The organism is Candidatus Zixiibacteriota bacterium (genome assembly GCA_040752595.1).
GTDB lineage: Bacteria > Zixibacteria > MSB-5A5 > WJJR01 > WJJR01 > JACQFV01.
Genome location: JBFMGX010000020.1, coordinates 16,146 through 73,816, shown reverse-complemented (window position 1 = coordinate 73,816; position 57,671 = coordinate 16,146). Strand labels below are relative to the sequence as shown.

Annotated in this window: 46 protein-coding genes, 1 tRNA gene, 1 other RNA gene and 1 pseudogene (1 of these 49 only partly in view); 23 read left to right on the top strand and 26 right to left on the bottom strand. The window is 62.7% G+C overall.

Annotated features, from left to right (window positions below):
• A protein-coding gene (locus AB1792_06795) for a hypothetical protein (GenBank protein MEW5701918.1) crosses the window boundary here: on the bottom strand, window positions 1-2,925 show its 5' portion. Its footprint begins 408 nt before the window's first position; 2,925 of the gene's 3,333 nt are visible here — the first part of the coding sequence; its start codon is at window positions 2,923-2,925; its stop codon lies off the left edge, out of view.
• Window positions 2,926-3,586: 661 nt separating this feature from the next.
• Here AB1792_06795 and ssrA point away from each other — a divergent pair.
• The 13 genes from ssrA to AB1792_06730 all read left to right on the top strand — a co-directional run bounded on the left by ssrA (window position 3,587) and on the right by AB1792_06730 (window position 16,994).
• Window positions 3,587-3,944, top strand: a transfer-messenger RNA (tmRNA) gene (gene ssrA, locus AB1792_06790).
• Between the two features lie 110 nt (window positions 3,945-4,054).
• A complete protein-coding gene (locus AB1792_06785) occupies window positions 4,055-4,300 on the top strand; it encodes a GIY-YIG nuclease family protein (GenBank protein ID MEW5701917.1) in 246 nt (81 codons plus the stop codon).
• A gap of 18 nt (window positions 4,301-4,318) precedes the next feature.
• Window positions 4,319-4,993: a GIY-YIG nuclease family protein gene (locus AB1792_06780; protein MEW5701916.1), complete on the top strand. Its 675-nt coding sequence runs from the start codon at window positions 4,319-4,321 to the stop codon at window positions 4,991-4,993.
• 379 nt (window positions 4,994-5,372) lie between these two features.
• On the top strand, window positions 5,373-5,996 hold the full coding sequence (locus tag AB1792_06775; protein ID MEW5701915.1) for a nucleotidyltransferase domain-containing protein: 624 nt from the start codon (window positions 5,373-5,375) through the stop codon (window positions 5,994-5,996).
• Window positions 5,971-6,411, top strand: coding sequence for a hypothetical protein (locus AB1792_06770; GenBank protein ID MEW5701914.1), 441 nt, complete (start codon window positions 5,971-5,973; stop codon window positions 6,409-6,411). Before AB1792_06775 ends, AB1792_06770 begins: the two co-directional genes overlap by 26 nt.
• A gap of 507 nt (window positions 6,412-6,918) precedes the next feature.
• A complete protein-coding gene (locus tag AB1792_06765) occupies window positions 6,919-8,226 on the top strand; it encodes a hypothetical protein (protein MEW5701913.1) in 1,308 nt (435 codons plus the stop codon).
• Window positions 8,199-8,759 (top strand): RNA polymerase sigma factor, encoded by a 561-nt coding sequence (locus AB1792_06760; GenBank protein ID MEW5701912.1) that lies wholly within the window; start codon window positions 8,199-8,201, stop codon window positions 8,757-8,759. Before AB1792_06765 ends, AB1792_06760 begins: the two co-directional genes overlap by 28 nt.
• A 596-nt stretch (window positions 8,760-9,355) precedes the next feature.
• Complete coding sequence (locus AB1792_06755; GenBank protein ID MEW5701911.1) at window positions 9,356-10,327, top strand: polyprenyl synthetase family protein; 972 nt, start codon at window positions 9,356-9,358, stop codon at window positions 10,325-10,327.
• A 157-nt stretch (window positions 10,328-10,484) separates the two neighbouring features.
• Entirely contained in the window at window positions 10,485-12,671 is a 2,187-nt protein-coding gene (locus AB1792_06750; protein MEW5701910.1) for a hypothetical protein, read from the top strand.
• A gap of 284 nt (window positions 12,672-12,955) precedes the next feature.
• The gene (eno, locus tag AB1792_06745; GenBank protein MEW5701909.1) at window positions 12,956-14,248 is read left to right on the top strand and encodes a phosphopyruvate hydratase; all 1,293 of its coding nucleotides are present in this window, start codon (window positions 12,956-12,958) and stop codon (window positions 14,246-14,248) included.
• A gap of 21 nt (window positions 14,249-14,269) precedes the next feature.
• Window positions 14,270-14,680: a septum formation initiator family protein gene (locus tag AB1792_06740; GenBank protein MEW5701908.1), complete on the top strand. Its 411-nt coding sequence runs from the start codon at window positions 14,270-14,272 to the stop codon at window positions 14,678-14,680.
• Window positions 14,667-15,443, top strand: coding sequence for a DNA repair protein RecO (recO, locus tag AB1792_06735; protein MEW5701907.1), 777 nt, complete (start codon window positions 14,667-14,669; stop codon window positions 15,441-15,443). Before AB1792_06740 ends, recO begins: the two co-directional genes overlap by 14 nt.
• A gap of 234 nt (window positions 15,444-15,677) precedes the next feature.
• Window positions 15,678-16,994, top strand: a complete 1,317-nt coding sequence (locus AB1792_06730) for a glycine--tRNA ligase (protein ID MEW5701906.1) — start codon at window positions 15,678-15,680, stop codon at window positions 16,992-16,994.
• A 39-nt stretch (window positions 16,995-17,033) separates the two neighbouring features.
• Here AB1792_06730 and AB1792_06725 read toward each other — a convergent pair whose 3' ends face one another.
• Window positions 17,034-17,897, bottom strand: a complete 864-nt coding sequence (locus AB1792_06725; GenBank protein ID MEW5701905.1) for a serine protease — start codon at window positions 17,895-17,897, stop codon at window positions 17,034-17,036.
• 242 nt (window positions 17,898-18,139) lie between these two features.
• Between AB1792_06725 and AB1792_06720 the strand changes: the two genes are divergently transcribed.
• Window positions 18,140-18,904: a phage Gp37/Gp68 family protein gene (locus AB1792_06720; protein ID MEW5701904.1), complete on the top strand. Its 765-nt coding sequence runs from the start codon at window positions 18,140-18,142 to the stop codon at window positions 18,902-18,904.
• A 100-nt stretch (window positions 18,905-19,004) separates the two neighbouring features.
• On the opposite strand, the gene AB1792_06715 is transcribed toward AB1792_06720, so the two are convergent.
• The 9 genes from AB1792_06715 to AB1792_06675 form a co-directional block, all read right to left on the bottom strand.
• Window positions 19,005-19,577, bottom strand: coding sequence for a DNA-3-methyladenine glycosylase I (locus tag AB1792_06715; GenBank protein MEW5701903.1), 573 nt, complete (start codon window positions 19,575-19,577; stop codon window positions 19,005-19,007).
• 208 nt (window positions 19,578-19,785) lie between these two features.
• Window positions 19,786-19,870: transfer RNA gene (locus tag AB1792_06710), tRNA-Leu, on the bottom strand.
• 89 nt (window positions 19,871-19,959) lie between these two features.
• Window positions 19,960-20,397, bottom strand: a complete 438-nt coding sequence (gene secG / locus AB1792_06705; GenBank protein ID MEW5701902.1) for a preprotein translocase subunit SecG — start codon at window positions 20,395-20,397, stop codon at window positions 19,960-19,962.
• Between the two features lie 106 nt (window positions 20,398-20,503).
• Window positions 20,504-21,277 carry a triose-phosphate isomerase gene (gene tpiA, locus AB1792_06700; protein MEW5701901.1) on the bottom strand — a complete coding sequence of 258 codons (774 nt, stop codon included), beginning with the start codon at window positions 21,275-21,277 and terminating at the stop codon, window positions 20,504-20,506.
• Window positions 21,278-21,380: 103 nt separating this feature from the next.
• The gene (locus AB1792_06695; protein ID MEW5701900.1) at window positions 21,381-22,574 is read right to left on the bottom strand and encodes a phosphoglycerate kinase; all 1,194 of its coding nucleotides are present in this window, start codon (window positions 22,572-22,574) and stop codon (window positions 21,381-21,383) included.
• A 49-nt stretch (window positions 22,575-22,623) separates the two neighbouring features.
• Complete coding sequence (gene gap / locus AB1792_06690) at window positions 22,624-23,619, bottom strand: type I glyceraldehyde-3-phosphate dehydrogenase (GenBank protein MEW5701899.1); 996 nt, start codon at window positions 23,617-23,619, stop codon at window positions 22,624-22,626.
• Between the two features lie 53 nt (window positions 23,620-23,672).
• Window positions 23,673-24,263, bottom strand: a complete 591-nt coding sequence (locus AB1792_06685; protein MEW5701898.1) for a hypothetical protein — start codon at window positions 24,261-24,263, stop codon at window positions 23,673-23,675.
• Between the two features lie 242 nt (window positions 24,264-24,505).
• Window positions 24,506-25,195 carry a hypothetical protein gene (locus AB1792_06680; protein MEW5701897.1) on the bottom strand — a complete coding sequence of 230 codons (690 nt, stop codon included), beginning with the start codon at window positions 25,193-25,195 and terminating at the stop codon, window positions 24,506-24,508.
• A 155-nt stretch (window positions 25,196-25,350) separates the two neighbouring features.
• A complete protein-coding gene (locus AB1792_06675) occupies window positions 25,351-26,403 on the bottom strand; it encodes an ATP-dependent 6-phosphofructokinase (GenBank protein ID MEW5701896.1) in 1,053 nt (350 codons plus the stop codon).
• 317 nt (window positions 26,404-26,720) lie between these two features.
• On the opposite strand from AB1792_06675, the gene AB1792_06670 reads away from it, so the two are divergent.
• The 4 genes from AB1792_06670 (at window position 26,721) to AB1792_06655 (ending at window position 31,237) form a co-directional block, all read left to right on the top strand.
• Window positions 26,721-27,704 carry a sugar phosphate nucleotidyltransferase gene (locus tag AB1792_06670; protein ID MEW5701895.1) on the top strand — a complete coding sequence of 328 codons (984 nt, stop codon included), beginning with the start codon at window positions 26,721-26,723 and terminating at the stop codon, window positions 27,702-27,704.
• Window positions 27,705-27,823: 119 nt separating this feature from the next.
• Window positions 27,824-28,978: a methionine adenosyltransferase gene (metK, locus tag AB1792_06665; protein MEW5701894.1), complete on the top strand. Its 1,155-nt coding sequence runs from the start codon at window positions 27,824-27,826 to the stop codon at window positions 28,976-28,978.
• 122 nt (window positions 28,979-29,100) lie between these two features.
• Entirely contained in the window at window positions 29,101-30,357 is a 1,257-nt protein-coding gene (gene ahcY, locus AB1792_06660; protein MEW5701893.1) for an adenosylhomocysteinase, read from the top strand.
• 136 nt (window positions 30,358-30,493) lie between these two features.
• Window positions 30,494-31,237 carry a haloacid dehalogenase type II gene (locus AB1792_06655; protein MEW5701892.1) on the top strand — a complete coding sequence of 248 codons (744 nt, stop codon included), beginning with the start codon at window positions 30,494-30,496 and terminating at the stop codon, window positions 31,235-31,237.
• 775 nt (window positions 31,238-32,012) lie between these two features.
• Here the strand turns inward: AB1792_06655 and AB1792_06650 are convergent.
• Window positions 32,013-33,098 (bottom strand): LptF/LptG family permease, encoded by a 1,086-nt coding sequence (locus tag AB1792_06650; GenBank protein MEW5701891.1) that lies wholly within the window; start codon window positions 33,096-33,098, stop codon window positions 32,013-32,015.
• Entirely contained in the window at window positions 33,095-34,618 is a 1,524-nt protein-coding gene (locus tag AB1792_06645; protein MEW5701890.1) for an LptF/LptG family permease, read from the bottom strand. The genes AB1792_06650 and AB1792_06645 overlap by 4 nt, the downstream gene beginning before the upstream one ends.
• A gap of 158 nt (window positions 34,619-34,776) precedes the next feature.
• On the opposite strand from AB1792_06645, the gene AB1792_06640 reads away from it, so the two are divergent.
• The 5 genes from AB1792_06640 (at window position 34,777) to AB1792_06620 (ending at window position 41,349) form a co-directional block, all read left to right on the top strand.
• Entirely contained in the window at window positions 34,777-35,733 is a 957-nt protein-coding gene (locus AB1792_06640) for an HD domain-containing protein (GenBank protein ID MEW5701889.1), read from the top strand.
• Between the two features lie 7 nt (window positions 35,734-35,740).
• Window positions 35,741-36,769: a rod shape-determining protein gene (locus tag AB1792_06635; protein ID MEW5701888.1), complete on the top strand. Its 1,029-nt coding sequence runs from the start codon at window positions 35,741-35,743 to the stop codon at window positions 36,767-36,769.
• 170 nt (window positions 36,770-36,939) lie between these two features.
• Window positions 36,940-39,126 (top strand): ribonuclease R, encoded by a 2,187-nt coding sequence (gene rnr, locus AB1792_06630; GenBank protein ID MEW5701887.1) that lies wholly within the window; start codon window positions 36,940-36,942, stop codon window positions 39,124-39,126.
• 246 nt (window positions 39,127-39,372) lie between these two features.
• A complete protein-coding gene (locus tag AB1792_06625; protein ID MEW5701886.1) occupies window positions 39,373-40,842 on the top strand; it encodes a sigma-54 dependent transcriptional regulator in 1,470 nt (489 codons plus the stop codon).
• A gap of 87 nt (window positions 40,843-40,929) precedes the next feature.
• Window positions 40,930-41,349, top strand: a complete 420-nt coding sequence (locus AB1792_06620) for a hypothetical protein (GenBank protein ID MEW5701885.1) — start codon at window positions 40,930-40,932, stop codon at window positions 41,347-41,349.
• A 558-nt stretch (window positions 41,350-41,907) separates the two neighbouring features.
• Here AB1792_06620 and AB1792_06615 read toward each other — a convergent pair.
• The 13 genes and pseudogenes from AB1792_06615 to murJ form a co-directional block, all read right to left on the bottom strand.
• Window positions 41,908-43,653 (bottom strand): ATP-binding protein, encoded by a 1,746-nt coding sequence (locus AB1792_06615; GenBank protein ID MEW5701884.1) that lies wholly within the window; start codon window positions 43,651-43,653, stop codon window positions 41,908-41,910.
• Window positions 43,654-43,733: 80 nt separating this feature from the next.
• The gene (locus AB1792_06610; GenBank protein ID MEW5701883.1) at window positions 43,734-44,933 is read right to left on the bottom strand and encodes a type II secretion system F family protein; all 1,200 of its coding nucleotides are present in this window, start codon (window positions 44,931-44,933) and stop codon (window positions 43,734-43,736) included.
• Window positions 44,920-46,032: a type IV pilus twitching motility protein PilT gene (locus tag AB1792_06605; protein MEW5701882.1), complete on the bottom strand. Its 1,113-nt coding sequence runs from the start codon at window positions 46,030-46,032 to the stop codon at window positions 44,920-44,922. The genes AB1792_06610 and AB1792_06605 overlap by 14 nt, the downstream gene beginning before the upstream one ends.
• 377 nt (window positions 46,033-46,409) lie before the next feature.
• On the bottom strand, window positions 46,410-48,098 hold the full coding sequence (gene pilB, locus AB1792_06600; GenBank protein MEW5701881.1) for a type IV-A pilus assembly ATPase PilB: 1,689 nt from the start codon (window positions 48,096-48,098) through the stop codon (window positions 46,410-46,412).
• A 73-nt stretch (window positions 48,099-48,171) separates the two neighbouring features.
• Complete coding sequence (locus tag AB1792_06595) at window positions 48,172-48,648, bottom strand: roadblock/LC7 domain-containing protein (GenBank protein ID MEW5701880.1); 477 nt, start codon at window positions 48,646-48,648, stop codon at window positions 48,172-48,174.
• 381 nt (window positions 48,649-49,029) lie between these two features.
• A pseudogene (locus AB1792_06590) lies at window positions 49,030-49,608 on the bottom strand (GTPase domain-containing protein).
• A gap of 49 nt (window positions 49,609-49,657) precedes the next feature.
• Window positions 49,658-49,996 carry a roadblock/LC7 domain-containing protein gene (locus AB1792_06585; GenBank protein MEW5701879.1) on the bottom strand — a complete coding sequence of 113 codons (339 nt, stop codon included), beginning with the start codon at window positions 49,994-49,996 and terminating at the stop codon, window positions 49,658-49,660.
• A complete protein-coding gene (locus AB1792_06580) occupies window positions 49,989-50,942 on the bottom strand; it encodes a hypothetical protein (GenBank protein ID MEW5701878.1) in 954 nt (317 codons plus the stop codon). Before AB1792_06580 ends, AB1792_06585 begins: the two co-directional genes overlap by 8 nt.
• Before the next feature lie 13 nt (window positions 50,943-50,955).
• Window positions 50,956-51,858 (bottom strand): tetratricopeptide repeat protein, encoded by a 903-nt coding sequence (locus AB1792_06575; GenBank protein MEW5701877.1) that lies wholly within the window; start codon window positions 51,856-51,858, stop codon window positions 50,956-50,958.
• A 227-nt stretch (window positions 51,859-52,085) separates the two neighbouring features.
• On the bottom strand, window positions 52,086-52,457 hold the full coding sequence (locus AB1792_06570; protein ID MEW5701876.1) for a hypothetical protein: 372 nt from the start codon (window positions 52,455-52,457) through the stop codon (window positions 52,086-52,088).
• A gap of 3 nt (window positions 52,458-52,460) precedes the next feature.
• Window positions 52,461-53,636 (bottom strand): DUF4388 domain-containing protein, encoded by a 1,176-nt coding sequence (locus AB1792_06565; protein ID MEW5701875.1) that lies wholly within the window; start codon window positions 53,634-53,636, stop codon window positions 52,461-52,463.
• 85 nt (window positions 53,637-53,721) lie between these two features.
• A complete protein-coding gene (locus tag AB1792_06560) occupies window positions 53,722-56,034 on the bottom strand; it encodes a ComEC/Rec2 family competence protein (protein ID MEW5701874.1) in 2,313 nt (770 codons plus the stop codon).
• 12 nt (window positions 56,035-56,046) lie between these two features.
• On the bottom strand, window positions 56,047-57,642 hold the full coding sequence (gene murJ, locus AB1792_06555) for a murein biosynthesis integral membrane protein MurJ (protein ID MEW5701873.1): 1,596 nt from the start codon (window positions 57,640-57,642) through the stop codon (window positions 56,047-56,049).
• Between the last annotated feature and the right edge of the window lie 29 nt (window positions 57,643-57,671).

The window sequence follows — 57,671 nt, the reverse complement described above, 5'->3', positions numbered from 1 at the left end:
CTTGGCAATCGTCATGATCGTGTACATGTCGGTATCCGGCAACGCCGGCGTGTTGATCCCCGACAGCGACACCAACGTCCGATAGAGCCATTCGCTCTTCGGACCGCCGCCCGGCTGGATGTCCTGCACGTTGTTGCCGACCTGGGCGCCGATCAGCGTTCCAGGCGCAATGAATTCGACACCGCCACGATACCGCTCCGCCGTGTACAGCGGGTTCGGCGGCACGTGACCGGCGGTATCCTGACCCTGCTGCCACACCAGACCCTTCAGCAGGTCGCCGCCGTTCTGGTTCTCGACGCCGCTCTGGACCGTGCCATAGCGGCTCGCCGGCACCACGTCGAGGTCACCCAGCAGACCAGCCACCACGTCGGGGAGTTGCGCGTGGGCACCGGAGGGCTCCACGGCGTAGCTGTAGAAGCTGTAGCGCGCCAGCACGAACTCGTCCGAATCGGCGTCCTGCGGGAAGTACCACTCCATCACGACGCCGACGAGCGAATCTGAGGTCGTCATCCGCCCGCACGCCATGGCGAAGCCGCCATCCGTCGTGTACTTCGCGGTGTCGATGAACAGATCACCCTGCGCGCGGTAGCCGAACTGGCCCGGATCGTTGCGGTCGAAGAAACGATGATAGACCACCGTGTCCCCGACCGGCTGCGGACCATGCGCCACCAGCAGCGACGCATCGAAGATGGTCGTGCTGGAGTCACCCCACCGCCACAGGCCGCCCTCGTCGTCCTGCGACCCAAACCGGGCGTTGGTGCGCACATCCAACTCCAATGAGCCGATGTGGTCCCCGGGGGCCTTCACCGCAGTGTACACGCCCGTCTTCAAGTTGTCGTCCTGCGGGCAGAAGAAGTCGTCGACCACAAAGAAGTCGATCGGATAGTTCTGCGGCGAGGCCACGTTCGGCGCATCGTGCGTGATCCGGATCGTGTCCTGATACAACCCCTGCGTCGTGATCCCCACCGCGCTCATCGTCACCGAAAAGATGATGTCCGGATCGCCGGCGTTGATCGTGTAGGGGCCGCTCGTCCCCAGAGTCAACCAGGACGCGCCCAGCACCTTGCTGATGTTCCCGGTCATCGTCGCGTTGCCCAGGTTGATCAGCGTGAACGTCTCGACGTTCGTCGCACCACGATCCGCATGGTACTCGCACTCCGGAATCGCCGTGATGAATCCGGCGTAGTTCGCCGCAATCACCGGACATACGTTGGGCGCATCCGTCGTGCCGCCCGGGAACCGCAGATACATGAACCGGTTGATCTGCCAGGTCCCCTCACCCTGCGGAATGCCGCCCGCGTCGTTGTCCTCGATGAAGGAAACGTCGATGTCGTGCACATACGGGCCAATCGTCGCCCAGTGCTCCGACCGGCAGACCTCATCCGGACGCGGCGGATTGGTCTGTCCCGCCGGGGTCGCGCCGGGGTTGCATCCCGGGGTCTTGGTGTTGGTGATATTCACCGGCGGCGCCCAGGTCCGGCCACCGGAGTTCGACACCGACAGGTACAACTCACCGTTGTAGTAGTCGGCCGCCGAGGCGTCCGCCTGCGAGGTCGGGTCCGAACCGCCCAACTGCGTGTACACGACATACACGTAGTTCTTGTTCGACCACGCACCGCCCTGGCAGAGCGTCCCGCCGTCGCCGATCCCCATCGTCACCTTCGCCAGGTGCAGATTGAAGGCGCCGGTCGAGTGCAGATTCTCCCAGTACCCCAGCGCCACCGGACGAATCTGGAACGCCGAGTCGGACCAGTGACGGATGGCAATGTCGTAGCTCTCGTTGGCCACGCGCTGCTCGTCCCACACGAAGTGCAGGTATCCCGACAGGTCATACCGGACCGAAGTGTGACCCCACGCCTGCGGACCGGTCGGGCTGTTGTAGTTCGTGATGATGTTCTTGTTCGCCGGGCCGAGTTCGGTCCCGGAAATCCAGCCGGCGCCCTCGGTCTGCGACTCGTAGTAGGCGATGTTCAGGTTCCCGCTGGAGAACTCCCGATCCGTGCACATCCCAATCGCCACCTTCTGGCTGTTGGGATCGGCCGCGACGACATAGGCCAACCGGCCGTTGGAGTCGATCGCCACCGGACCGATCCAGTTCGTGCCGTCGAACCGCCAGTACACGATGCGGTCCCGCGGGTCCTCGTTGGCGCCGTGCGATACCGAGTGGTAGATGTCCGTTCCCGCACCGTTCTCCTGGATGCCCACGACCGGCCACAGCACCTCGCCGAACACCGGCGTGCTGGTCAACTCGTCGTCGATGTGCAACGCCGAACCCGGTGTCGGGAAGTACAGGTGCCATGACGAGTACGGGCTGCCCGCTTCGGCCTTCTGGTGGAACGACGCATGCCAGGCGTTGTCACCGTCCGGCTCGCCGCCGCAGTAACCGCCACGGGCAAAGACGCCCAGAGAGATCGTCACGCCGTTGTACGGCTGGTTGAACCCGCCCCCAATCGTGTAGGAGCTGTAGCTCACAAAGCGGTCGGCGTCCTCGATGTCTGGAGGGACCTTGTCCCAGAACATCCAGGTGAAGTGAACGATGGTCCCAGTGGCCCACCGACCGACTTCGTGGTGCATCGTGCTGTTGTGCTGGTAGTCGTAGCTGGTGTTGCCCACTGCCAGCGATCCGACCGGATCGGGCGGTGGCACACCGGCTGCCTGGAACATCGGGTTGACGGCGTAGCCGTTGTCGTTTACGATCGACATGCCCGAGCCCGCGGCAAACGGGTTCGTGCCGCCATCGACCCGATAGCCCCAACGAACGTTGGGCGTCATGCGATAGCGCTCGGTGTTCATCAACTGCTTCATCCGGCGCTGTTTGATCATCTTCTCGACTGTTTGCGGAGAATCGGCTGCCCACGCGGCCACGCCACCGATGGCGGCGGCCAGTGCCAGCACAATCCCCGTCCTGATAATCTTCCCCGTCATGCGTCTCTCCTTGAACTCGAGGCCTCGTTCCCATCCCGCCCCGCGGCGGAATGTTGTTCACTTCTCCTGTTGTATCGGCCACCGATCGAAATCGGTGAACGACCACCAGGTCGAACTGACTTGCCGATCCAACCCAAGAGTCTGTTGTGCGCAACCACCTCCCTTGCCCCAAGCCGTGGGCTTGATGTTTGATCGTTAGCGAATGGTAGACGTTCTGCCAAATCTCTCAGAAAACGTACTCACCTGCACAATCCGGATATCGCGATTGACGATGCGCTATCGGGGCGACAGTCTTCCCCGTATGGTCCAATCAGTGCCTGCCGACACGCGGTCCGGGGAGAGGACCCGGACGAAGGGGCAAGTAAATGGGAGTAAGCTGGTTCCGAAAAAACGCGGTCTCGACCGAGGTCAACCCTGTTGTCTCAATGGTCCTTGGCGTCGTTCCGGGCCATCTAACCCGATTAATACAATAAGGCTAAGTTGCCCGTTGTCAAGCGGTATTTGCCGCCCGGAATCCAACAAACGTAAGGGTCAAGGGCCACCCGCGACGCGGCGGATTTCCGCCACGATTTCCGACGATTCCCGACGATTCCTGCACCCCCCTAAGGCAAACAGCACCCCCCTGTAACCCGTAGTCGGCATGGACGTATGTAAACGTCATGGGGGCGACTGGTTTCGACGGAGTCGCCGAAGGGAGGTTTGCCCGCCGAGGTCCCCAAGATCCTCGTTAAACCATTGGGACACAACGAAACGCAGACGACTATTCGTATGCGCTGGCTGCCTAATCTCAGGTAGCCCGACGGCTCAGGGGCCCGCCCTCGGCGCCTGACCGCTCGACGATAAGGAGGGATAGCTGGACGCCGCTCCCGGGAGCATCCGGCGAAGCTAAACCGGGATGGCTCTGCCGGGAGCCTGTCGCTCGGCGCCTGACGGGGCGAGATACAAACGACCGACTACGCGGGTAGACGGCCTCTTGTAGGCACTTTCGGACGGGGGTTCGATTCCCCCCGCCTCCATTCTGCGCCGCGAGGCGCCTCGCGCCTCGCTATGCAGAATGCCCTGCAAAGCAAACGGCGCCTGAGGCGATGCTTGCGAAGCAGGGCGGATACCATCCACTGGAGTCGCATCAGTGAAGTACGTCTATCTCCTCCGTAGTCTCTCCAACCCGACAGAGACCTGCATCGGTATTACCGACGACCTGAACCGCCGTCTGAACGAGCACAACACCGGCAAGTCCGTGCACACGTCCAAGAATGTGCCTTGGGAAGTCGAAGTCGCCATCCGGTTCAGGGCCGATTCGTGCGCGGTAGCATTCGAGCGATACTTGAAATCCGGCTCCGGCCACGCGTTCGCAAAACGACACTTCTGGTCCTGAGCCCTTGGCAATCCCGCAGTGGTTGAGGAAGACCACATAGACCAACCCCACACATTTTGCCCTGGTTGCGGCGCACGGCTGACGGCACGTTGTGAGCTGTGCCCGGCTTGCGGCCACAACGTACTTGATTGGTTCGACCGACTCTATCCCGTTGATGCGAAACACCCACCTGACTCCGGGACGGCAGGCTACATCTACGTGCTGAGAAACCCGCGTCATTCCCCGGACCTGTACAAGATAGGCAAGACCAGCCATCCTCCTGAGGAGCGGGCCAGTGAACTATCGGAGCCGACCGGCGTGCCCGGCCGCTTTGAGGTTGTCTACGAGGAATTGGTCAGCGATCACCATTCTGCGGAACGGAGGATCCACGAGGAACTGTCGGAGTACCGCGTTGAGAGGAGTGAGTTCTTTCAACTGCCGTTGAAGGACGCGTTGCGAGTGGTGGTCAGAATCTGTGGCTGCTATCCCATCGACCAGAACTCCGACTTGTCTCAGGACACTACGGATGGACGGATAGACGCGCGCCCAAGGGAGAACGAGCCATCTCCTCAACGAGGTCTTGAGTCTGTCTGCCAGTCATGTGGTGGGCGGTATGTTGTGGCGGGGAAGCGAGTGGATTCATGGACTCGTTGTCCCCATTGCGGACGGGTCCAAGGCGATGGGGCAGACGGCGGTGTGCGGTGGTTTCGGTAGGTTCGTGGCCGCTGACAAACAGCGCAGGAAGTGATCACGATTCGGGCGGAGTGCCCATTTGGCACCATGTCCTGTATTGCATCCGGTCGCGATTTGGCCACAGTACCACTTAACCCCATGTCCCGTATCGCAAAACGGGGGTCCGATTCCCCCCGCCTCCACCAGTTCACTTCGTTGCGCGTCAATATGTTACGAGACGGACGGGGGTCTTGTCCCCCCGGTCGCCCTGCTATATCGTTCAACCGCATCGGATAACGCGGAATAATCCTGGTCACAATCTGGCCACACTACATGGGCACGGGTAACCCGTGGCCTAGTCAATTCTCTTCCACGAATTGGCTTGACAGTCGTACTCAAATTGAGATCAATTGATCTCAAGATGAGATCAACGAGTCCATCGCAAAGACCGAAGCGAACGGCAGGTGAGATCCTCTTCTCCAAGATCCGCAGGCAACTGCTCACGACCTTTCTGTCCACCCCTGACCGCCGCCTGTATTTTCGCGAAATCGCCCGGCTTGTCCGAGGATCGCCTGGCACCGTACAGCGCGAGCTGGCTGCGCTCACGCAGGCCGGGGTTCTCAAATCGGAACTCGTCGGCCGTCAACGCTATTACTCGGCCGAACGCGATTGCCCCATCTTCCCAGAGCTTCGTGCGATCGTTGTGAAGACCTTTGGCATCGCCGACACCCTCCGGGCCGCCTTACGTCCGCAATCGCGCAAGATCAAGATCGCGTTTGTCTACGGGTCGATCGCCTCAGAGACCCAGACAGGACGCAGCGATGTTGACGTTATGGTCATTGGCGGTGTGAAGCTGCGCGACCTGGCCTCTGCATTGGAGAAGACTGAGCAAGTGTTGGGCAGATCAGTCAATCCATCGGTGTTCTCGCAAAAGGAGTTTGTCGGGAAGATTCAACAGAAGAACCACTTCGTTCTCAGCGTGCTGGCTTCAGACAAGATCTTCCTCATCGGAGGTCCAGATGAGCTTGGCCGACTGGCTGAATAGCGGCTGGCTGAAAGCCCACACGACCAGCGCCGCCGAGGTGAAAGCGCTCCTGGAGAAAGTCGATCGCGACATTGCGGAAGCCGGGAAGTCCGAGATTTCCGCCGACTGGCGGCTGGCCATTGCATACAACGCCTGTCTCGGCTGTGCCACGGTCGCCCTGCGCGCCAGCGGATACCGCGCACCTGAAGGCGACGGCCATCACTACCGCACAATCGAGTCCTGGAGATTCACTATGAAGCCACCTGCCGGGTTGATCCCCACCCTCCACGCATTTCGGAAGAAGCGGAGCATCGTCAGCTATGATGCAGCCGGTACGGTTTCGGAGACCGAGGTCGCCGAGGTGCTGAGGCTCGCGCGTGAACTCGCGAAGTTGCTTAAGGACTGGCTGAAGACGCATCATCCTGAGCTGCTATAGACACACCCACAGCGTCGGCCAGACGGGTGCAGAATGTGGTCACGATTTGGCCACAGTACCACTTAACCCCATGTCCCGTATCGCAAAACGGGGTTCGATTCCCCCCGCCTCCACCAATCAAGTTCATCCTGATTGAGTCATTGTTCGTCAACCGTCAGTGTTCTGGCCGCTCTCTCGGACTGCTTGCACATCCGACGGGTGTCGAGTTGCCTGCGGCGTTCTTCCGAACCGCTGCAGGACGGAGTAAGACCGGCCTCACACAGATCTGGTGACAGGCAGCCCGGCTCGCCGAGGCAGGGCTCAGGCGATTCGTCCACCTCCCATTCACCGCTACACACTGCGCGAATCGCCTGTTGACCTCGCCAAACTCGCTCCCCCCACCGCGGCGCGCCACATGAGAACACTGCGCTTGAAATCCCCACGCTCCTTCTCGTAAGCCAGGGCTCCCTTTTTCGTTGAACTTCTCGCTCTGTCAGGGATTGTATGATTGGGAAAGGAGACAATCTCATGATGCGGAAGAATCTCGCGGCGGTGGGCACAGCGCTGGTGATGCTGCTCGGTGTCCTGGCGCCGAAGGACTCAGCGGCCAGAGAGATCGTGCGACCGGAGGAAATCAGAAGCAAGCGACAGGTCGTCTATGACGACGCCACGTACGCGAAGCTGGCAACGTTGTGGAAGGACTACTACGATGCCTTTCCCTCCGAATACGCCTACGCCAACTGGATGTATGCCGCGCGCTACGCAGGGGATGGAAATTACTCGCAGCTCCTGGCCGCGGGCCTGGAGAAATACCCTGCCAATCCCACTCTGCTCTACCTGAAGGCCTGTGAACGTCTTGGGGCGCATGATGACACGGCCGGTCGGGAGTATCTGGAACGCGCCGTCGCCATCGAGCCGGGTTTTGTTGACCCATGGTTTCCGCTGGTCACTCACTACATGGACTCCCGCGACGCGGAGCGTCTGGATTTGGCGCTACGTCGTCTGTTGGAGAGCGGGATCATCGCCGATGAGGTGATGGACTATAACTACAACCTACTGATCAGCTTGGAGGAAAACGCGATTCTCATCACCAACGGTGACAATGACACCTACCCCGGTTGGATTCTCACGCGCCTCCTGCACGTACGTCCGGATGTCAGCATTGTCAACCGCAGCCTGCTGAACACCTCGTGGTATCCGATGCGAATGATCGAACAGGGTTTGCCGCGGTTCATCGACGAGAAAGAGTTGGACAACCTGCGAAGCGCGATTCTCGAGAGAATGAAGAACAAGAAGATGCAGCCGTCGCCGGGAGGACCATTCGGCGATACGCTGATCCTCCGGATCATCGCCTCCGCGGAGCGTGCCGGACGCCCCGTCTTCGTGTCGAGAACTGTCCATGCCACCGACCGGCTGAAAGAGGTTGTCGCCAACGGAAGGGACCTGGGCCTGGCGACCCTTGTGACCGTACCCCGTATCCCCTACGGCGAACAACTCCAGACCGTATATGGCCGGTGGATCGGCGCCTTTCGAACCGGGGGACTGGACGGCTGGCGGCTGCGCCATGCACCCGAAACCGATGCCGGGCGAATGCTGGTCTCCAACTACGCGGGCGCCGCCGTGGCGAACTTGATGCCACTGAAAGAGCACGCGCCGAGCTTGCGCAGCGGGCTCTTCCACTGGTACGTGGAGCACGTGGAGAAGCTCCTGACTGATGAGCGTCGGGGCGAGACGGCGAGGGCATGGTGCGGCTCCTGCTGTTCTGAGATTGAGGAAGTCGAGGCATGGTGTAGGGAACAAGGCATATCGTGCCGGAATCCGAGCATTCATCGCTGACTCCAGGATGGGAGTACTTCCACCGGGCCCGTCGTGGAGACGATCGTGCATGGCGTGTTCTGATAAAAGAGCACCGGGCACGCCTCGGCGCGCTGGCGCTTCTCATCACCGGATCGGACGCGGCCGCAGACGACGTGGTGCAGGAGACATTCATCCGGGCATTGCGAGCTGATATCGGCCACCACCAGGGGACGGTGGGAGGGTACCTCGGCACCATCGCCTATCGGCTGGCGGTGAAGGAGACCGAGAGGTCGAGGCGAAACGTGAAGCTCGACGGGCAGGATCCACAGGACCATCGACAGAACGCGCTGGAGCGGATCCTGGCCGATGAACGTGATCGTCTCGTGGTCGAAGTGATTCGCGCGCTGAGTGCGGAACATCGCGATGTCTTGGTCCTGCGATTCTACGGGAGCCACAGCTATGAAGAGATCGCCGAACTCGTGCGGGCTCCGCTCGGAACGGTGAAGTCGCGGATCTTCTACGCTGTCAAGTCCTGCCGTCAAATGCTGAGACAGAAGGGGATTTTGGAATGAACCACGTTGATGAAGACGAGCTCTTGGCACACGCGTTGGAGGTCTTGCGCCCCGATGCGGCGAGTGTGATCGAAGCACACCTGGCAGCCTGCGCCGACTGTCGTGCGCGACTGGAGAGGATCAGGAGGGATCTGTGCACTATCGGGAGCGTCCGGCCCCAGTGGCAGGACGCGATGGCGTGGAGCCCGAGTCCAAGACGCCTGGCCCTGTATCCGCTTCTGCGGGCGGCAGCCCTCATTGTCTTCGGAATCGCCCTCGGAGTCGGCGGGTCCAAGTTGGTCGAGCGCGAGCCGGTGTGCGTGTCGCGCGCTTACCTCAATCCCTCCCCACCAGCCGATTCCATCTCAGGTTACGCCGCTTCTGATGCTACTCAAGCGGACCCGCGGCGATAAGCGCGTGCGGCGGTCGGTAACGGCCGGTCCGCCGTGGAGAGTGCTGAAGGAGTCTGTCCCCTGACTTTGCGTGTGCGCTTTTCGCTCACCGCCGGCGGCGGCAGCCTGTCGGGGTTTCAAACAACCCAGACTCTGGCCACCATCGGCTTTTTTGGTTGACTCCAATTGCACGGGCAAGTTAAATGCTGGTCTGGACTTGGAGCGATGGATCAGGGCCTGAAAGAGACGTTGTCACTGATCGCCGACGGACTGAATGAGTTCGAGGGGGCATTTGCGCGCGAGTTGGGCGCGCACGCCGGGATCATCGGGGCGATGTCGTCCCATGTCCTGGCCTCGCCCGGCAAACGCATCCGTCCGGCGATGTATCTCCTCTCCGCCTATGTCCATGGGGCCGATCATCCGGCCAGGGTGGACGGCGCGGTCGCCATCGAGTTGATTCACACGGCCACGCTGCTGCATGATGACGTCAACGACGGCGCCGACCAGCGCCGCGGCCGACCGGCGGCCAATCGGATCTGGGGCAACCTCGCCGCTGTCCTCATGGGCGATCATTTGTTCGCGCGGGCCTTTCGCGTGATGGTCGACTGCGGCGATCCGCGGGTTTTGCGGACGATTTCGGTCGCCTCCGAGCGCGTGGCCGTCGGGGAGCTTCTCCAATTGCAGGAGACCCACAATCTCGCCGTCACCGAACAGGAGTATATGCGCATCATCGGCGACAAGACGGCCTCGCTCTTTGCCGCCGCCTGCGAAGCCGGCGCCCTGGCACGAGGCAACGGCGCTTCGGGGGAACGGTTCCGGGCCTTCGGCGAGTTGGTCGGCTTGGGGTTTCAGATTGCCGACGATCTGCTGGATTTCGTGGGCGATCAGGCGCAAACGGGCAAGTTGCCGGGCAACGACCTCAAGGCGGGCAAGATCACACTACCTTTGATCTTCGCCCTGCGGCAGGCGGATGACAACGAGCGGCGCCGTCTCGCCCAGCTTCTGTCGACGGACAACGGGGCCAATCTCGGTGCCGTGTCCACGTTCGTCCGCGAACGGGGCGGCTTCGACTATGCGCAAAGGCGCGCCGACGACTTCCGCAGCCAGGCTTTGGCGCTGATCGGCGACATCCCGGACTCGCCGTACAAGCGGGCGCTCGAATCCCTGGTCAACCACTCCGTCAGCCGCCGGTCCTAAGGCTCTGTGTCGGCGTCCCGCGTGTGTCACTCCTTCTCCATCCCGGCAACGGGTTCCGTGACTGTCCGGCGATTTCCGACGAAGTTCCGCTCGCGATGCCGTTTCGAGTGTACAATCGACGCCGTGCCTGACCGTCTCAAAATCGGGCGGGACACGTATGCTGTTTGACATCGCCATGCTGCACCTGACGTCACCGCATTGGTTCGTCGCCGTCGCTGTCCTTGTGCTCGCGCTGGTCGCGATCTTCTTGTACTATCGCCGTACGATCCCGCCGCTGCGTTGGCCGATCCGGGGGCCGCTGGTCGCCCTGCGCGTGATCGCGGCGCTGGCGCTCTTTCTCGCCCTGGCCGAAGTTCTCTGGTCAGCGATTCGCAACGACACCCAGCCGGGACGATTGCTGGTCCTATGGGATCGTTCCGCCAGCATGCGCCAGACGGACGGCGGCGCGACATCTCGCTACGGCCGCGCGGCCGAATACATCCGGTCCGGAGTCGAGACGCAACTGGGTGATCGGGCAAGTGTCTCGATTTTGCCCTTCGATAGCCGCTTGTGGGAGCCAGAGGACAGGCTGCCGGACTCGTTGGGCACAGCGACCGCGATCGGCGATGTGCTGGCGGCCGTGCGGGACCGGACCAGTGGATCGGAATCGGCGCGGGCGGTGATGGTCTTGTCGGATGGGGCCAACAACCGCGGTATTGACCCGTCGCCTGCGGCGGCGGCACTGGGCGTCCCGGTGATCACGGTCGGGTTCGGCCGGCCCGGTGCCGGACAGGCCCGCATCGCCGAGTTGCAGGCCCCGGATCTCGTCTTCACCGGACGGCCCTTTGATGTCACCGTGCAGATTCAAGATGGCTCAGGCGGTGCTGGCGGCACAGCCACCATTCGTCTGACTTCAGCCGGAGTCACGCTGGCGCAGCAGATAGTCGCGCTGCCGGGTACCGGACAGCGGATTCCGATTGCGCTCAAGGGACAATTCGAAGCGCCGGGACTGCATGATGTGCACGCCGACGTCATTGGCGCCGATGGGCAGGCCGTGCCGGCCGCGGGACGCACCATCCTGGTGCGGGCGATGAAGGGGCGTCTCAAAGTACTCCTCGTCGCTTTTGAGTTGGATTGGGAATACGCGACGCTGCGCCGCTGGCTCGCCAAGCAGGCACGGGTCGAGCTGGTGGAGCACACGGTCGGGCGACCCGTGACCGGACAGCCCTTCCCTCCTTCTGCCGACTGGGCGGGGATCGATGTGGCGATCTTCCTGCACCCCAGTCGGGATGAACTGCAGTCGTACTGGGCACCGCAAATTCCCGCCATGTCCCAATCGGGAAAGGGTATCGTCTTCTTCCTCAATGACCACTTCGTCGATCCGGCCGCGTCACCCCCACCGCACCCGTTCGAATTCTGCCGCGTCCCGCTGGGAAAGGCGCATGGTGAGTTCCTCTCCGAGCCGGTCGCAACCCGGCAGAGCCACCCGCTGGTTCGTCTCGACCCCGCACTCGATTGGGAAGGGACACGCCAATTGTGGACCCAAAGACCCCCGTGGACCGGTTTGCTGGTCTTTGACACGCTCCCGCGGGACTGCGATGTGCTGGTTCGCACGGTCGTGAGTCCGGCCAGTGGACGCGATGTACCGGTCCTTTGGACACGTCCCATTCGGCGCGCGCGCAGTCTGACGCTGGCCGGCTCCCCGATGTGGCGCTGGGTTCCGCAGCGGGCGGCCGAAGGGCTGGCACCCCAGGAGTATGATGCCTTCTGGAGCAGCGCCCTCCGCTGGCTGACGCTGGCCGATGATGCCGACCGTCTGGCGGTGCGCACCGACCTGCCGGTCTATCATGCCGGCGAACCGATCGAACTGGAGGGATTGGTCTTCGACGAAGCGTACCGCTTTCTCGATCGTGCCGAAGTCACCGCGCGAGTCTGGCACGATACCGCAGGCGGCACGCCGTTCGGTGATACGGTGAAGGTCTATCTCAATCCCGGCAGTGGCGATCGCTTTGTCGGTCGACTCTCAGCTCTGCCGCCGGGGAACTACCGCTTTGACGGCACCGCGCAGGTCGAGGGGACAAACCTTTCGCTGACCGGTGGAATGTTCCGGGTCGAGCCGTATGGCTTGGAGCAGGAGTTCTCGGCCCTCGATGAACGCCTTTTGCGGGCGATGGCGCGCGAGTCGGGCGGAAGATACTACTCCGAATCCGAAGCGCCCACCGTGCTCGATTCGCTCGATTGGACACCGATCGTCCAAGAGAGATCCTACGAGATTCCCCTGGGGAACCACTGGCTCGTGCTGTCGATCTTCATCGCCGCCCTTTCGATTGAGTGGTTCATCCGCCGCCGCCGACAACTCTTGTAGGGCGGGCTCTGCCCGCCATGAGGGGTACGATTCGGAGAAGGCGGGCGGAGCCCGCCCTACAACACCAGACTGCGCGGACAAGGGGCTTCAGCCCCTTGACGGTGGGTGCATGGCACCGACCCCGCCTCGCAGAGAGATTGTCCGCCCGACAGAGCGAATGTGGTTACATTGTATCTCCGCGTCCTGAAAAACCGTTGACGACCCAACGGGTCCGTCGCTTCTTGCCTGCCCCCGCGAGGTCCAAGCGCATCGCGGGGTCGCCTGCCAGATCTGAAGGGGGTGCCATGCCGGAAATCGACCTGTGTGTCGCGCGCGAGATCCTCGACAGCCGGGGCAATCCTACGGTCGAGGTGGAAGTCGGTCTCGAAGATGGGTCGCTCGGACGGGCCGCAGTACCCTCGGGCGCATCGACCGGTGCGCACGAGGCGCTCGAATTGCGTGATGGCGATCCCGAACGCTATGGCGGCAAGGGCGTGCTCAAGGCGGTGGCGGCGGTCAATGAGACGATCGCCCCCGAGTTGACCGAGACGGGGATGGAGGCGCTCGATCAGGCCGACGTCGATGCATTTCTGATCGAACTCGACGGCACCAAGGACAAATCCAAGCTCGGCGCCAATGCGATTCTCGGCGTGTCGTTGGCGGTGGCCAAGGCCGCCGCCGAATCCTCAGGTCTGCCGCTGTACACTTATCTCGGTGGCCCGAATGCCAAGATCCTCCCGGTCCCATTCATGAATGTCCTCAATGGCGGCAAGCACGCTGACAATAATGTCGATTTTCAGGAGTTCATGCTGGTTCCGATCGGGTTCGACCGTTACTCCGAGGCGTTGCGGGCTGCTGTCGAGGTCTTTCATTCACTCAAGCGGGTGCTGAATGCGAAGCGATACTCCACCGCCGTCGGAGACGAGGGCGGTTTCGCCCCCGATCTGAAATCGAACGAGGAAGCGCTGACGGTCCTGATGGAGGCGGTCGAGCAGGCGGGTTACAACCCCGGTGAAGAGATCGTCTTCGCGCTCGATCCCGCCGCCAGCGAGTTCTACAACAAGAAGAGCGGGCACTACGAGTTAAGATCCGAGAATCGGTCGCTGACATCGGCACAGATGGTCGACTTCTGGGCCGATTGGGTCTCGCGCTACCCGATCGTCTCGCTCGAGGACGGCCTCGCCGAGGACGACTGGGACGGTTGGCGGCTGTTGACCGAACGTCTCGGCGAGGAGGTGCAGTTGGTCGGCGACGACATCTTCGTGACCAATCCGCAGCGGCTGCGCAAAGGGATCGAATCCGGCGTCGCCAATGCGATCCTGATCAAGTTGAACCAGATCGGCACCCTGACCGAGACGTTGGACACCATGGGGATGGCCTCGCGCGCCGGGTATGCCGCGATGGTTTCGCATCGTTCCGGCGAGACCGAGGACACGACGATCGCTGATCTGGTGGTCGCCACCGGCGCCGCCCAGATCAAGACCGGCTCGGCCTGCCGAACCGACCGGGTGGCGAAGTACAACCAACTGTTGCGGATCGAAGCGGCGCTGGGGAATCGCGCGGTCTACCTCGGGCGCGGCGCCTTCCGGCAGCCGTAAGCCTGAGAATTCGAGATATTGATGGGTCTCTTCCGCCGCCGCAAGAAACGCCGGTCACCGGCGCTGGTGACCATCAGCGAGTTCTCGTTGCGCGCCATGCCGCGCCGAGCGGGACTCCCGCCGCGCGCCCGCAAGGCGCTGTGGGTAACCGGCGGAATCGTATTGCTCTACTTGTTCGTCATCGGCGATCGCGGCGCCTGGCGGCTCTTGTCCCTGTTGCGATTGCGTCAGGAACTGGCCGCCCAGGAACTGTCCCTGTCCGCAGAACTGGTCGACCTGGATACGCGCCACCGTCTGCTCGAATCCGACACCACGTACATCGAGATGATCGCGCGCACCGAGTACCGCCTGTCGCGTCCCGATGAAACGATCTACGAGCTGACGACGCGTCCTGTGCGTCCCGCTCCGCCCAAAGGCGATGCCACCCCCTGAAGTCACCGAGGCGATCTGCCTGTCGGTGCAGAAGTTCTCCGAAACCTCCAAGATCGCCGTCCTGTACACCCGCGACTGGGGACGCATCTCCGTCGTCGCCAAGGGGGCCTTCCGCCCCAAATCGCAGTTCTGGGGACATCTCGAACCGCTGTCGATCGCCGAGTGCGTGATCTACAAGAAGAGTCGCGAACAGTTGCACCTGCTGTCGTCCTGCCGGGCGGTCATCCCGTGGTTCCCCTTGACCGCCTCGGTCGCCCGGGCCGGATACGGCTTCGCCGTCGCGGAATTCCTGTATCGCCATACATACGAAGAATCGGAACCGGCACTCTACCCTCTGGCCCGCGCCGCTCTGGAATCGCTGGCGCACATCCCAGAGGACCAGTTGGCCCGGCAATTCTGGAGCTTTCTGTTGGCGGCTGCAGGAACACTGGGATTCCGTCCGGAGTTCGCCGGGTGTGATTCCTGTGGACGGGCTCCGCGCGACGATCAACCGGTCATCTTCGATGCCGCCGCCGGAAAGATCATCTGCCGCGACTGCCGTCCGAAGCGGCCCGACCAGGCGCACCCGCACCGTCTCTCGTCGGCGGCACTGGCCGAGTTGCGATCCCGTCAGGAAGCGCCGATATTAGAGGCAAGTGCTCCGCCTTTGCCGGCGGGGACGCTGGAGGAGATCGCCGCGGCGGTCGAGGATTTTGTCCGCTATCATCTCGGCGGCGGACGCTTGAATGCGCTCGACTTCGCCCGGCGCATGGGATCGTATTGAACAACGAAACCACCCTATGTCATTCCGAGCGAGTCGTCGCCCGAAGGGCGACGACGACGAGAGGAATCTGCTGTTGTCCTATCAAGAGAAAGCAGATGCCTCACTCCGTTCGGCATGACAAGTAGTATATGAATGGTCGTGGACTTCCTTCGGCTACGCTCAGGACAAGCCGCCGACCGTCTGACATAACACATTCACGGAGGCCTCGTGGCGCAAACCGGCACCGATCAAACCATGGACAAACTCGTCGCGCTCTGCAAACGGCGCGGTTTCGTATTCGGCTCCTCGGAAATCTACGGCGGGCTCAATTCCTGCTGGGACTTCGGTCCGTTAGGGGTCGAGCTCAAGCGCAACATCAAGGAGCACTGGTGGCAATCGATGACCCACCGGCGCGATGACGTGGAGGGCATCGATGCCGCCATCCTCATGCATCCGCAAGTGTGGGTGACCTCAGGTCACGTCGCCGGTTTCACCGATCCCTTGGTGGACTGCAAGGAGTGCAAGGCCCGCTTCCGTCTCGACCAGATCGAAGAGGCGATGTGCGGCAGCCCCGCTTACAAAGGTCGCAAGGCGGCGAAGTGCCACGCCGAGGGCAAGTTCACCGAGCCGCGCCAGTTCAATCTGATGTTCAAGACCTTCATGGGCCCGGTCGAGGATGACGCCGCCATTGTCTACATGCGCCCCGAGACCGCGCAGGGGATTTATGTCAACTTCCTCAACGTGCAGGGACCGATGCGACGCAAGCTGCCGTTCGGGATCGCGCAGATCGGCAAGGCGTTCCGCAATGAGATTTCGCCGGGGAATTTCATCTTCCGCTCGCGCGAATTCGAGCAGATGGAGATGCAGTATTTCGTGAACCCCAAGGAAGACCAGAAGTGGTTTGAGTATTGGAAGCAGACCCGCTACGACTGGTATCTCGATCTGGGCATCCGCAAAGAGAAGCTGCGCTTCCACCAGCATGGCGCCGGTGAGCTGGCGCACTATGCCAAGGACGCCTACGACATCGAGTATGAATTCCCCTTCGGCTGGAAGGAGTTTGAGGGGATTCACAACCGCACCGATTTCGATCTGTCGCGCCACAAAGAAGCGACCGGCGTCGATCTCTCGTATTTCGAGGAAGAGACGCGCGAGCGCTTTGTCCCCTACATCATCGAGACCTCAGCGGGCGCTGACCGGACTGCGTTGGTCTGTCTGGTCGACGGCTACCGTGAGGAAGTCGTGCGGGGCGAGCAACGCACCGTAATCGCGCTCGATCCGCGTCTGGCGCCGATCAAAGTCGCCGTCTTCCCCCTCGTCAATCGTGACGGCATGCCGGAGATCGCGCTCAAACTCGACGCCGATCTGCGCAAGAAGTTCAAGGTCTTCTACGATGACAAAGGTGCAGTCGGCCGCCGTTACCGCCGCATGGATGAAGTCGGCACCCCCTTCTGCGTCACCGTCGACTCCCAGACCCTGGAGGACCAAACCGTCACCATCCGCGACCGCGACTCGATGGAACAGGTCCGCGTCGCTATGGACCGCCTGTCGCAGTGGCTGGGGGAGCGGGTCTGACACTGGCCTCTGTGATCAGGTGCGAGGGCTAATCGGGGCTCAGCGCTGAGGCGGCTTCTCGAAGAGCTCAACGCTCCTGAGCAGAACGTCGGCTGGCACCACACACCCGATGCCAAGGTTCTCCGTCGATCGGAACTGACTCTCGGGGGACTGCCTCAGTACATCCAGATTCTCAAAGATCAGGCCCACGAGACTCCCTTCGAATGCCCTGGTGCGGGGATCTGTCTTATCAAGAAGAACTGGGCTTCCGCTCGATCCTTGGAATACGTTCGCATCCAGAAGGACCTGTCTGGGGTCCAGGCCTATTGCGGCAATTCGTCCGAACCGTACGACCGGGACCTTTGATCCCACAGAAAGGCCCGCAGGGTAACCAGCGAACACGACCGGAAGTCCAACGCAGAGGCTGTCGACCGGGACCAATTGGTTCTTCTTCACAAACCAGAAGCGCCATGTCGCTGGAAGTCCCCTGACGATCAACTCCCGCCGGATCGGGATCCACGCACAGTCGTAGGAAGGGTCCGATACGTAGTAGACCCTTTGCCCAGCTTCATGGGGGACCCACCTGAACTCCCATCTCCTACGATTGCAGTCACCGTCATAGATCCCGAGTTGAACCTGGACCGAATCGCTGCCTTGCACCACGTGCAGCGCGGTGAAGAACAGAAACATGTTGGAATCTGCAGTGCCCATCAAGAATCCGGAGCCATACTTCGTGCTGTCCCCGTGTGACACGACGTAGCAAACAGGCAGCTCCCAGCTCTTAATGACCTCCTTTTGTTCTACAACACTCCAAGGTTGACTGCGCAGTGGCGTCGCGGCTCCAGAATACAAGAAGAGTGCGATGGCAGCGCTGCCGAAAAGGGCGGCCATTCTCCGAACCCTGTCGTTATGTCTGCTACCCACGGTGGTTTTCTCACCTCGAAGTCACGCCCACCGCGCAACCCATCGCGCCCTTTCTCGCCCGGCCGATGAGGGCGGCGGTGTCCTTCGAAGTCCTTGGCAGAATATGTCATGCCGAGCGCAGCAAGGCATCTGCTTTCTTAACAGCGGCAAAACAGCAGATCCCTCGTGTCGTCTCTCCGCCGCAGGTGGAGAAACTCGCTCGGGATGACATGGGACTGGGAATCGGCTATATAGCAGCGTCCATGGCCCTCTCCTCCCCCATCGAATGGACGAACTCGACCTGGAACCCGGTCACCGGGTGCGACAAGGTCAGCCCGGGATGCAAATTCTGCTATGCGGAGCGCATGGCCAGACGCCTGCGGGCCATGGGGTCGGAGAACTATCGCAATGGCTTCGAGCTCACGATTCATGACAATGCCCTTCCCCTGCCGCTACTGTGGCCGAAGCCACAGACGATCTTCGTCAACTCGATGAGCGATCTGTTCCACCGCGATGTGCCGTTGGAGTTCATCCAGAAGGTCTTCTGGGTGATGCAGGAGGCGGGCTGGCACCAGTTCCAGATTTTGACCAAACGCGCCGAGCGTCTTGCCGAGGTCTGGCGTCAGTTGCCGTGGCCTAGGAACGTGTGGATGGGCGTGAGCGTCGAAGACCACAGGTACGTTCACCGCGTCCACTACCTGAAAGAGGTCCCGGCGGCGGTGCGCTTCCTCTCAGTCGAGCCGTTGCTTGGTCCGATTCCCAGGTTGCCGCTTGATGGGATTGACTGGGTCATTGCCGGCGGCGAATCCGGCCCCGGTTGCCGTCCGATGCAGGCCGATTGGGTCCGTGATATCCGCGACCAGTGTCTTGTCAGGGAAGTTCCGTTCTTCTTCAAACAGTGGGGCGGCGTCCACAAGAAGCGACAGGGACGCGTTCTCGATGGCCGCACCTGGGACGAAATGCCGGAGCCGGACAGGGACAGACAGGTGGCCGCTCGGAGCCGCTCGGGTCTAACCACAGCGGGCTGAAAGCCCCCTGTCCGCGAGAAGCGAATCCTTGAGGACAGGGGTTTTCAACCCCCTGTTGTGCTGACCGCGTCGAACCGCAAGGGCCTGAGGCCCCCGGCCCTCATCGCGATAGTTCGCGGTGACGGAAGCAACTGACCAGGTGGTCATTCACCATGCCGGTGGCTTGCATATGAGCATAAACGATCGTGGGGCCGACGAAACGAAAGCCGCGCAGCCTGAGATCCTTTGACAGCGCCTCCGCCTCGGGACTGATGGCGGGCAGTTGCTTCAGTGTTCGCCAACGATTCACAATCGGCCGACCGTCGACGAACCGCCAGACATACCGATCAAAACTGCCGAACTCGTCGACGACCCGCAGGAACGCCCGCGCATTGCCGATGGCCGCCTCGATCTTCAGACGATTGCGGATGATCCCCGGGTCCGCAAGCAACCGTTCGACCTTACGCCTCGTGTAGTGCGCGATCTTCTCCGGATCGAGACCATCAAATGCCCGGCGGTAGTTCTCCCGCTTGTGCAAAACCGTCCGCCACGACAGCCCGGCCTGCATACCTTCCAGCACGAGGAATTCAAACAGCCGGCGGTCGTCATGGAGCGGTTTACCCCACTCACGATCATGGTACTCGATCATGAGCGGATCATCAGTCGGCCACGGGCAACGCGTCTTGCTGGGCACCTTCCCCTCCTGAGGACAGGGGGTTTTCAACCCCCTGCAAGAAGAGGTTCTCGTGTAGGTCGGGAACCCCGCTTGCGGTGAGCGAAGTCGAACCGTGCTCCAGACACCATCCGTCAGGAGCGCAGGGCTCCTGACCAACGACTGCAAACCCAAAATAGAATCAGGGGGCTGAAAGCCCCCTGTCCGCACGCGGTATGTCGTCGGATCTTGGTGCCGAAGGCGGGATTTGAACCCGCACGGGTCTCCCCACCACCCCCTCAAGATGGCGTGTCTGCCAATTCCACCACTTCGGCGTGCCTGCAGGCACTTGAGGACTGGCGCGTCCTGCGCTCACATTATCCCCGACGTCACCCGAGGGTCGGTGGCGCCGGGCAAGACGGCACTATCGTTTTCCTGAATCCCCCGGCGGCGTCTGCTGCGGCGTTTCGGGATTCAACTGGTCGATCGGCGTCGCCTCCTGGCCGGATGGCTGCTGTGCCGGCTGACCCTGCGGCTGATCCTGCGTCACCGGTTGCTCGACCGGGGCCGGCGCCTGACGCGCCGCCTCTTCGACTGCGCTTTCACCGCCGCTGACCGCCCGGGTCCCGACCGCCGGACGCATGAATCCCAAGACCAACGCCGAGGAGAAGAAGGCAATGGCCAGCACCGTGGTCGCCTTGGACAGAAAGGTCGCCGCGCCGCGGCCGCCGAAGACGGTCCCGGTCAGCGATGAACCGCCGAATGCCCCGGCCAATCCTTCGCCTTTGGCCGACTGCAGCAAGACCGAGATGATCAACGCGCAGCAGATGATCAAATGCAGTGCGATCAGTAAACCGTACACAACTCCTCCTTACGCGCCCATCACTGAATAGAAAAAGCAGATTCCTCGCTTCCCTCAACTTCGTTCGGGACAAGTCGCTCGGAATGACAGTGGATTCATTCGGATTCTATGTGGCGGCGCGGGCGATGGCCACGAATTCATCGGGATCCAGTGAGGCGCCACCGACGAGGCATCCATCGATATCGGCTTGCGCCAAGAGCGTCGCGGCATTGGCCGCCTTGACTGATCCGCCATACTGGATTCGCACCCGCTCAGACAACTCTGATGAATGGACGCGCGCGACCCAGCCACGGATGAACCGGTGCGCCTCGCCCGCCTGCTCGACGGTCGCCACGCGACCGGTACCGATGGCCCAGACCGGCTCGTAGGCAATGGTCATCAGCGACATCTGCGCCGCGGTCATCCCCGCCAGTGAACCGGCCAGTTGCGATTCGAGCACGGCAAAGGTTCGGCCGGTTTCCCGCTCCTCCAATGTTTCGCCCACACAGACAATCGGCCTCAGTCCGGCCGACAGTGCCGCGTGGGCCTTCCTGTTGATCCCCGCGTCGGTCTCGCCAAACAGTTGGCGCCGCTCGGAGTGTCCCAAGATAACCAAAGTGCACCCCGCGGTCAACAACATGGCGGCTGAGACCTCTCCGGTGAACGCTCCCGATGCCGCCTCATGCATGTTTTGGGCGCCCAATTGGATACGGCTGCCACGTAGGCAGTCATGCGCTGCGGACAGCGAGACAAAGGGCGGGAATACAGCGACATCGACCGGTTGTCCGGCAGCCTCCGGCCATGGCGCCAACCGTGCCATGAGGGCCTCACAAAGCTCGCGTGTGCGCGGAATATCGCAGTTCATCTTCCAGTTGCCGGCGATGAAAGGGGTGCGAGGCATCTATTCGTCGTCTCCCCTGGGTGACGCAGGGGGCTGAAAGCCCCCTGTCCTCAGAAGCTCGACTTCACATGCGCGGACAGGGGGTTTTCAACCCCCTGCCATGTCATCGGTCATTCAGCGCTGCCACGCCGGGGAGGGTCTTCCCTTCCAGAAACTCCAGCGAGGCCCCGCCACCGGTCGAGATGTGGGAGATTTTGTCGGCAACTCCGACCTGCTGCACCGCCGCGACCGAGTCGCCCCCACCGATCACAGACGTCGCCCCGCCACTGGTCGCATCGGCGACCGCATGTGCGACCACTTTTGTCCCGGCATCGAAGGGCGGTGTCTCGAACACACCCATGGGACCATTCCAGAAGATCGTCCCCGCCTGTTTGAGTTCAGCGCTGAAGGACTTGGCGGTCTGCGGGCCGATGTCATACGCGGCCAAGTCGGGCGGTATCTGACCAATCCCGGCAATGACCGGCTTCCCGGTCCCATTCAGGTCCGGCGCCGCCACGCAGTCGGAGGGGAGCAGGAGACGTTTCTTCTCTGCCGTGGCGCTGCTCAGCACCTGACGCGCGGTGTCGAGCAGTTCATCTTCCACGAGGGATTTTCCGATTGCGCGTCCTTGCGCTTTGAGAAACGTGAACGCCATCCCGCCGCCGATCAAGAACGTGTCGACCGTCTTCATCAGGTTGGTCAACACTTCGAGCTTGCCCGAGACTTTCGCCCCGCCCAACAAGGCCACCATCGGCCGCTTCGGGACGTTCAGCAGCCGGCTGAGGTATTCGAGCTCCTTCTGCATGAGATAGCCGGCCACGCAGGTCTCAATGTGGTGGGTCACCCCCTCCGTGGAGGCATGGGCGCGGTGTGCGGTACCAAACGCGTCATTGACATAGCTGTCGCCCCATGCGGCCAACTGCCGGGCGAATTCCACGTCGTTCTTTTCCTCGCCGGGATGGAACCGGAGGTTTTCCAGGAGGCAGAGCCCACCATCACCCACGTTGTCCACAACCGCGGCGGCCTTGGGCCCTATACAATCTTCCCCGAACGGCACTGTCGTCTCCAGCAACCCGCCCAAGTGTCGTGCCACAGGGGCCAGCGAGTATTTCTCCTCCGGCTTCCCCTTCGGACGGCCCAGATGCGACACCAACACCGTGCGCGCCCCCGAGTCGCGCAGCTTGCGGATCGTCGGCAGTGAAGCGGTCAAACGGGTATCATCCGCCACCCGGCCGTCTTTCAACGGCACATTGAAATCCACGCGCACCAGGACGCGTCGTCCCTTGAGCGGGATGTCGTCGATGGTCTTCTTGTTCATCACTCAAACGCGGCTCGGCAGGAGCCTCGCCCTCCCGCGACAGTTGTGTTCAATCATCCATCCGCGCCAGCATCTCGACGGTGCGGACCGAGAATCCCCACTCATTGTCGTACCAGGACAATACCTTGACAAGGTTCCCTTTGGCCCGGGTCTCCATCGCATCAAACACGGACGAATGTGGATCGCCGACGACGTCGATGGAGACAATCGGCTCATCACAGTAACGCAGGATTCCCTTCATGGGACCCTGTGCGGCTGCCTTCATGGCGGCGTTGATTGCTTCTGCGGTCGCCGGTTTGGTGGTGACGCAGGTCAGATCAACCAGCGATCCATCCGGCACCGGCGCCCGCACGGCAATCCCATCGAGTTTCCCGTCCAACTGCGGAATCACCTGCCCGATCGCCTTGGCGGCTCCGGTCGACGTTGGGATGAGTGACATCGCCGCCGCCCGTGCCCGCCTGAGGTCCTTGTGCGGCAGATCAAGGATGCGCTGATCGTTCGTGTATGCATGGATGGTGGTCATGAATCCCGATTCGATTCCGAACGTGTCGACCAGAACTTTCGCCACCGGTGCGAGACAGTTGGTGGTGCAGGAGCCGATCGAGATGATGATGTGCTTTTGGGGATCGTAGTCCTTGTCGTTGACGCCAAGCACAAAGGTGCCATCGCCCTTCTTGGCCGGCGCCGAGATGAGGACACGCTTGGCACCCGCAGTCAGGTGGGCCGCGGCCTTGTCGCGATCGGTGAACAACCCGGTCGACTCCAGCACCGTCTCGACACCGAGCTCCTTCCATGGGAGCTTGGCCGGGTCGCGCTCGGCGGTCACGCGCACATGGTGTCCATTGACCACCAGTCCCTTGTCGTCCGCCGTGATGTCCGCGTCCAACCGACGGTGGACCGAGTCGTACTTCAGCAGATGCGCCAGCGTCCTGGCATCGGTGATGTCATTGACGGCGACGATCTCCAGATCCTTGCGCCCCATGGCGGCGCGGTACACCAACCGCCCGATCCGCCCAAATCCGTTGATCCCGATCTTGATCGCCATGCACCCTCCCTGGAATCTTCTGCGACCGCGCGGTTCGGCCAGCGCCCCCGCGATCAGCGGTAGAGATAGGCAATGCCGACGAGCACTTGAGTTCCCGAGTAGTCGCGAACGCCAAACAGCTCCTGATCGAACTTGACGTATTGGTATTTCACGGTTCCGACGATTGCCATGCTTGTGCCCAGAAGCCAGGTGGCGCCGCCTCCGGCATAGTACCCCCAGGCCGTGCGCGAACGCGACGCGGTCCCCACGGCGTAGAGATCCTGGGTGACCACATCCAGACGTTCGGTCCCGATCACGAGCGATCCGCCGGCGCGGAGGAACGGCTGCAGTCTGGTCTTCTCCTTCTTCGCCAATGGGAACACGATCATTCCTGCCCCAAGGGGGTAGAGCGTGGCGTTGCCCAGCGCCGATCCACCGGTCACGCTGGCGCGCAAGTCGCCCCGGCTAACGGCACCGAAGTTCAAATCGAGATTCAACGCCCCCGTCAGATGCGGCTGATAGAAAAGCTCCAAATGGAAGGCGGTGCCGCTGGCGGACAGCCGCACGTCGGATTGTACAAAATCGTCCTGCAAGTTGCCGGAGAACCATGGCCCCAACTGCCCACCCACCAGTGTCTTTCCCCAAATCCCGGGCGTGGGCGGCATCGCCGGTGGCGGAATCCCGCGCATGCGGTGTTGGGCGGATGCCGATGCGACGGTCAGAACTGCAACCGCAATGAACACCGCCACCCCGACCATCTCTCGAAGGGAGAGGGGGAACGATAACCTCTCCCTCCGGCTTGCCCCGAGCGCACTCGAGGGGGAGAGGTCGATCCGTCCGCAGGACGGATCGGGTGAGGGATTCCACGATTCGTTCATCTTGCTCGAAGCTCTATCAATGCAGCGTGTCATCGCGTCATCACCGTCATGCCGACAGCCAGCCAAAAACCAGACAAATCGAAATCGGCCTCATCAGTGTAGTGCAGTTTGGCATAGCGGTACTGCAGATCGACGAGCAGGCCCAGCTTCGGCGCCACATAGTACTCGCCGCCGACGCCGACGAGGAACCCGAATCCCCCCTTGGTCCCCTCGCTGTAGATCCTCCGCCCGACTCGCGGGTGGACGACATTGGGGGACTCGCTCGCCACGATCAGTGACAGACCGCCACGGGCATAGATATTGTGGGGGCGTGGGTGTGCCCCGAAATCGTGCATCGCGCGCGCCCCGACAAACATCGGCAAGAAATCGACCTTCCCGTCCCCCAAGAGAATGCGCGCCAGACTATCGGTCGCCGGTACATCCTCGCGCACGCCGGCGACCTGGACATCCGATCGACGCGACCAGCCGATTCCTCCCTCGGCCCACCACGCGCCGCGGATGTGGAACATGCCGGACAACTCAACAAATGGAATCACCGTGCCGTCTTCCGTCACCGTGGCGGCATAGACCGTATCTTCCGGCGCCTGGAAGTCGATGCGACCGAGGACACCGGAGACATCGCGCTGCGGCCAGGCTCCGAGCCGCAGACTGAAGCGATCACCTTGTCGCCGGGCGGCGGTGCCAGGCTCTGCCGTCGCCAGCGTCGAAACCAATACCATGGTTACAGCCAGGACCCGATGCCCGCGAAGAGGAACACGGCAACCAGACACCTGCATTACGTTGGAGATCCTCCCAATCGTCTGCATGTCCCTCCCGGACCGACGTGCCTGTCCCCAAGGTCTGAGCCTTGGCCGTCGGGTGACTATCCTCTTGGTCAGCCGAAGAAGACGGCTGCCTCCTCAAACAGCTCATGCGGAACGGTCTTGGTTCTTCCGGCGACCTCAGACAGCGGGACCGAGGTGATTTGATTGCCACGGAGGCACACCATACACCCAAACTGACCCGTCTCGATCAGATGCACGGCGTGCAGACCGTACCGCGTACACAAATAGCGATCAAAGGCCGTGGGGGTTCCGCCCCGTTGCACGTGACCCAGCATCACCTCGCGCGTCTCGTATCCGGTCCGCTTCTCGATTTCCCGCGCCAGGACCTGTCCGATTCCTCCGAGCCGCACATGTCCGAACTCGTCCTTGGCCAAATCCTGCAAAATGAGACTCCCGACCGAATCGTCGGTCTTGTCGACGGTGACCTTGGCCCCTTCGGCCACGACGACGATGGAGAAGTTTTTGCCGCCCTCGTGCCGACGCCGCACCAACGCGCAGACCTCATCCAGATCGGTCGGGCGCTCGGGGATGAGAATGGCATCGGCGCCTCCGGCGATTCCCCCCTGAAGCGCAATCCAGCCGGCGTGGCGACCCATGACCTCGACGACCATCACCCGTTGATGCGATTCGGTCGTCGTGCGCACGCTGTCGATGGCGTGCATCACCGTGTTGATGGCCGTGTCGAATCCAAACGAGTAGTCCGTCCCGGCCAGATCGTTGTCGATGGTCTTGGGTATCCCGACAATGGGCAGACCGCGCTCGGAGAAGGCATGGGCGACACCCTGCGTGTCCTCGCCGCCGATGGCGATCACGGCATCCAGCTTGAGATCCGAGACCTTCTGGAGAACCTCTTCGACCCCTCCGGAGCGGGTCGCGGGATTGGTCCGCGAGGTCTTTAGCAGCGTCCCCCCGAGTCCCAAAATGCCGGACATCTCATGGAGGGCCAGAGGACGGGTCTTGCCCTCGCGCATCAGACCGCGCCAACCTTCGAGAATGCCGGTCACTTGCCACTTGTTGTGCTTGATCGCTTTGACCACGACGGCACGCACAACGGCGTTAAGACCGGGGCAGTCACCACCAGAAGTCAGAATCCCGATGTGCATCGACACCGCAACCTCCCACATCTTGTCCGGGGCGTGTCGTTCTCCGGACAGTCAGGCAAGTATACCCCTTCCGGCGGGCATGTCAAGGCGGGGCCGCACGCCGCCGGCACAGCATTATACCCCTTCAACTCCATTGTCGGCCGCCACGCTCGCTTCGTCACTGCCGCCGGAGGCCATCCACTCGACAGGTCTGACTGCCGTTCGCACAGCCTGGCCATCGCCGAAGCGGAAGCGAGAAAACCTGTTTCTTCTCCGTGTTTCAGACGGTACAATGGCACGATGGGTCGGCCCCGGTGCCGTCCCGAATGGAATCATCGATGGTGAATGTCATTATTCCTGCGGCCGGAGTCGGAACTCGCCTCCGTCCGCACACGCACACAGCACCCAAACCGCTCCTGCCGGTGGCCGGGCAACCCATTCTCGGCCATATCCTCGACCGGATCGTCGGCATCCCCGATCTGGGAAGGATCTGCCTCGTGGTCGGCTTCCTCGGTGAACAGATTGAGGCGTTCGTTCACGAACATTACAAATTGGACGTCGATTTCATCCAGCAGTCCGAACTCCGTGGACTGGGGTATGCCGTCCACCTGGCGCTGGCATCACTCCCCGGCGATGATGCGCTCGTGGTGATTTTGGGTGACACCATCCTCGATGTAGACTTCCCGGCGATCGCCTCCGGCGACGAGGATTACCTTGGCGTGAAGGAAGTGGACGACCCGCGCCGTTTCGGTGTGGCCGAGGTTGCCGACGGCTTCGTGCAACGTCTGGTGGAGAAGCCCGCCGTCCCGCCTTCGCACTGGGCGGTGGTGGGGTTGTACGGAATCCGATCGACGCGGCTTTTCCGCGATTGTCTGGCGCAGGTTGTGCGACTCGGCGAGGGAGCCACCGGCGAGATCCAGATGACCGATGCGCTGCAAATGATGATCGATCATGGGGCACGGCTGCGCGCTGTCCCGGTGGAGGGATGGTACGACTGCGGCAAGCCGGAAACGTTGCTGGCGACAAACCGGCATCTACTGGCCAAATACCCGGCGCGCTATGCCATCGAGGGATCGGTCGTCGTGTCTCCGGTGTCGATTGCCCCGTCCGCCACTATTGAGCGGTCCATCATCGGCCCCTACGTGTCGATCGGCGAGCGGACGCGGATCACAGAAGCCGTGATCAAGAACTCGATCATCGCCGAGGATGCCCGGGTTTCAGGTTGCGTCTTGGAGGATTCCATCATCGGAGCGCATGCTTTGGTCGAGGGATTCGGCCGACGTCTCAGTGTGGGCGAATCCTCCGAAGTCGTGCTGCCTTAGCCCGGCCGCAGAGCGCATGAAGAGCACACCTTTGGAAGCAACCCTGTCATCCTGGGCGGAGCGAAGGATCTGCTGTTTCTCTCAAGTGAGTCAGTCACCTGTTGAGCGTACGAGGTAGTATGACCAACGACTTCCTGTTCACATCGGAATCGGTGACCGAAGGGCACCCCGACAAAGTGTGCGACCAGATCTCCGACGCCGTCCTCGATGACGTCATCCGTCAGGATCCGGCCGGGCGCGTCGCCTGCGAGACATTCGTCACCGTCGGCCTGGTGATCGTCGGCGGCGAGATCACCACGACCGCCTATGTCGACATCCACCGGCTCGTGCGCGATTTGTTGCGCGACATCGGCTACACCGACAGCGGCTTCAGCTACACCAGTTGCGCCATCTTGAATGCCATCGGGCCGCAATCGCCGGACATCGCCCAGGGAGTCGACACGGGGGGCGCCGGCGATCAGGGACTGATGGTCGGGTTCGCCTGCCGTGAAACGCCGCAACTGATGCCGCTGCCGATCATGTTGGCCCACCAACTGACCCGCCGCCTCGCCGAGGTGCGCAAACGCGGCATTCTCCCGTACCTCGGTCCCGACGGCAAGTCGCAGGTGACCGTGGAGTATCGCGGGGGGCGACCCGCCCGTGTCCACACCGTCGTCCTGGCCGCCCAGCACAGCGAGGCGATCCTCGATGCGACCGGGAAGCACATCACCGCCAATGCCCGCCGCCAGATCATCGATCAGGTGGCACGTGTCGTCATCGATCCGTCGCTGTTGGATGCCCAAACGATCTTCCATGTCAATCCCACCGGCAAGTTCGTCGTCGGGGGACCGCAGTCCGACACCGGAATGACCGGCCGCAAGATCATCGTCGACACCTACGGCGGCATGGCCGCGCACGGCGGCGGTGCCTTCTCCGGCAAAGATCCGTCCAAGGTCGACCGCTCGGCCGCCTACATGGCGCGTTACATCGCCAAGAACATCGTCGCGGCCGGTCTCGCCGACCGCTGCACGGTGCAACTCGCCTATGCCATCGGCATCGCCGAGCCGGTGTCGGTCATGGTCTTCTGCGACGACACCGAGAAGGTGCCCAACGGCCGGTTGGCTGAGTTGATTCGCAAACACTTTGACCTCACGCCGCGCGCGATCATCGACTACCTGCAACTCCGAAGGCCCATCTACCGCGCCACCGCCGCCTACGGCCACTTCGGCCGCGACGAGGAGTCATTCACCTGGGAGAAGACCGATCACGCCGCGGATCTGGCAAAGGACGCATAACGTACATAGTATGCCATCCAGTCACAGAAACAGTACCGTCGCGTTTGCAGGGGCGCACGGCTGTGCGCCCGACTCGCTGCCCCCCCCACCGATGTGGAGACTAACCGAAAGAGGAGTGACTGATGGACTACGACGTCAAAGACCTGACCCTGGCCGCGCCGGGACGGCTGCGAATCGAATGGGCCGAAAAACACATGCCGGTCTTGCGCCTCATCCGGGAGCGGTTTGCCAGGGAGAAGCCCCTCAAGGGCGTGCGCGTCGGCTGCTGCCTGCATGTTACGACCGAGACGGCCAATTTGATGGAAACGCTCAAGGCCGGAGGCGCGGAGCTGCGCTTGTGCGCCTCGAATCCGCTCTCGACACAGGATGACGTCGCCGCCTCGCTGGTCAAGGACACCAAGATCGGCGTCTTTGCCGTGCGCGCTGAGGACAACAAGACCTACTATCGCCACATCAGCGCGGTTCTCGCCAATGGGCCTCATATCACGATGGACGACGGCGCCGACTTGGTCAGCGAGCTGCATCGGGAAGGCAACGCCGGCGCCGGTACGGTATGGGCCGGGCTGGAGGAAACTACCACCGGCGTCATCCGTCTGCGCGCCATGGCAACGCAAGGGGTGTTGAAATTCCCCGTGATCGCTGTCAATGACTCCCAGACCAAGCACATGTTCGACAACCGCTATGGCACCGGGCAATCGACCATCGACGGCATCCTGCGCGCGACCAATCACCTCCTGGCCGGCTCCAAGTTCGTCGTCTGCGGCTACGGCTGGTGCGGGCGCGGCGTTGCCACCCGTGCCAAGGGCATGGGCGCCGATGTGATCGTCTGCGAGATCGAGCCGGTCAAGGCCCTCGAAGCGGTGATGGACGGCTTCCGGGTCATGCCCCTGAGCGAGGCGGCGCGCTTCGGCGACGTCTTCGTGACACTCACCGGCAATCTCGCCGTGATCCGCCGCGAGCACTTCCTGAAGATGAAGGATGGTGCCGTGGTTGCCAATTCCGGGCATTTCAACGTCGAAATCGAGATCGAAGCGCTGGAGCAACTGGCGACCAAGCGCCGCGTGGTCCGCCATGAAGTCGAGGAATTCACGCTCAAGGATGGACGGCGCATCCATCTTCTCGGCGAGGGACGGTTGATCAACCTCGCCGCCGCCGAAGGCCACCCGGCGATGGTGATGGACATGTCATTCGCCAATCAGGCGCTCGGCGTCGAGCATATCGTCAAGCACCGCGGCAAGATCCCAGCCGGTGTCCATGCGTTGCCCGAAAAGCTCGACAAGGAGATTGCCCGGCTCAAACTCAAGTCGATGGGTGTGAAGATCGACACCCTCACCGCGGCGCAGAAGAAATACCTCGCCGAGTGGACGATGGGGACGTAGCCCGGATCGAGGCTACCTTACTTGTCATCCCGAGCGCAGCGAGGGATCTGCTTTTGACGGGGAACAGCAACAGCAGATCCTTCACTTTGCCCCGCCTGATGGCGGGACTCGTTCAGGATGACATGGTTGTGCTCTCGTGGGTCGGTATGTCTGTGATTCGCCCATCCTCGCCATCATGACCATCCGCGACTTCCAAGCCCTCACCTTCGACTGCTACGGCACCCTGATCGATTGGGAGACCGGGCTGCTCAACTCCCTGCGTCCCTGGGCGGCCCGCCATGGCGTGCGCGTGTCCGATGAACGCCTTCTGGAGATCTTCGCCGAGGCCGAGGCACACCTGGAAGGGGAATTGCCCCGTGTCCGATACTCGGACATCCTGCGCAGCGTCCATGCCCGCATCGCGCAGGCCCTCAATGTGCCCGTCACGACGGCCGAGGCGGAGGCCTTCGCGCAATCGGTCGGCGACTGGCCGCCCTTTCCTGACACCGTGGCGGCATTGCAGGACCTGAAGCAGCGACATCGACTGGTCATCATTTCGAACGTCGACCGCGCCGCCTTCGCGCGCACAAATGCCATACTCGGCGTGGCGTTCGATGCCATTGTCACCGCTGAGGATGTCGGTGCCTACAAGCCCGACCCGCGCATGTTCGAGCGCGCGCTCTCCGTCCTGGCGGACATGGGCATTCGCAGAGACAGAACACTCCATGTCGCCCAGAGTCTCTATCATGATCACGTGCCCGCCAAGGCACTCGGCCTGGCGACCGTCTGGGTGGACCGTCGCCACGACCGACCCGGTTGGGGCGCGACTGCACCGCCCGGCGCCCCGATCAAACCCGACCTGGTCGTGAACAGTCTCGCCGAGCTGGCAGCGCATCCGTAGGGAACCGGCTCCCATCTGTAGGGTGCGTTCTCTGAACGCACCGTTCTCTGTCGGACGCTGCATGCGAAGCACGCACCCTACTTCTGCCCCTATAATCAGATTCACATACCAGATGTGCCACGGGTCTTCAGACCCGTGCTGATTGCATCCGTACATCGGGAGTTCACGGGTCTAAAGACCCGTGGCACCAAGCACTTGAGCCCTTTCGAGGTTATGAAATCCCGTTTAGCTTGTTTCTTGAGGTGCGGCTTCCGGTATCCATCTGCCATTGTCCCAGTAGTACTCTACCGGAGGGTTCTTCCAATACGGCGCACTCTTGTCTTTGGCATCATAGCTTCGGACACGGACTTCTGGCCTCACGCGCGCACCAGCGTGTTGCGTACGGTCAAGCCCAGCTTTTGCTCAAAACGTTGGCCAAGTCCAGATTTCCGTTGAACGTGTTACTCGCTTGGAGCAGCCACGCTCGCTTGCCAGAATAGGGATGAGAGGAATCGAGGGAAACCTGCCTCTCTTGCCAGTTTATTGTAGCCTCAACGTGAGCTTCGGCGTGGACATTCGATAGATTTGCAATCTCAGTATGAAACATCGGTTCTGTCTCGCATCTGTTTCTGACAGTCACAACGGGGCGCTTCTTCAGACCGACTTCCTCCTGTTGAAGCCTTACGATCCGTCGCGTTTCCCAAGCGTACCATACAACCGCGACGAGTGTGAGTGTGAGCACCGCGAACGTCAGCCATTGAATGCACATGGTAGTTCCTCCGGCGGAACTTCCGTTCTACTTCCGCACGCGCAGCAACACGGCGATCCCCGCCACCAGACAGATGAGGTTCGGCGCCCAGGCGGCCAGCAATGGCGACACCTCGCCATTGTGGCCCAGGGAACGGAAGATCTCATAGAGGACGCGTACCACAAATGAGATGAGCATCGCGATGCCGAAATTCAGCGCCATGCCCGACTGCCGGGTGCGCGCGGCAATGGGGAAACCGATCAGCACCACGATGAAATTGATGAATGGGAAAGCGAGCTTGAGCGCCAGCTCCGTCTCCTCTTCCACCGGTTCGGCGCCGCCGCGACGCAGACGTTCGACTGTCTCCCTCAACTGACGGTAGGTCATTTGCTGCGGATCGACCCGTTTGCGCACGACGTCCTCGGGCGTCTCGGTCCATTGGGGGAAGCTCCGGGTCGCGAAACTCTCGAAGCGCACGACGCTGTCCCCGGCGGCGGCGAAGATGCGCCGGTCTCCCCCTTCACCGATCCATAGCGAATCGGAGTAGCGCAGACTCTTCATCTCGATGGATTCGACCAATCGCCCGTCCGCGAAAGTCTGCACCGTGGCGCCGGTGCCGACATTCTGTCCGGTATTGTAGCTGCGAAAGTAGTACACCCTCCCGGACGCACCGGACACATACAGATTCTGCAACAGAAACTGCGCCGGCTGCACGGTCCCTTTGATCACGCGCGAGCGCAGATCCGCGCGTCGTGCCTCGGCCTGGGGATAGACGGTCTCCCCGGCGGCAAAGACCGCACCGGTGACGATCAGCCCCATGAACAGGAAGGGAAACGCCAACCGCCACAGCGACAGCCCCGCCGCACGCATCGCCAGAAGCTCATTGCGCTTCGCCAGAAAGCCGACCGCAAAGAGCGTCGCCAACAGGACGCCGATCGGCGCCACCAGAATCAACACAGAGGGCGTGAAGTAGAGATAGTACAGGGCAACGATTGACGGCGGTACGCCCTTGTCGATGAACTTGTCGAGTTGCTCGACCAAGTCGACGATGATGAACACCACCCAAAAGGCCAAAAGCGACCAGGCAAAGTTGAACAGGAACCGGCCGATGAGATAGCGGTCGATGCGGTTCATGGCTCGCCCCCCGTGCTCGCTGTGACGGCGCCGCGTCCGACCAGGAACCGTCGCCGGCCTCGTGCCATGTGCGAGGCGATCGCCCGTGGCGTCGGCGATGTTTCATTGGTCACCGACCACAGCATCACCAACCCGACCAAGCCGATCAGTAGATCGGCGCTCCACATGGCGACCAATGGGGAGACAAGATCGCGATCCGCCAAATCCTCGCCACCGATCAGGAATGCCCAATACAGAAGGAACAATCCGATCGAGATTCCCAATCCGGCGGCGATCCCGCCCCGTCGCGAACGTACGCCCAAAGGGCAACCGATCAACGCGAACACGATGCAGGCGGCGGGAATCGAGTACTTCTTGTGGATTTCAATCAGGTACTGGTCGACCAGTCGATTCTGATTCTCGATGGCGCTGGTCTCGCGCTCGATCAACTGGCCGAGTCGCTGCGCCCGTTCCTTGGCCCGCAAGACGGCACTGGTCGCATTCGCCGCGGGCCGGAACGTGCCGCGCGCGGTCGGCAGACTGACCTCGGCGATCTGCGTGTCCGGTTCGGCCACGAAATACGCCCTGACCGCGGTGGAGCAGGCCGTGTTGATGGCGACACGGCGGGCGCGGATCGAAACCCGCCACGCGGCGACGTCCTCCCGCATCTGCGCCGACGATTTCTCGCGATCGGTGCGGTACTCCGAGTCGGTCCGTGTCCATTCATCGCCGACGCCGCCGAGGTAGAATGTCTGCTGACGAAACTCCGTGCGCCGGTACTTGCGCCGATCCTGAGGATCGGGTTCATGGATCTCACCGTCCCGCAACTCCAGGATCAGCGTGTGTCCATCGGGCGAGTGACGCATCGTCCCGGTCTTGGCCACCACCGTGCGCGGGGCATTGCGGTTCTTGTGGTCAAAGATCGTGATGTCGGCAATGTCGGAAGACCTCTGATCGATGTGCTTGATCAACAGGTGGTATCCGGGAATCCGGTCCTCCATGACGTTGGCCTTCAAATCGAGAGTCGGACGTTTGCGACGGATGTCCGACATCAGGCGTCGGGCCTCGTGATTCGCACCGGGCAGTACGTCATTGTTGAATACCACCAGCCCCGACCCCAAGAGCGTCGCCACGATCAGCACCGGCGCAATCAGCCGGTACAGGGAGACCCCTGCGGCCTTCAGCGCCAGTGTCTCCGAGTCTGCCGACAGACGTCCAAATGCCATCAACGTCGCCGACAACACCGCCATCGGCACCGACAAGGCAAACATCCAAGCCAGGTTCAGAACGAATACCTGCAAGATGACCGTGGCCGGTATCCCCTTGGTGACCACCATGCGCACAACATCGGGCACAAAATCGACGACCAAGACGAGCATGATCACGACCAACGCAAACCAAAACGGCCCATTGTGTTCGTGCAGAATGTAGCGGTCGAGCCGTTTCATGGCGGGAATATAGAATCGCGCACCGCTCCCCAACAGCGCATACCGGCTGAGCCAATGACTCCGATGGACGCTCTCCTCGACCGTCGGCGACAAGCATTCAGGGTTTGGCGCGGACGACTCAGCAGCCGGGACCTGGTCCTTTCCGCTTGACTTTCATAGCGTCCTGAGGGAAAGTTGTTCGCCTGGCGGTGGAACCCGTTGGGGGGGAGCGAGTTTAACGGGATGGCCACCACCGTGAGCGGACCACAACCATGACCATTCGTGAATTGGTTCCGGGTGAGCATGTGGAGGGCTTCTTTGCCCTGCGCAAGATCGAACGGCGCGAATTCCAGGGCGGTGAACGTCTCGCCCTCGAATTCGGTGATCGTTCCGGGCGTATCGATGGCGTGATGTGGGAGGGATTCAACGACGTCATCGACGATCTCGTGGTCGGGTGGCCGGTGAAAGTACGCGGTGTCGTCGGCACATACCGAGATCGCCCGCAGATTCGCGTCGAGAGGATCCGCCCCGCTCAAACACAGGAGGTCCGACCCGAGGATTTCCTGCCCCGGTCCCCGGTTGAACCGGCAGTATTGGCCCGCGAGCTCGACCGGTTCATCGATTCGTTGAGCAACCCTCATCTGCGCGCGCTGCTCGCAAAGCTCTTGTGTGAAGAACCGCTCCGATCACAGTACCTCTCCGCCCCGGCGGGAAAACTGTGGCATCATGACACGATCGGCGGGCTGGCGGAGCACTCCTTGAACATGGCGCGCCTCTGCGAATTCACCGTCTCCCTGTATCCCGATCTCGACCGCGACCTTCTGGTCTGCGGCGCACTCTTGCATGATATCGGCAAGATCGAGCAGTACGAAGTCAGTGCCCTGATCGACTATTCCGACGCGGGTCGCCTGATCGGCCACATCAACACCGGCGATTTCCGCGTGGCCACGGCCATTCGTGCCCTCGACGGATTCCCCGCCGGATTGGAACGCGTACTCCGCCATCTGATCGTCTCGCACCAGGGTGGATTGGAGTATGGCTCGCCGATCGTGCCCCAGACGCCGGAGGCGTTCGTCCTCTACTATGCGGACGAGTTGGACTCGAAGATGGGGGCACTGCGTCACATCGCCGAGAAGACCGGGGATCGTGACTGGAGTGACTATGTGAATCTCATCAATCGCCATATCTACTTCGGCCATCGCCGCGCGACACCGGAGCAGGAAGCATAGGGACACCGTGGGACTCTTCGATCTGATTTCCAGCGACATCGGCATCGACCTCGGTACCGCCAATACTCTGGTGTGGGTCCGCGGCGTCGGGATCGTACTCAACGAACCGTCGGTCGTCGCCACCGAGGTCTCGACCGGACGCATCCTGGCCGTCGGCGCCGCCGCCAAGGAGATGCTGGGACGCACACCCGAGGCAATCCGCGCCGTGCGGCCGCTCAAGGATGGCGTCATCGCCGACTTCGAAATCACCGAGAAACTCCTCTCGGACTTCATCCGCCGCGTCGTCCGTCACCGGTACTTGATGAAGCCGAAGGTCGTGGTCTCGGTCCCCTCCGGAATCACCGAGGTGGAAAAGCGCGCCGTCCGCGACTCGGCGGAAAACGCCGGTGCCCGCGAGGTCTACCTTTTGCAGGAGCCGATGGCAGCGGCCATCGGCGTCGGCCTCCCGGTCGACCAACCCTCCGGGAACATGGTGATCGACGTCGGCGGCGGCACCTCCGAGATCGCGGTGATCGCCCTGTCCGGAATCGTCAACAACATGTCGATCCGCATTGCGGGCGACGAAATGAACGAGGCCATCGTCCTCTACCTGAAGAAGAACTACAACATTCTAATCGGCGAGCTGACCGCCGAGGACATCAAGGTCCGCGTCGGGTCGGCGTTCGCGCTGGACCGCGAGGAGTCGACGGAGATCAAGGGACGCGACCTCATCGCCGGCGTGCCCAAGACGATGAAGCTCTCATCCGTCCAGGTGCGCGAAGCGCTCTCCGAGCCGGTCGATGCGATCGTCGAAGCGGTCCGCCAGTCGCTGGAACGCACTCCACCGGAATTGTCCGCCGACATCCTCGATCGCGGCATCATCCTCACCGGCGGCGGCGCGCTCTTGCGCGGGCTCGACAAACGCCTGCGCCAAGAAACCAATCTCCCGGTCATTGTCGCCGATGATCCGCTGACCTGCGTCGTGCGCGGCACCGGCAAGGTGCTCGAAAACATGGGCCAGTACAGCAAGGTGCTGATGCGCAGCCGCCGCGACTGACGGGCGCGGAACGCCTTGGCTTCTCCTGCATTCGTAGGTCAGGAGCCCTGTGCTCCTGACCAAGACCATGGCACAAAGACCTCGTTCGACCCATCGGTGTGCCACGCACAAGCCCTCAGGGGCGTTGGTCCCTGAGGGTTTGTCCGTGCCACCCGGAGACTCCGCTGTCCATGCACGCTGATGCCGACCGCATCATCCGTTTCCTCGCCGATCAGATCGGTCGCCCTGTCCGCGCGCGCGAGTTGGCGCGCGCGATGGGAATCACCGAGCGGGACTACTCCGCGTTTCGTACCGCCGTCAAGTCGTTGGTCGCCCAGGGCCGACTCGTACGCCTCAAGCGTGGACGTTTGGCACCACCAAAGCCGTTGAACCTCGTGGTCGGCACCGCCGCAGTACGCCGCGGCGCCCACATGTTCTGCCGCCTCGATGCGGAGCCCATCGACCCGGCCGCGCCGCTGCCGCAGGAGGTCTTCATCCGTCCTCACGATCGAATGACCGCGCTCGATGGCGACCGTGTGCTGGTTCGTCTCCACGCCGAGCGCGATGGCCCCAGTCCGGAAGGGGCGATCATCAAGATACTGGCGCGCGGCAACAAACCGATCGTCGGCATCTATCATCAGGCGCGGCATTTCTCCTATGTCGTTCCCGATGCCCCCCACCCGTTGCGCGAAATCCATGTCCCCCCGAGCGCGGCCAAGGGCGCGACGGTCGGCCAACAAGTGGTCGTGCAGATCACAGAATGGGCGTCGCCTGACGCCACGCCCTCCGGGAAGATCACCGACGTGCTCGGCTTCCCCGATGAGCCCGGTGTGGATATCGAACGTATTATCGGAGCATATCAACTGCCGCGCCGCTTCCCCGCCGAGGCCCTGGCGGAGGCCCGCGCCTGTGAGGGCGACCTCTCCCCTTCCGTGTTGCGCGGGCGCGAGGATCTCCGCGACCTGACCACGTTCACGATCGACCCGGCCGACGCCAAAGATCATGACGATGCGGTCTCGCTGGAGCGTCATGGCCGTCACTGGCGTCTCGGCGTGCACATCGCCGATGTCGGCCACTATGTTCCGGAAGCAGGTGCGCTCGACCGCGAGGCCTACGACCGCGGCACCTCCGTCTATCTCGTGGACCGCGTGATTCCCATGCTCCCGGAACGGCTGTCCAATGACCTGTGCAGTCTCCGGCCGCGGCGCGACCGCCTCACCGTCAGTTGTTTGATCGATCTGACCGATGCCGGTGAGATCGTGCGTTATGAGTTCTGCGAGAGCGTGATCCACTCCCGCGCCAAGCTCAGCTACGATGCCGTGATGGACTATTTCGCGGCGGGAAAGAAAAGCCGGACGATCGCGCCGCTCGCCCTGACGCTGGACGACATGCGCGGGCTGTCGCAGCTCCTGCGGCAGCGTCGCTTTGCCAATGGCAGTCTCGATCTCGAGGTCCCCGAGCCCAAGGTGATCCTCGACCAGGATGGTCGCCCCGAGCGCATCGAGTTGCGTCACGCCAATGACGCCACGCAGTTGATCGAGGAGTTCATGCTCGTGGCCAATCAGTGCGCCGCGCACCGTTTCCTCCGGCGAAACCTCCCCTGCCTGTACCGCGTCCATGCCCCGCCCGCGCCGGAGAAGATGGCGGAATTCGCGGGATTCGTGGAGACGCTCGGTTTTCGATTCTCCGCCGAAGAGACGGTGACCTCGCGCAAGCTGTCGCGCTTCCTCGACTCGGTTCAGGACGATCCGCGCAAGGAAATGATCCACCAGATCCTGCTGCGTTCTTTGATGAAGGCCGTCTATCAACCCGAGAACATCGGCCACTTCGGGCTTGCCTTCCCGCACTATGCCCACTTCACCTCGCCGATCCGTCGCTACCCCGATCTCTGGGTCCATCGCCACCTGAAGCGGATCACCACCGGAAGTTGGAGGACGGCGGCTCAGCACACGGCGCGCGCCGCGCTACCGGCGATCGGACGGCAGACCTCCGAACGCGAACGTCTCGCCGAGGAGGCCGAACGCGAATCGGTGCGCATCAAGCAACTGGAGTACCTCTCGTCGCATCTCGGTGACGAGTTCGTCGGCATCATCTCCGGCTTCCTCGAATTCGGCTTCTTCGTGACCCTGTCGGGGATCGGCGCCGATGGGCTGGTGCGCTTCTCCGGGATCGATGACGACTACTACACCTGGGAAAAAGAGCGCTGGCGCGTGAAGGGGCGCCGTCGCGGCCGCACGTTCCGGCTCGGCGATCAGGTTCGGGTGCGTCTGGTTCGCACCGACGCCGAACGGCGGGAGATCGATCTGGTCCTCGCCGATTCCCCGGCGGCAACCACCGCCAGACACTCCATGCACCGACGCCCGCACCACCGAAGCTGATTACACGTCCACCAGTTGGCCATGGCTTCCCTCACCCCAACCCTCTCCCGGAGGGCGAGGGGGAATGGTAACCTCTCCCTACGGGAGAGGTCGCCCGCCGCAGGCAGGCGGGTGAGGGAATTGTCTCCGTTCCACGGCATCCGTCGGCCACGGGAGTCGTGGAACAAGCCCAACTCCCGATTTGCCAATCACCCCCTCCAACGCCTATCATCACAACGTCGCAGGCGTCAAGCAGGGGCATTGCGAATGCCGGAGATTCATCCCCAATTCCTGACCATCACCGCGGATGGCGAACTGTCGCGATCGTGGCGTGAAGCGCTCCAACCGCTCGGCGGCACGCACACCGCGGTCGATGGTTTTCTGACGGCATTGCGTCGGCTCGCCGACGGCGCACCCGATGTCCTCCTGATTGACCCCACGGGTGGCGGCCTGTCAACCGACCAGCTTGCCGTGAAGTTGCGTCTGCGGGCTCCTATCGCGGACATTCTCGTGGCCGGTGAAGAGCTGGGATCGCCGGAGGACGCCGTGCATGATCGCTGGGGTCTTGCCGCGGCCGTAATGCGCTCCTGTGAACCGGCGCGTCTGCGGTCGCGCATCGGCGCGATCCTCGCCGACCGCGAGCACGTTGCCCGGTGTGGCTGGGTTGGATTGTCGCAATCGTTGCGCGCCGCCTCCGATTTGCTTTTGGCCGCATCGCGCTCCGACACGACTGTGTTGATCGAGGGCGAATCGGGAACCGGCAAGGAGTTGGCGGCACGCGCCCTCCACAACAACAGCCCCCGCGCCGGGAAGGCATTTCTGGCGCTCAACTGCACCGCCTTTCCCGAGACGTTGCTGGAAAGCGAACTCTTCGGCCATGAGAAGGGCGCCTTCACCGATGCCTTCGGCCGCAAGAAGGGGATCTTCGAGGCGGTCGAGGGCGGGACGATCTTCCTCGATGAAATCGGCGAAACCAAACCGTCGTTGCAGGCGCGCCTCTTGCGTGTGCTGGAGGAACGTCAGGTCCGGCCGATCGGCGCCACGAAGGCGATCCCAGTCGATTTCCGCATCGTCGCGGCGACCAACCGCGACCTGGGACGCACCGTTATCGAAGGTGCCTTCCGGCAGGATCTGTACTATCGCCTGGCCGTGGTGCAGTTGACGCTGCGTCCCCTGCGCGAGCGCCCCAGCGATGTCCCCGCGCTGCTGGCGCATCATCTGGCCGCCGGCAGACCGCCGTCGCGACTGATCGACCGCCTCGATGAATCCGCGCTGGTCCGCCTGCTCGACTACGATTGGCCGGGGAACGTCCGCGAGCTGCGCAACTTCATCGAACGCGCGCAGGTGCGGTTTATCCCGAGCGGAACCCGCGAGGGGCATCCGAACGACGTTCTGAATGCCGATCACGTCGGGACGCTCTTGGAAACCGTCCGCACACCCCTCAATCTCCCCGTCGTGACCGGCCGTCGCGCCGAGAATGTCGAACGCGAGATGATCTTTGCCGCCCTCTCCGAACTCAAGCGCGATCTTGAGTATCTCAAGCGCCGTGTCGACCGCTTGAGATTGCTGTCCTCCGGCGACTCAGAGGACGCCGACTTCGCCTCGATGAAGCAGGTCGAGCGCGACCGCATCGCTTTGGCCCTGAAGGAATCCCACGGCAACCGTTCCCGGGCCGCCCGTCTCCTCGGCATCGGCACGCGAACGCTGTACCGGAAGATCAGGGAGTATGGGTTGTAGCAGTAGATACAGGGAAGGAGGATACGGATGGAACAAACGTGGCATGTGGTTCTCGGGGCGGTCTTGGCCCTGTTTGTGAGTCTTGCTATGGAATTCCTGCGCCTCAAGATCGGAGATTGGCGATCCAAACGGCTGTTCAGGGAGCTGATCAAGAGAGAGAGCGATACCATTGCGAGGACGATTGCACAAATCACCAAGGACGTGCCGAATCTTCAGTACATTCCGTTCGGCTCCCTCGACGACATTGATAGTGCGACGTTTCGCTTCGAGTCGAATCGCGGATGGTTGTTTCTCCTGAAGCAGGAATCGTATCGTGCGCAGTTGGTTGATTTCTTCCAAAACGTCCGTTCCGCATGTCGTGAAGCGAGGGGCAACGAGCAATGGGCGCAGAGCGCACAACCGCAACAACCGCAACAGGTGAGGGATCGACGGAACGGATTTGTTGCGAGATTCCAGAACCTCGTTTCCCAAAGCCAGGACATCGTCAGCAATCTGCCGAAGCAATAGCATCGTCGATTCGGAACTTCATGTGCCCGTCAGCCCTTGGGCTGACGTTCGCCCGCGCAAGCGGGCGATGTCTTGCGCCGGCGGCTGTGCTCTCTCGGACCCGTTGGGTCCGAAGGTCAGCCCAAGGGTTCATCCTGAAGGATTCACCCTGAAGGGCTGACCCGCACCTCCAAAGACCTCATCGCGTAGTCTGCAACATACGCACGGTCTCGCTTGTACCCACCATTCTGTCATCCCGAGCGCAGCGAGGGATCTGCTGTTTCTTCGATCTTACCAAGGCGTGGAAAGCAGATCCCTCGTTTCGCCCGACCCTCCGGGCCGTGCTTCACTCGGGATGACAGGGGAACGTGTGTTGTCGGATTGTAGGGCGGGCTTTGCCCGCCATCAGGGGGCTGGAAGCTCCCTGTCCTCAACGGCCAATTGTAGGGTGGATCCTCTGGACCCACCATCAGGGGGCTGAAAGCCCCCTGTCCGCATCGGTGACGTCAGGAGGACAGGCATTCTCGGTCGCCTAACGTGACCCTGCCTGTCCTGGACAGACAAGAATGTCCGTCCTCCTTAGACCGCGGCCCGCGTCGGCGCGACCATCGGGCAGCGTTTGAGGTGAACCGTGAAGGTCGTGCCGAGGCCGGGGGTGCTTTCGGCATGGATGCGGCCGCCGGCGCTGTCGACCAGGCGTTTCACAATCGCCAGCCCCAGCCCTGTCCCGCTCGGCTTCGAGGAGACAAACGGCTCATAGAGCCGTTCCATGACCGAATCGGGAATCCCGCCGCCGTTGTCGACGACCGCAATCGTCACCCAATCGTCGCCATTGCCCGCCACGGGTTCACGGAAGCTCGACCACTCTGGTGTCGGACCCAAGCTGCGCACGCGGACAGTCACGGTACACGGTCTGTCCGCGCACGCCTCGACGGCGTTGAAGACAAGGTTGATCAGCATCTGCTTGAGGTGGTCGGGGTCGGCCGCGACGGTCAGCGCGCGGTCGGCGACGTCGGTGCGCAGATCGACCGGAGGCGATCCGTCATTGCGACGGAAATGCCGACGCGCGATCTCCAGCACCTCGTCCAACGCCGTCGCCACACAGACCCGGCCCGTGACGACCGGACTGAGACGGGCATAGAGCAGAAAGTCGCTGAGAATTTTGTTGAGACGCGCCGACTCGGCGATGATCAACTCGAGCAACTTGCGGTTTTCATCGGCGACATCCAACTCGCTCCGCAGCACCTCCACCGAGCCGGAGATCGCCGCCAGGGGGTTGCGAATCTCATGGGCGATGGCGGCGGAAAGCTCACCCACGGCGGCCAGCCGATCCTGCCGCCGTGCCCGTTCCTCCAGTTGCTTCGCCTCGGTCAGATCGGCAAAGACCGCGATCACGCCGCGCGGTCGACCGCCGGTCCCACTGAGGACTGATGTAGAGAGCCCGACCGGGATGACCCGGCCATCGGGTCGTCGCAGCAGAAGCTCGGTGCGGATGTCCATCTGTTGCGAGGCCAGCACCCACTCCAGCCGATCTGCGAGTTCGGGGTAATGCGCCCCGAGAATTTCGCGGATCGGCCGCCCGCGGACACGCCGCTCAGTGAGCCCCAGAATCTCCTCGGCGGCGCGGTTGAAATAGGCGATGTGCCCGGCGATGTCGAGCGTCAGCACCCCCGAGCGCAGATGCTTGAGAATGTCCCCGGTCTCCCATTTGGCCAGTTGCAGCGCCTCGGAGGTGTGCGCCAGCGCTTTGTCCTTGGTGTGAAGCCGTTCGGCGAGGTATCCCCCCGCGAACGCGCAGAGAAAGAAGATGCACAGCCGTAGGAAGACCGTATAGAAGTCCTGGTCGGACAGTTGACGCATGGCGGCGAACCAGTCGCGCGACCAGAGCACGCCGGCCTGATGTCCGGCCCCGACCCAGATCGCCGTCACAAACGACGCCGATGCGACCGCCGCCACGACCAGTGTCCCCGCCAGTCGGAAGCACAGCGCCGCCGACACGATCGTCATCATGTACAGTGAGTGGGAGGGGGATCTCAGCCCCCCGGTCAGATAGACGACCTGCGAGATGACGAGGATCTCGCAGACGGTCTGCAGTGCCAGGGCCGTGGGGAGAAGAATCGGCCGATGCCGGCGCCGCGACGACAGCAGCGCCAGCACGGCCACCGCCGTCATCCCGGCATAGACCAGCACCGACGCATGGAGCGACGCATCGGTCCACAGGGGGCGGGCCACGGCCGCCGTCACCGCCAGCGTGACCAGCCGCATGCCGATCACCCAGGCGGGACGGATTTCGATGGAGCCATGGCGACGCGAATAGACCAGCACGGCTTTGGCACAAGCGACGGGCGCCGTCCGCCGGTGTTCACGGCGAACGGCGCGTCAGGTCAGATTCCTGCTTGAGCATCCTATTGGATTTTGCCGATGATGTCGAACATCGGCAGGTACATCGCGATCAGAATGCCGCCGATCACCACGCCCATGAACACGATGATCACCGGCTCGATGATCGAGGTCAGAGCCGAGACCGCGGCATCCACCTCCTCGTCATAGAAGTCGGCGATCTTCCCCAGCATGTCGTCGAGGCCGCCGGTCTTTTCGCCGACCGAGATCATCTGCGTCACCATCGGCGGGAAGACGCCGGTCTCGCGCAACGGCCCGGTGATGGTGTCGCCCTCGGCGATCGCCAGCACCGAGCGGCGGATCGCATCGTGGATCACGCGGTTGCCGGCGGTCTTGGCGGTGATCTCCAGAGCATCGAGGATCGAAACACCCGAGGAGAGCAGCGTCCCCAGCGTGCGCGTGAACCGCGACACGGCGCTCTTGCGGATCAGCGTTCCGATCAGTGGTGCCTTCAGGATGGCCCGGTCAAACGCCAACCGCCCGCGCTCGGTGCGCAACGCCATGCGGAAGCCGAATCCAAGGGCCACGAAGGCCACAAACATCTTGAGCAGATTGGCCCGCAGGAAATGGGAGATATTGAGAATGATCTGCGTCGGCGCCGGCAGCGCCGCGCCCAGATTGGAGAACATCTTGGCGAAGACAGGCACGATGTAGGTGAGCATGGCGAAGGTTACGCCGATGGCCACGACCACGATCACCGACGGGTACACCAGCGCGCCACGCACCTTGCGGATCAAGGCATCCGCCTTCTCGCGGTAATTCGCCAGACGCACGAGAATCGTGTCCAGCGCCCCGCCGATTTCCCCGGCCTCCACCATATTCACGTACAGGTCGTCGAAGATCTTCTTGTGCTTCCCCAGCGCCTCGGCCAGGGTCGAGCCGGACGCGACGGCATCCTTGATCTGGCCGACCACGTTGCGCAACTCGGCCGACTCCATTTGCTTGGACAAAATGTCCAGGCATTGCACCATCGGCAGCCCGGCGCCGATCATCGTCGCAAATTGCCGGGTGAACCGCGAGATGTGGACCTTCTTGACCCCGGTCCCGATGCGAATGTTGAGCTGCGACGGCTTGCGGTTGACCGCGGTGGGGATGATCTTCTTGCGGCGCAAGAGACGGTCCAATTCGGCCCGGTCCTTGGCCTTGATCTCCCCCGCCACTGCGGTTCCGGCCAGCGTCTTGCCTTTGTACTCAAACTGCGGCACGTTCTCCTCCCACGGCGGCTCCCAGACGCACGCCGCTGTCACGGGCACGCGCGATGGTGTCGTCCAACTCCTGCGGGCTGGACGATCGCGCCACCGCGTCGCCGTAAGTGATCTTGTGGGACATGTACAGCTCGGCCAGTGATTGATTCATCGTGCGCATGCCGAACTTCTGCCCGGCCTGGATCAGCGAGTAGATCTGGTGGATTTTATCGTCACGAATGCAGGCGCGGATGGCCGGCGTGCAGATGAGAATCTCCAGCGCCACCACGCGGCCGCCGCCGATGCGGGGAATCAATTGCTGGGAAACGATCGCCTGCAGCACAAACGACAACGTGACGCGCACCTGCTCCTGTTGGTTGACCGGGAAGACATCGATGATGCGGTTGACCGATTCGGCGCAGGAGTTGGTGTGCAGGGTCGCGAAGGCCAGGTGGCCGGTCTCCGAGATATTGAGCGCCGACTCCACCGTCTCCAGGTCGCGCATCTCGCCGATCAGCACGACGTCGGGATCCTCACGCAATGCGTACTTCAGCGCCGAACCGAAGGACGTCGTGTCAGTGTGCACTTCGCGTTGGTTGACCACGGAGCATTGGTGGCGGTGGAGGTACTCGATCGGGTCCTCCACCGTGAGAATGTGGCAGTAGCGTTCGCGGTTGATCCGGTCGATGAGTGCCGCCAGTGTCGTCGACTTCCCCGAGCCGGTCGGCCCGGTCACCAGGGCCAGACCCCGGGGCAGGTTCGCCAGATCGGCCACGACCTTGGGCAGCCCCAATTCATCGAACGAGGAAATCTTAAAGGGGATCTGGCGGATGGCGATGGCGACGTTGCCGCGCTGCACGAAGACATTGCAGCGGAACCGGCTCAGATTCTCGATCCCGAACGACAGATCAAGCTCCCAGATTTCCTCGAAGCGTTTGCGCTGTTTCTCGTTCATCACGCTGTAGGCGAGTTTCTTGGTCTGATCCGGCGTCAGCACTTCACCCTCCAGCCGGACCAAGCGCCCGTCGATCCGCAACTGGGGGGGCGATCCCACAGTCAGATGCAGATCGGAGGCGCGGCGCTCCGCCATCAACTCCAGCAATTCACGCAATGTCATCATAGATAATCGGCTGCGGCCTTCCCCTCCGCGACCTACCAATCCACCTTTGGCGCTTCTTTACCAATATCGGCCGCCCAAGGGGCGCACTTGACTCTGACGTGCTGGGAATCAGTCCTACCCGGATACCGGGTGCCACGGGTCTTTAGGGAGTGTTGAACAAGGCCCGAATGGAGCAGATGTGCGGTCGGGTGCCCTCACCCGACCGTGATTCACCGTCACTTGCGCCGGGTGTGGGCACCCGGCGCCACGGGAACGCGAGCTTTTTCAACAGGCCCTTTAGACCCGTGGGTCCCCATTGTCGGGGGGCTGGCAGCACGGGTCTGAAGACCCGCGGCACAACATCCCAAGCGGATCATCAGACGACTGGAGGCCCAGCATCAGGCCGACTCCGCCAGCACCTGCTCAAAGGGGATCTGCCCGATCTTCATCTTCTCGATCGCCGCCGAACGCAGCGTCTGCATCCCCTCGGCAATCGCCTGCTGCCGTATGGTCTCGACCGGAGCGTTTTGCAGGATCATGGTCTCCAGCGCCGGGGTGATCAACATGACCTCGAAGATACCCGTCCGCCCGGACAATCCGGTGCCATTGCACTCGGCGCATCCCTTGCCGGCAAAGACGCGCAGACCTTTGGCTTCCGCCGGCGACAGCGACAGGGCATTGATGTGCTCGTCGGTCACCGGGACTTCCTCGCGGCATCCCGTGCAGATCTTCTTGGTCATTCGCTGCGCCATGATCAGTTTGGTCGCCGAGGCCACGAGGTAACTGGGTACGCCCATGTCCACAAGACGGTGCACCGTCGAGGGGGCGTCGTTCGTGTGCAGCGTGGAGAAGACCAAATGCCCGGTCAGCGCCGCGCGAATGGCGATCTCCGCCGTCTCGCCGTCGCGGATCTCTCCCACCATCACGATGTCGGGGTCCTGGCGCAGGAAGGAACGCAGCGAGGCCGCGAACGTCAGCCCGATGTCGCTGCGCACGAGGACCTGATTGATGCCCTCGAAGTTGAACTCGACCGGGTCTTCGGCGGTGAGGATGTTGACTTCCGGGCGGTTGAGGGTCTTCAGCGCCGAGTAGAGCGTCGTCGTCTTGCCCGAGCCGGTCGGCCCGGTGACCAGAATCATGCCGTACGGAAGACTGATCGCCTTGCGGAAGTTGTTCAGGGCATTTTCCGGGAAACCGAGCTTGGTCAGGTCGGCCATCAGCGCCTCGGGGTCCAGGATACGCATGACGACCTTCTCCCCGAAGATCGTCGGCAGGACCGAGACGCGCAGGTCGACCGCGCGTTTGCCGATCTTGATCTTGATGCGCCCATCCTGCGGCAACCGCCGTTCGGAGATGTCCAGATCGGCCATAATCTTCACACGCGAGACGATGGCCGCGCGATATTTGAACGGCAGCGGCTGCGTCTCCCGCAGGGTGCCGTCGACGCGATAACGCACGCGGATGCGCTTCTCGTAGGTCTCGATGTGAATATCGGAAGCGTGGCGGTGGATCGCCTCCATGATGATCTTGTCCACCAGCTTGACCAGCGGCTTGTCCTGCACCTGCGACTGCAGATCCATGTCGTCGAGCTGTTCCTCGACTTCGATGACCTCCAGTTCGCCATCCTCCAACCCTTTGATCAGATCACCGATGCCGCCCGCGTCGCCATAGTATTGGTCGATCGAACGGGCGATCGCGCGCTCGGGGGAGATTACGGGCTGGATCGTGCACCCGGTGATGAACTTGATGGCATCGAGAACGTAGATGTTGTGCGGGTCGGAGATCGCCACCACCAGGGTCTTGCCCACCCGGGACACGGCGATGACGTTGAAGCGACGGGCGATGTCGAAGGGAATCAGCTTGATGACGTCGGGATCGAGCTCGACGTCGGAAAGGCGCAGCGCGCCGATGTTGAGTTGACGGCCGATGAAATGGGTGAGTTCATCCTCGTCGGCAACCGCGCGCATCCGCACGAGGATGTCAACGAACTTCTCACCGGAATCCCGCTGAGTCTTCAGTGCTTCTTCAAGCTGGGCCGTCGTGATCCGCCCCGCCTGAACCAGCATGTGGCCGAGTTCCTGAGACACCGTGTCACCATTCGGGCGCGGTCACCCCAGTCCACAGTCCGGTCAAGCCTCCGTGCTGTCGACGGGTCCGGCGTCACTCCTTGAACATGCTGTCGATCTTCGCGCCCGCGTGAAGCTCGAAGTCCGGATCGAGCTGGGCTTCCTTCTGGACCGAGGCGGAAATCAACTCCTTGAGCCGGTCGGCCGCTTCCTTGGCGTATAGCCGCACCATGCCGATCGTTGTCCGGTCGTCAAACACGATCGCCAGGATGCTGCGGTCGCCCACCAGCGAAATGTGGATATGATCCCGCTTGCCCTGGTGGAACAGCACGGAGAACTCCGGTTCACCGACCAGTCGGGCGATCTCCCGCGTCGATGCGAAGCTCCCGGCCAGCAGAGCCGACAGCGCCGTCGTGTCCAGCGACTGGGTGAAGCCCTGCCGCGTGATCAGATGCCCGTCTTTGTCCACCAGCAGGGCGCACTTCGCCTCCGCCTTCTTGATCAGGCGCAGCATCGCGGCGTTGATCCGGTCGATCTGCTCATCGTATAGCACGAATGCTCCCGAGGACATGAGTAACCTCCCCTAACGGCCGAACAACCACCCGAACAGGCGGTCGAAGAATGATCGTTGTCGACGGCGTATGCGTGTGCTTCGCTGGGCCGCGATGATGGTCGCTCCCTCCGGACGGGGGGCCACAGACGGTTGCCTTGCCGGAGGCGCCGTGGACGTCTCCCGTTGCGAGTCTCCCGCCGTCGGCGCAACCCGTATCGGCCCGGATGCCGTCGCCGCCGGTTCCCCGACGGAGGCGGAAGGAGCCGCCACGGCAATGCCCGGGGAGGACTGTTCAAAGTCGATCACGCGCGCCCCGTCGCCGACCGCGGCCGACACCACCGGTCCCACGACACCCCGCGCCGGCGGCGGCGTGACCGTGCCCGTCACCCCCGACGTGCGTCGTCTCGTGTCCTCGAGCACGAGCTTGGTGATGCGTTTCATCGTGTCGAAGACGCCGATCCCCTCCACCGCGCACGCCTCGGTGTACGGCCGTCCTTCCGGATTCAGAATGCGTTCCAGTTCCTCGACCGTCGCGATGTCGGGCAGGTCGCGCTTGTTGTATTGCATCACGATCGGGATCTGCGTGGGATCGATGTCGTTCTCGCGCAGATTCTCGTACATGTTGGCCAGCGACTCGACGTTCTCATCCATCTTCGCGCGCTGGGAATCCGCTACGAAGACAATGCCGTCGACGCCGCGCAGCACGAGCTTCCGTGTGGCGTTGTAGAAGACCTGCCCCGGAACCGTGTACAACTGGAACTTCGTGGCAAAGCCGCCGATGTCCCCCACGTGAATCGGCAGAAAGTCGAAGTACAACGTACGGTCGGCCTCGGTGGCCAGACTGATCAACTCGCCGCGCGACTTGGCCGGCACCCGGTCGTGCACGTACTGCAGGTTCGTCGTCTTGCCGGACAACCCCGGACCGTAGTAGACGATCTTGCAGCTGATCTCGCGAAACGCATAGTTGATCGCAACCATAAGGTGTCTATTCTCTCCGGGTGAACGCCCTGTGGTGGATGCGACGCCGTCAACCGCGCTGGATCGTCTGCACGGCGTTGCGGATCTCCAGACGCACCAAACCGATGTTGACGCGCGGCTCGGTGGTCACCACCAAAGTGCCGACCCCCGCGTCGGTCAGGAAGATCTTCTGGTTCTCGGCCTCCACCGTGATCTGGGAGAAATCCTGCGCCCCCAACTCCGACATCGAACGTCGCACGGTGGCGGCAATCGATGAAGCCAGCGCTCCCAGCGTCTCGTCGTCCGATTTCTCGTCCAGGTCCGCGGCAATCACGATCCCGTCATTGCCGACGATCATGCTGCCGGTCACACCGGTGGTCTTGTTCAATTGCGACAACGTCTCATACATGGCGAACCTCCCCGGCGCCCACCAACCGGCGACCGTTCTCCTGCAAACTCCTGGCCGCCATCTCCCGCGCGCGGCCCAGGCGAAGGTTGATCAGTTCATCCGCGTCCGGATCGGTCAGGACGCCGAGCCAATACCCCCCGACCGCCTCCACGATCACACGCCCCTGATCGGTGCGGACCTCCACCCGCTCGGGGCGGCAGGGTCCAGCCGCCGACAACCGCCGACGATGAAACTCCGTCATCTCCACCGCCACCGGAGCCCAGAAATCCGCATCGCCGGTATACTGCTGCCGTTGCCACACGGCCAGCGGCAGCCCCTCACCGTCCACAATCCAGGACATCCGCACGCCGTCGTACTCACCGACATAGGAAACGGCATCATCGAGTGACGGCTCGTACGGCTTCGCACTGGTCGGCGGCATGGTCGATGCCAGCCGGGCCGCCGAGGCGGACGGACGGAGCCCGGTGCGATCCCCGATGACAACGCGCCGTTGTGAAGTGACCGGGCGGCGGGCGCCACGGGCCATCCCATCAACCAACAGTCGCTCCCACACCGGTCGCAGGACGATCGGCGCCAACAGCACCTGTGGTATGACCGCCAGAGGGTACGACCACATCATCTCGAACATCGTCGCGCCCCAGGGACGGCCATGAGCCGCGACGATCAACGTGCCCAAGAACACACCGGTCAACAACCGGTAAAGAACCGTGAACCCCGCCGCCACGATGCGCGTCGACCAGGAGACCTGCAGGCCGGCGACAACGAACACGCCCAGATAGAAGCCCCACTCCAGCACGCCCAAAGTCGGGTTCAACTCGAGGGAGGGGAACCCCAACCGCCGGGGGTACAGCATCAGAGGCACGGCGATCACCGCGCCGGTGTAGAGAACCGTCTGACGAACCAGAACGCCGGGGGCGGCGGCGCGACGTCTTGGGGCGCTGGGCATTCCGTCATCCTCGTCAACAGGTTGATGTCGAATCGACAGTGCATGCGTTCACGCGTTCAGCCGTGTTGAGTGCAATCCGGCGCACGGCGCCAAACGACAGACCCGCATCGCCGGCGAAGCCCACGACACGGTCGCCGTAGCGACGGCACCAGACCTCGCCGCCGGGGTGTTCGACGCGCAATTCGTCGAGACTGCCCCCACCGGCGCGGCTCAGCTCTGCCCCTGCCTCCTGAAACAGACGGGCACAGACCATGGCGATCGGCGATGGCGATGGAGGCGCTTCGACCTCCACGGTCGCCGCGCCGCCGGCCGGATCCGACGGCACAAACACAAAGGCACAGGTCACGTGCGGCTGCTCCCGCACGACGCTGCTCCATTGGGGCCAGTCGATGATCGAGTGTGTCGCCGACTCGACGGTATCTCCCGGTAGCAACTCTGTCCTGGTGGTCACCGGCGGCGCCGACTCCGCGATGTGCGACGATGCAGAGGCGGCGGCCTGTTGAAGCCCCTTGAGACGGTCACCGAGATCTTTGACGACGGGATCGTGGCGGTCGGTGGCGCGGAGACGATCGATGATGGTGCGCGCACTTTCGACGTCCCCCATCGCCAGGCGGATCTCGGCCTCAACGAAATCGGTGGCTCGCGTCGCGCCGTCGATCTCTGCCGCACGTTGCAGAGAGGCCAACGACTCCACCACCATCCCCTGATGCAGGTACAACTTGGCCAGCACGAGGTGCGCCGGAGCGTAGTTCGGGTGGTGTTTCAACCCGCCCCGGCAGATCGAAAAGGCACGGCCGAAGTCGCCGCGCTTGCGGTAGGCCTCGGCCAACGCGGCAAAGACCTGCGAATGCGGATTGTCCGCCAGAATCGCCAGGCACTTCTCAATGCGCTCGTCGAGGTGTGCAACGCTCAGCATACGGTTCCGGTGACGATGGACCCCAAGCCCGCCCCCGATGCGCCGGAAAGTCGCCCTCCGACTGCAGCGGGAGTCTTCTCATAGGACAATTATTGATATCGACTTTCGCGCGGCGTGACTTTACCGGCGAAGTGCCAAGACTCGAGTGGCCTGGCGTGGGGCCATGGCCGGGAAGGCATGGGACGCGAAGATGTTGCCGTCACGGCAGATCGTCGCCGACAGGAAGATCACGCCAGGACCTTCCGGATACGGCTGACACCGATCAACAGCAGGAGCAGCGATACGACCCGGAGGGCGTCGACCCACACCAGCCAGAGAGGCACAAGACCCACTTGCCCGATGAACAGCAGCAACTGCGCGCTGCCCAGCACAGTGAAGCCGAATGTCAGAAAGAGCCATCCCTGTCCCAATCGACCGCCGCGGATGGCGGTATGGACCTTGAACGCGGCCAGAAGGCAGGCGAACACAACCAGGAGTGCGAGGGCACCCAGCAAGAACGAACCGGGTGGCAACGCCGTGTCTCCGGATTCCACGGTTGACGCACCGGTTTGTGACCCGGACATCAACTCCCCGATCATAACGATTGCTTGCGCCAGCATGGTCTATTTCCCCTTGAGTGTTTCCAAGAATTCGGTCTGAATGTCGTACTCTTCCACCAGGGAGCGTTTCTGCGCCAGATAGAACGCCAGATCCTTCTGGATCACCGCCACGACCCCGTTGGCAATGCGCGGCCCAAGCCGGTCACGCAGTGCGCCAAGCGCCGCGGCGAGAAGACACTCCGCGAGGTCCAGCACGCGATGCAGGCGGACCGGGGCGGGAATCTTGCGCGCGCGCTCCCGAAATCCCTCCGGGTCCTTCGCGGCCTGAATGTCGATCAAGGCGGCCGTGATCCCCCACGAGTCGCGCGGGCAACTCTCCGGGAGCCGGAAATACACGCGCTCACCTGCCTGGCCAAGGTAATCCACGAGCACCTTGTGAATCGACTCGAGGGCATGAGAGTACAGCTTCAGTACGACAGAATAGACCTCCCCTTCGTCCGCTTTGCGACGTGTGGCATCGGCCATCTCCGGACAGGGCGCCACCAGACTGGAGGACAACAGCTTGTGCAACGACTTGGAGGCCGCGTACTCCCCATACGCTCCGGCACCGACGATCTGCCCCACCGAACGTGTCCCATCGACCGCTGCCAGCACATCGACGTCCTCCGCCGACAGCACGATTTCCGACTGTGTCAGATGGGGGGATGGAACGATCCGCAGCACCGTATCTTCCGACGGCAGTGCATGGGCGATCTCCGAGTATTCGTCAAACCGACGGGCGCCTTCCATCATGGCGTTGAGCGCATTGAGATCGACCAGTATCTGCGAGGACTCCGGCGCCTCTCCTTCGATGAAACGGAACTCGCCGTCCGGCCAGCCAAAGATGCTGTAGACGATCTCCTCCACTTGGGCACGCAGGGAGGTCGTGATCACATCCCGGCTGACGACGCCCAACTCCACCAGGATCTGCCCCAGTCGACGATTGGTCGATCTCTGGCGCTTCAGCGCGCGCTCCAGGTCCAGATCCGTCAGGTGTCCCCGTCGCAAAAGCAGTTGACCCAAACGTTCCTCGTCGACGGGCGGATCGGACGAGGCGGCGATGATGTCGCCGTTGCGGAAGAAGACCTTCTTGCTGCGCTGCGGACGCTGCAACAGCAGCGCCCCGGTCTTGCGACCGGTCGAGATCAGTTGCAGCACGTCTCCGAATGAGACGGTCTTGAGATTCCCGGCAAAGCTCATCGACTGTCCCGCCCAAACCTCAACGCCGGCACCGGCGTGATGGTCGGGTACCTCTATTGGATTATCGGGGCAAACGGCGGCGGTCTTAATACGTGGAAGGCCCGGCTGGGCCCGGTGCCGCATCAGTGATCGTCGGAGTGACGCGCACGCCATGGCGTTGCCACGTGAGGACCACCCCACCATGCACCACCGTGGAGTGGAAGGCGATGGAGGGATAGCGGAGCCGCCAAAACGACAGATTTCCGCTGAGCAAGCTCCGCGGGGCTTCGTTCCCATAGAGAACGACACATCGCGGACGGAGGACGTCGATCGCCGCTCGCAGCCATGAAGTCGCCGCAAAACAGGGTAGTATGGCGACGTGGCCCGGGCCGGTCACGGCGGCCAAACGACGGCAGAGCCCGGAATCATCATCCGGCCAATCACGAATGAGAATCACGGTGTCTTCGGGAGTGGCCCATTGATCAGCCCAAACCCGATGATCGAGCACCGTCCCTTCCAGCGGAGAGACGAAACGTCGCCAATGGCGCGGCGAAGCCATTGCATCGCTTCCCGCTGGAGTCACCATCGTCGAATGGGCTTCCACGGCCCGGCGCCATGGCATCCAACCGGACGGCGGTGGAGCGCCAAGCTCAGCTCTCGCAAAGGGCCCCACCACCCATTGCTGCAATTCGGCATCGATTCCGGGATCGTCGGCCAACCAGACGACGCTATCCCCGGACGCGACCGCCGCCACCCGTTGCCTCCCCGTATCGAGAAAGGCGAGTTTGGCGGACGGTTCCGGCGTCGACACCGCCGTCCGAACACCAAGCCCAACCAACAGTGCCGTCAGATAGTAGGCGCAAGGCCGCCACCAGCGATAGCGATGGCGCCAGTTGAGGATCAGAACGGCCGGGACAACGCAGTGCAGTACGACCCAGATTGACGGCGACGACCACGGGATCATCCCCCCCATGGCACCGCCGAAGAACCGCGCACATGCGACCGTCGCGGCAAGCGTCAGCGAGAGCGCCCAGGCCACCCATCCCGCCAGCGGTCCCCAGAGTGCATGCGCGGCCAGAAGGGCCACGCCGAGTTGGGTGGTCACCCCAGCCAGGGGCACCATCACCAGACTGGACAGCGCTCCAACCGGCGTCGCCACACCGAAATGCGCCGCCGTGATCGGCATGGTGGCAGCGGTCGCGGCCAGCGAGGAGACAGCCAAGACCACGGGAGCCCGTAGCCAGCGCCGTTGCGGCCAAAGCCGCGACTGCCGCACATATGGCACGGTCACGATGATCGCGATGACCGCCACCACCGACATCTGAAATCCGGCGCGAAACAGGTGGGATGGAGCAACCAGGAGTATCATCATCGCTGCAGCTCCCACGGCATTGAGGAGGTGAACCGGACGCCAGAACAGCCGGCCCGCCAGCGCGAACACGACCATCAGCGAGGCCCGCACGACCGACGGCTCGTTGCGTGTGAGATAGGAAAAGAGGATGACGCCGGCGACGAGTATGAGGGCACGCAGTCGCCGCCCGAGCGGCAACAGCCGCAAGGGAAGATAGAAAACGCCGATCATCAACCAGACATTGGTCCCCGACACGGCCAACAGATGCAGGGCCCCCGCCTCGCGAAAGAGATTGAACACGTCGGGGGGGAGGCGGTCAGTGTCACCCAGGAGAAACCCCAGCATCAACGCCGCTGGCTCCGCGGCAAGGTGCGCCGTGAAGACCCCACGCACCCAGCGGCGGACCGGCTCGACCAGATTGGCCAGGGACCACATCGCCTCCGGCTGCGGCCAATGTGTCAGTGTTCCACGCGGGGTGACTGTCGCGTCGATGCCGAGACGATACAGATGCCGTGCGTAGTCGAAACCACCGGGATTGCGACGCACGAACGGCGCGGAGAACCGTCCCTGGAAGCGCACATAATCGCCCAGCCGAAACCCGGCCAAGGAATGCGTGGTCGACAGTTGGACCCGGCTTCGGAGGGGTGCAGTGCTTGCGCCGCCGCCGACAGCGTGCAAGTCCAACGCGACGCGCCAGCCGCCGTTCTTCATCACCGGCACTCCGGCCAATCGTCCGAAGACGCCGACGACCTTGTGCGCATCGGTCAGCTCGATCACGCCGGCAGCGGGACGTCCCTCCTGCTCCACGGTAATCCGCCAGGCACCGAGCGCGAGGAGCACGAGCATCGATGACAAGATCATTGGCCACGACAGGCGCCTGAAAAGCCAGAGACATGCGGTCAGAATCGTCAGGACCCCGGTGAACACCAGCCAGAGAGCGGGCTGCCACCCGAGTTGATCGCCCATCGCTATTCCCGCGGCGAGACAACATGCCACAAGGAGCGCGGGATGGCGCGCCCCCCGGGCAGCGACGATCGCAGCGGATTTGGGCGCGCCGTCGATTTTCATTGCGTGCCCACGTCAGCCGGAACGACGACGTCCCCCCAACTGCCGATACCCCAACAACCAAGTGGTCCCGATATAGAGCCCGGCGGCAATGGCGACCGTCGCGACGGTGCGTCCCAGTCGACCCAGCGGCACCCATGTCAACAGACCACGGCGTAGAAGCCACAGGCCGATCCCAACGCTCGCCAATGACACGGCGGTGAAGATCACGAGATGAAGGAACAGCGGCGAATATCGGAGACCGTGGAAGCGGCGCCGCGCCAGCAACAGCAACAGGCCGACTTGGATGGTGGCGGCGCCGGCCACCGACAGGGCCAGCCCGGCATACCCCAAAGGACCAACCAACAAGTTCATGCCCACGAGATTGGCGACCACTGAGGCGATCCCACACCATGTCGGCGTGCGCGTGTCCTTGTGGGCGTAGAACAGCGGGGCGGTGACACGGATCAACGCCATCGCCGGCAGACCCAGAGAGTAGTATGCCAGCGCGCGCGCCGTGTGCAGGGTCGCATCGGCGCCGAATTCTCCCCGTTGAAACAGAGCGGCGCAGATCGGCTGCGGCAACAGCATGAAGGCGACGGCGGTCGGTGTCACGAGGTACAGAACCGCCTGTGCCCCCTGATGGAAGATCGCCCGCACGCCGGCATCATCCCCGGAGGCCACTCGCTCCGACAGGCGCGACAGACCCACGGTCGCCGCGGCCACGGCAAAGACACCCAACGGCACAAACAGCACGCGAAAGGCGAAGTTGAGATACGCCACCGGGCCATCACCCAATGTCCAGGCGAAGCGGGTGATCGCAAAGATGTTGATCTGCACGGCGGCCTGCCCGATGAGGGCAGGGACCATGAGCCGCAGCATCTGCCGCACATCGGGATCGGACCATCCCCAACGCAACCTGTGGCGAAACCCCACCCGGCGCATGGCCAGCGCTTGCACGGCCCATTGCAGAAGGCCGCCCGCCAGCACGCCCCACGCCAGGGCCAAAACCGGCGGCTCGACCCAACCGGCGAGGAGAATGGTCGCACCGATCACGCCGAGGTTGAATCCACCGGGCGCCAATGCGGGGACGCCGAAGCGCGCCAGGGCGTTGAGCGACCCCATCAGCACCGCCGCCAACGCGATCAACAGGAGAAACGGGAACATCAGGCGCGCGAGGAGCACCAACAGAGCGATCTTACCCGGTGTCGCCTCCACACCGCCGGAGAGAAGCGAGGCAATCTGGGGCGTGAACACGATCCCCAGTGCGCACAGCACGATCAGAAAGGGGACGAACAAACCGAGCACGCAGTTGAGCAATGCGAAGGCTCCGTCCCGACCATCACGCTTCAAAACCGTGGAGAAGGTCGGGACGAATGCGGCCGAAAAGGCCCCTTCCGCGAGGAAATCGCGCAGCAGATTCGGTATGCGAAAGGCCGTGACGAAGGCGTCGGTCACGGCTCCGGCGCCGAAGTAGTAGGCGATCACCTGCTCACGCACGACGCCCAGAAGCCGGGAGATGATGGTCGCCCCCGCCACTGTCTGGGTCTGCCGCGCCAGACGGGCAGGCGCGGTTTGGTCGGGAGACCCTGCCGGGGGGGAATGGCTGTCTGGGGCGTCGGGGTTTGGCATTGCTCTCCGGGCATCGGGGCGTTATATTG

Excerpts from the sequence above, each read along its gene's own strand:
- AB1792_06575 (MEW5701877.1), bottom strand. The coding sequence starts at position 51,858 with ATGCTGAGCGTTGCACACCTCGACGAGCGCATTGAGAAGTGCCTGGCG.
- murJ (MEW5701873.1), bottom strand. The coding sequence starts at position 57,642 with ATGCCAAACCCCGACGCCCCAGACAGCCATTCCCCCCCGGCAGGGTCT.
- AB1792_06680 (MEW5701897.1), bottom strand. The coding sequence starts at position 25,195 with ATGGTATTGGTTTCGACGCTGGCGACGGCAGAGCCTGGCACCGCCGCC.
- rnr (MEW5701887.1), top strand. The coding sequence starts at position 36,940 with ATGCACGCTGATGCCGACCGCATCATCCGTTTCCTCGCCGATCAGATC.
- AB1792_06640 (MEW5701889.1), top strand. The coding sequence starts at position 34,777 with ATGACCATTCGTGAATTGGTTCCGGGTGAGCATGTGGAGGGCTTCTTT.
- ahcY (MEW5701893.1), top strand. The coding sequence starts at position 29,101 with ATGGACTACGACGTCAAAGACCTGACCCTGGCCGCGCCGGGACGGCTG.
- metK (MEW5701894.1), top strand. The coding sequence starts at position 27,824 with ATGACCAACGACTTCCTGTTCACATCGGAATCGGTGACCGAAGGGCAC.
- AB1792_06755 (MEW5701911.1), top strand. The coding sequence starts at position 9,356 with ATGGATCAGGGCCTGAAAGAGACGTTGTCACTGATCGCCGACGGACTG.
- eno (MEW5701909.1), top strand. The coding sequence starts at position 12,956 with ATGCCGGAAATCGACCTGTGTGTCGCGCGCGAGATCCTCGACAGCCGG.
- AB1792_06685 (MEW5701898.1), bottom strand. The coding sequence starts at position 24,263 with ATGCCGCCCACGCCCGGGATTTGGGGAAAGACACTGGTGGGTGGGCAG.
- AB1792_06770 (MEW5701914.1), top strand. The coding sequence starts at position 5,971 with ATGAGCTTGGCCGACTGGCTGAATAGCGGCTGGCTGAAAGCCCACACG.
- AB1792_06620 (MEW5701885.1), top strand. The coding sequence starts at position 40,930 with ATGGAATTCCTGCGCCTCAAGATCGGAGATTGGCGATCCAAACGGCTG.
- AB1792_06730 (MEW5701906.1), top strand. The coding sequence starts at position 15,678 with ATGGACAAACTCGTCGCGCTCTGCAAACGGCGCGGTTTCGTATTCGGC.
- AB1792_06670 (MEW5701895.1), top strand. The coding sequence starts at position 26,721 with ATGGTGAATGTCATTATTCCTGCGGCCGGAGTCGGAACTCGCCTCCGT.
- recO (MEW5701907.1), top strand. The coding sequence starts at position 14,667 with ATGCCACCCCCTGAAGTCACCGAGGCGATCTGCCTGTCGGTGCAGAAG.
- AB1792_06750 (MEW5701910.1), top strand. The coding sequence starts at position 10,485 with ATGCTGTTTGACATCGCCATGCTGCACCTGACGTCACCGCATTGGTTC.
- AB1792_06720 (MEW5701904.1), top strand. The coding sequence starts at position 18,140 with ATGGCCCTCTCCTCCCCCATCGAATGGACGAACTCGACCTGGAACCCG.
- AB1792_06675 (MEW5701896.1), bottom strand. The coding sequence starts at position 26,403 with ATGCACATCGGGATTCTGACTTCTGGTGGTGACTGCCCCGGTCTTAAC.
- AB1792_06565 (MEW5701875.1), bottom strand. The coding sequence starts at position 53,636 with ATGAGCTTTGCCGGGAATCTCAAGACCGTCTCATTCGGAGACGTGCTG.
- AB1792_06570 (MEW5701876.1), bottom strand. The coding sequence starts at position 52,457 with ATGCTGGCGCAAGCAATCGTTATGATCGGGGAGTTGATGTCCGGGTCA.
- AB1792_06740 (MEW5701908.1), top strand. The coding sequence starts at position 14,270 with ATGGGTCTCTTCCGCCGCCGCAAGAAACGCCGGTCACCGGCGCTGGTG.
- gap (MEW5701899.1), bottom strand. The coding sequence starts at position 23,619 with ATGGCGATCAAGATCGGGATCAACGGATTTGGGCGGATCGGGCGGTTG.
- tpiA (MEW5701901.1), bottom strand. The coding sequence starts at position 21,277 with ATGCCTCGCACCCCTTTCATCGCCGGCAACTGGAAGATGAACTGCGAT.
- AB1792_06625 (MEW5701886.1), top strand. The coding sequence starts at position 39,373 with ATGCCGGAGATTCATCCCCAATTCCTGACCATCACCGCGGATGGCGAA.
- AB1792_06650 (MEW5701891.1), bottom strand. The coding sequence starts at position 33,098 with ATGAACCGCATCGACCGCTATCTCATCGGCCGGTTCCTGTTCAACTTT.
- AB1792_06595 (MEW5701880.1), bottom strand. The coding sequence starts at position 48,648 with ATGTCCTCGGGAGCATTCGTGCTATACGATGAGCAGATCGACCGGATC.
- AB1792_06560 (MEW5701874.1), bottom strand. The coding sequence starts at position 56,034 with ATGAAAATCGACGGCGCGCCCAAATCCGCTGCGATCGTCGCTGCCCGG.
- AB1792_06585 (MEW5701879.1), bottom strand. The coding sequence starts at position 49,996 with ATGTATGAGACGTTGTCGCAATTGAACAAGACCACCGGTGTGACCGGC.
- AB1792_06580 (MEW5701878.1), bottom strand. The coding sequence starts at position 50,942 with ATGCCCAGCGCCCCAAGACGTCGCGCCGCCGCCCCCGGCGTTCTGGTT.
- AB1792_06695 (MEW5701900.1), bottom strand. The coding sequence starts at position 22,574 with ATGAACAAGAAGACCATCGACGACATCCCGCTCAAGGGACGACGCGTC.
- AB1792_06605 (MEW5701882.1), bottom strand. The coding sequence starts at position 46,032 with ATGATGACATTGCGTGAATTGCTGGAGTTGATGGCGGAGCGCCGCGCC.
- AB1792_06765 (MEW5701913.1), top strand. The coding sequence starts at position 6,919 with ATGATGCGGAAGAATCTCGCGGCGGTGGGCACAGCGCTGGTGATGCTG.
- AB1792_06775 (MEW5701915.1), top strand. The coding sequence starts at position 5,373 with ATGAGATCAACGAGTCCATCGCAAAGACCGAAGCGAACGGCAGGTGAG.